Annotated in this window: 41 protein-coding genes and 5 pseudogenes (1 of these 46 only partly in view); 20 read left to right on the top strand and 26 right to left on the bottom strand. The window is 68.5% G+C overall.

The window, feature by feature from the left end:
• On the bottom strand, positions 1–314 hold a 314-nt coding region (locus tag ABZT03_RS17405; protein ID WP_356039919.1), incomplete at its 3' end, for an IS110 family transposase.
• A 235-nt stretch (positions 315–549) separates the two neighbouring features.
• On the opposite strand from ABZT03_RS17405, the pseudogene ABZT03_RS17400 reads away from it, so the two are divergent.
• The 5 genes and pseudogenes from ABZT03_RS17400 to ABZT03_RS17380 form a co-directional block, all read left to right on the top strand.
• Positions 550–1,413, top strand: a pseudogene (locus tag ABZT03_RS17400) (IS1380 family transposase); the annotation flags it as partial.
• A 565-nt stretch (positions 1,414–1,978) separates the two neighbouring features.
• Positions 1,979–3,928: an integrase gene (locus ABZT03_RS17395; protein WP_356039917.1), complete on the top strand. Its 1,950-nt coding sequence runs from the start codon at positions 1,979–1,981 to the stop codon at positions 3,926–3,928.
• A gap of 164 nt (positions 3,929–4,092) precedes the next feature.
• A complete protein-coding gene (locus tag ABZT03_RS17390) occupies positions 4,093–4,554 on the top strand; it encodes a hypothetical protein (protein WP_356039914.1) in 462 nt (153 codons plus the stop codon).
• A 96-nt stretch (positions 4,555–4,650) separates the two neighbouring features.
• Positions 4,651–5,456 (top strand): annotated as a pseudogene (locus ABZT03_RS17385) (transposase family protein).
• 188 nt (positions 5,457–5,644) lie between these two features.
• A pseudogene (locus ABZT03_RS17380) lies at positions 5,645–5,911 on the top strand (winged helix-turn-helix domain-containing protein); the annotation flags it as partial.
• A gap of 161 nt (positions 5,912–6,072) precedes the next feature.
• Here the strand turns inward: ABZT03_RS17380 and ABZT03_RS17375 are convergent.
• The 3 genes from ABZT03_RS17375 to ABZT03_RS17365 are packed head-to-tail and all read right to left on the bottom strand — an operon-like array spanning position 6,073 to position 8,643.
• Positions 6,073–7,239 carry a thiolase family protein gene (locus ABZT03_RS17375; RefSeq protein WP_356039912.1) on the bottom strand — a complete coding sequence of 389 codons (1,167 nt, stop codon included), beginning with the start codon at positions 7,237–7,239 and terminating at the stop codon, positions 6,073–6,075.
• Position 7,240: 1 nt separating this feature from the next.
• Positions 7,241–7,903 carry a 3-oxoacid CoA-transferase subunit B gene (locus ABZT03_RS17370; protein WP_356039909.1) on the bottom strand — a complete coding sequence of 221 codons (663 nt, stop codon included), beginning with the start codon at positions 7,901–7,903 and terminating at the stop codon, positions 7,241–7,243.
• Positions 7,900–8,643 (bottom strand): 3-oxoacid CoA-transferase subunit A, encoded by a 744-nt coding sequence (locus ABZT03_RS17365; RefSeq protein ID WP_356039906.1) that lies wholly within the window; start codon positions 8,641–8,643, stop codon positions 7,900–7,902. The genes ABZT03_RS17370 and ABZT03_RS17365 overlap by 4 nt, the downstream gene beginning before the upstream one ends.
• A 308-nt stretch (positions 8,644–8,951) precedes the next feature.
• Here ABZT03_RS17365 and ABZT03_RS17360 point away from each other — a divergent pair, with 308 nt between their 5' ends.
• Complete coding sequence (locus tag ABZT03_RS17360) at positions 8,952–9,545, top strand: CGNR zinc finger domain-containing protein (protein WP_356039904.1); 594 nt, start codon at positions 8,952–8,954, stop codon at positions 9,543–9,545.
• A gap of 35 nt (positions 9,546–9,580) precedes the next feature.
• Here ABZT03_RS17360 and ABZT03_RS17355 read toward each other — a convergent pair whose 3' ends face one another.
• Positions 9,581–10,429 carry an MBL fold metallo-hydrolase gene (locus tag ABZT03_RS17355; protein ID WP_356039901.1) on the bottom strand — a complete coding sequence of 283 codons (849 nt, stop codon included), beginning with the start codon at positions 10,427–10,429 and terminating at the stop codon, positions 9,581–9,583.
• A gap of 162 nt (positions 10,430–10,591) precedes the next feature.
• Here ABZT03_RS17355 and ABZT03_RS17350 point away from each other — a divergent pair, with 162 nt between their 5' ends.
• Together ABZT03_RS17350 and ABZT03_RS17345 are read left to right on the top strand one after the other, a co-directional pair.
• The gene (locus ABZT03_RS17350; RefSeq protein ID WP_356039899.1) at positions 10,592–11,767 is read left to right on the top strand and encodes an alpha/beta hydrolase; all 1,176 of its coding nucleotides are present in this window, start codon (positions 10,592–10,594) and stop codon (positions 11,765–11,767) included.
• Positions 11,768–11,769: 2 nt separating this feature from the next.
• Complete coding sequence (locus ABZT03_RS17345; RefSeq protein ID WP_356039897.1) at positions 11,770–12,687, top strand: alpha/beta hydrolase; 918 nt, start codon at positions 11,770–11,772, stop codon at positions 12,685–12,687.
• A 509-nt stretch (positions 12,688–13,196) separates the two neighbouring features.
• Here the strand turns inward: ABZT03_RS17345 and ABZT03_RS17340 are convergent.
• Positions 13,197–13,979, bottom strand: a complete 783-nt coding sequence (locus tag ABZT03_RS17340; RefSeq protein ID WP_356039895.1) for an MBL fold metallo-hydrolase — start codon at positions 13,977–13,979, stop codon at positions 13,197–13,199.
• Positions 13,980–14,271: 292 nt separating this feature from the next.
• Between ABZT03_RS17340 and ABZT03_RS17335 the strand changes: the two genes are divergently transcribed.
• Positions 14,272–15,096 (top strand): AraC family transcriptional regulator, encoded by an 825-nt coding sequence (locus ABZT03_RS17335; RefSeq protein ID WP_356039892.1) that lies wholly within the window; start codon positions 14,272–14,274, stop codon positions 15,094–15,096.
• Positions 15,097–15,477: 381 nt separating this feature from the next.
• Here the strand turns inward: ABZT03_RS17335 and ABZT03_RS17330 are convergent, their stop codons facing one another.
• From ABZT03_RS17330 to ABZT03_RS17315, 4 genes are all read right to left on the bottom strand, one after another.
• Complete coding sequence (locus tag ABZT03_RS17330; RefSeq protein ID WP_356039889.1) at positions 15,478–16,749, bottom strand: aldehyde dehydrogenase family protein; 1,272 nt, start codon at positions 16,747–16,749, stop codon at positions 15,478–15,480.
• A gap of 147 nt (positions 16,750–16,896) precedes the next feature.
• A complete protein-coding gene (locus tag ABZT03_RS17325; protein ID WP_356039886.1) occupies positions 16,897–17,997 on the bottom strand; it encodes an NAD(P)-dependent alcohol dehydrogenase in 1,101 nt (366 codons plus the stop codon).
• Between the two features lie 85 nt (positions 17,998–18,082).
• On the bottom strand, positions 18,083–18,892 hold the full coding sequence (locus ABZT03_RS17320) for an SDR family oxidoreductase (RefSeq protein WP_356039883.1): 810 nt from the start codon (positions 18,890–18,892) through the stop codon (positions 18,083–18,085).
• Between the two features lie 174 nt (positions 18,893–19,066).
• Positions 19,067–20,488, bottom strand: coding sequence for an aldehyde dehydrogenase family protein (locus ABZT03_RS17315; protein ID WP_356039880.1), 1,422 nt, complete (start codon positions 20,486–20,488; stop codon positions 19,067–19,069).
• A 126-nt stretch (positions 20,489–20,614) separates the two neighbouring features.
• On the opposite strand from ABZT03_RS17315, the gene ABZT03_RS17310 reads away from it, so the two are divergent.
• Positions 20,615–21,361 (top strand): TetR/AcrR family transcriptional regulator, encoded by a 747-nt coding sequence (locus ABZT03_RS17310; protein WP_356039877.1) that lies wholly within the window; start codon positions 20,615–20,617, stop codon positions 21,359–21,361.
• A gap of 109 nt (positions 21,362–21,470) precedes the next feature.
• Here ABZT03_RS17310 and ABZT03_RS17305 read toward each other — a convergent pair whose 3' ends face one another.
• Both ABZT03_RS17305 and ABZT03_RS17300 read right to left on the bottom strand, forming a co-directional pair.
• Positions 21,471–22,370, bottom strand: coding sequence for an alpha/beta hydrolase (locus ABZT03_RS17305; RefSeq protein ID WP_356039874.1), 900 nt, complete (start codon positions 22,368–22,370; stop codon positions 21,471–21,473).
• A 196-nt stretch (positions 22,371–22,566) separates the two neighbouring features.
• On the bottom strand, positions 22,567–23,178 hold the full coding sequence (locus tag ABZT03_RS17300; protein ID WP_356039872.1) for a CGNR zinc finger domain-containing protein: 612 nt from the start codon (positions 23,176–23,178) through the stop codon (positions 22,567–22,569).
• A gap of 400 nt (positions 23,179–23,578) precedes the next feature.
• On the opposite strand from ABZT03_RS17300, the gene ABZT03_RS17295 reads away from it, so the two are divergent.
• The 4 genes and pseudogenes from ABZT03_RS17295 to ABZT03_RS17280 all read left to right on the top strand — a co-directional run bounded on the left by ABZT03_RS17295 (position 23,579) and on the right by ABZT03_RS17280 (position 26,554).
• Positions 23,579–24,367 carry an enoyl-CoA hydratase/isomerase family protein gene (locus ABZT03_RS17295; RefSeq protein WP_356039869.1) on the top strand — a complete coding sequence of 263 codons (789 nt, stop codon included), beginning with the start codon at positions 23,579–23,581 and terminating at the stop codon, positions 24,365–24,367.
• Between the two features lie 45 nt (positions 24,368–24,412).
• Positions 24,413–25,129: a flavin reductase family protein gene (locus ABZT03_RS17290; RefSeq protein ID WP_356039866.1), complete on the top strand. Its 717-nt coding sequence runs from the start codon at positions 24,413–24,415 to the stop codon at positions 25,127–25,129.
• A gap of 93 nt (positions 25,130–25,222) precedes the next feature.
• Positions 25,223–25,501: pseudogene (locus tag ABZT03_RS17285) on the top strand (hypothetical protein); the annotation flags it as partial.
• A 279-nt stretch (positions 25,502–25,780) separates the two neighbouring features.
• Positions 25,781–26,554, top strand: a complete 774-nt coding sequence (locus ABZT03_RS17280; RefSeq protein WP_356039863.1) for a maleylpyruvate isomerase family mycothiol-dependent enzyme — start codon at positions 25,781–25,783, stop codon at positions 26,552–26,554.
• A gap of 248 nt (positions 26,555–26,802) precedes the next feature.
• Here the strand turns inward: ABZT03_RS17280 and ABZT03_RS17275 are convergent, their stop codons facing one another.
• The 6 genes and pseudogenes from ABZT03_RS17275 to ABZT03_RS17250 all read right to left on the bottom strand — a co-directional run bounded on the left by ABZT03_RS17275 (position 26,803) and on the right by ABZT03_RS17250 (position 34,179).
• Positions 26,803–27,360: a TetR/AcrR family transcriptional regulator gene (locus tag ABZT03_RS17275; protein WP_356039860.1), complete on the bottom strand. Its 558-nt coding sequence runs from the start codon at positions 27,358–27,360 to the stop codon at positions 26,803–26,805.
• 244 nt (positions 27,361–27,604) lie between these two features.
• Positions 27,605–28,903, bottom strand: coding sequence for an SNG1 family protein (locus ABZT03_RS17270; RefSeq protein ID WP_356039858.1), 1,299 nt, complete (start codon positions 28,901–28,903; stop codon positions 27,605–27,607).
• A 357-nt stretch (positions 28,904–29,260) separates the two neighbouring features.
• Positions 29,261–30,373: pseudogene (locus ABZT03_RS17265) on the bottom strand (XdhC/CoxI family protein); the annotation flags it as partial.
• 46 nt (positions 30,374–30,419) lie between these two features.
• Entirely contained in the window at positions 30,420–32,585 is a 2,166-nt protein-coding gene (locus ABZT03_RS17260; protein WP_356039855.1) for a xanthine dehydrogenase family protein molybdopterin-binding subunit, read from the bottom strand.
• Positions 32,586–32,659: 74 nt separating this feature from the next.
• On the bottom strand, positions 32,660–33,658 hold the full coding sequence (locus ABZT03_RS17255; RefSeq protein WP_356039852.1) for a xanthine dehydrogenase family protein subunit M: 999 nt from the start codon (positions 33,656–33,658) through the stop codon (positions 32,660–32,662).
• Complete coding sequence (locus ABZT03_RS17250; RefSeq protein WP_356039848.1) at positions 33,655–34,179, bottom strand: 2Fe-2S iron-sulfur cluster-binding protein; 525 nt, start codon at positions 34,177–34,179, stop codon at positions 33,655–33,657. Before ABZT03_RS17250 ends, ABZT03_RS17255 begins: the two co-directional genes overlap by 4 nt.
• 258 nt (positions 34,180–34,437) lie before the next feature.
• On the opposite strand from ABZT03_RS17250, the gene ABZT03_RS17245 reads away from it, so the two are divergent.
• A complete protein-coding gene (locus tag ABZT03_RS17245) occupies positions 34,438–35,022 on the top strand; it encodes a TetR/AcrR family transcriptional regulator (RefSeq protein WP_356039845.1) in 585 nt (194 codons plus the stop codon).
• 25 nt (positions 35,023–35,047) lie between these two features.
• Here the strand turns inward: ABZT03_RS17245 and ABZT03_RS17240 are convergent, their stop codons facing one another.
• Both ABZT03_RS17240 and dnaE read right to left on the bottom strand, forming a co-directional pair.
• A complete protein-coding gene (locus ABZT03_RS17240; RefSeq protein ID WP_356039842.1) occupies positions 35,048–36,028 on the bottom strand; it encodes an ImpB/MucB/SamB family protein in 981 nt (326 codons plus the stop codon).
• Entirely contained in the window at positions 36,025–39,480 is a 3,456-nt protein-coding gene (dnaE, locus tag ABZT03_RS17235; RefSeq protein ID WP_356039839.1) for a DNA polymerase III subunit alpha, read from the bottom strand. The genes ABZT03_RS17240 and dnaE overlap by 4 nt, the downstream gene beginning before the upstream one ends.
• Before the next feature lie 1,552 nt (positions 39,481–41,032).
• Between dnaE and ABZT03_RS17230 the strand changes: the two genes are divergently transcribed.
• The 4 genes from ABZT03_RS17230 to ABZT03_RS17215 all read left to right on the top strand — a co-directional run bounded on the left by ABZT03_RS17230 (position 41,033) and on the right by ABZT03_RS17215 (position 44,310).
• Positions 41,033–41,296 carry a helix-turn-helix transcriptional regulator gene (locus ABZT03_RS17230; RefSeq protein WP_356039836.1) on the top strand — a complete coding sequence of 88 codons (264 nt, stop codon included), beginning with the start codon at positions 41,033–41,035 and terminating at the stop codon, positions 41,294–41,296.
• Between the two features lie 159 nt (positions 41,297–41,455).
• Positions 41,456–42,340, top strand: a complete 885-nt coding sequence (locus tag ABZT03_RS17225; protein WP_356039835.1) for a DUF6083 domain-containing protein — start codon at positions 41,456–41,458, stop codon at positions 42,338–42,340.
• Positions 42,337–42,840, top strand: a complete 504-nt coding sequence (locus ABZT03_RS17220) for a hypothetical protein (RefSeq protein WP_356039832.1) — start codon at positions 42,337–42,339, stop codon at positions 42,838–42,840. Before ABZT03_RS17225 ends, ABZT03_RS17220 begins: the two co-directional genes overlap by 4 nt.
• Before the next feature lie 9 nt (positions 42,841–42,849).
• Complete coding sequence (locus ABZT03_RS17215) at positions 42,850–44,310, top strand: UvrD-helicase domain-containing protein (RefSeq protein WP_356039830.1); 1,461 nt, start codon at positions 42,850–42,852, stop codon at positions 44,308–44,310.
• 87 nt (positions 44,311–44,397) lie between these two features.
• Here the strand turns inward: ABZT03_RS17215 and ABZT03_RS17210 are convergent, their stop codons facing one another.
• Positions 44,398–45,366, bottom strand: a complete 969-nt coding sequence (locus ABZT03_RS17210) for an S-4TM family putative pore-forming effector (protein ID WP_356039827.1) — start codon at positions 45,364–45,366, stop codon at positions 44,398–44,400.
• Positions 45,363–46,229, bottom strand: a complete 867-nt coding sequence (locus ABZT03_RS17205; protein WP_356039824.1) for a CBASS oligonucleotide cyclase — start codon at positions 46,227–46,229, stop codon at positions 45,363–45,365. The genes ABZT03_RS17210 and ABZT03_RS17205 overlap by 4 nt, the downstream gene beginning before the upstream one ends.
• 187 nt (positions 46,230–46,416) lie before the next feature.
• On the opposite strand from ABZT03_RS17205, the gene ABZT03_RS17200 reads away from it, so the two are divergent.
• The gene (locus ABZT03_RS17200; RefSeq protein WP_356039821.1) at positions 46,417–47,160 is read left to right on the top strand and encodes an ImmA/IrrE family metallo-endopeptidase; all 744 of its coding nucleotides are present in this window, start codon (positions 46,417–46,419) and stop codon (positions 47,158–47,160) included.
• Positions 47,161–47,445: 285 nt separating this feature from the next.
• On the opposite strand, the gene ABZT03_RS17195 is transcribed toward ABZT03_RS17200, so the two are convergent.
• The 4 genes from ABZT03_RS17195 to ABZT03_RS17180 form a co-directional block, all read right to left on the bottom strand.
• Complete coding sequence (locus ABZT03_RS17195) at positions 47,446–49,164, bottom strand: PHP domain-containing protein (protein WP_356039818.1); 1,719 nt, start codon at positions 49,162–49,164, stop codon at positions 47,446–47,448.
• Between the two features lie 435 nt (positions 49,165–49,599).
• Positions 49,600–50,589 (bottom strand): slipin family protein, encoded by a 990-nt coding sequence (locus tag ABZT03_RS17190; RefSeq protein ID WP_356039931.1) that lies wholly within the window; start codon positions 50,587–50,589, stop codon positions 49,600–49,602.
• 171 nt (positions 50,590–50,760) lie between these two features.
• Positions 50,761–51,666 carry a S1 family peptidase gene (locus ABZT03_RS17185; protein ID WP_356039815.1) on the bottom strand — a complete coding sequence of 302 codons (906 nt, stop codon included), beginning with the start codon at positions 51,664–51,666 and terminating at the stop codon, positions 50,761–50,763.
• A gap of 540 nt (positions 51,667–52,206) precedes the next feature.
• Positions 52,207–52,832 carry the 3' portion of an LLM class flavin-dependent oxidoreductase gene (locus tag ABZT03_RS17180; RefSeq protein WP_356039812.1) on the bottom strand. Its footprint extends 481 nt past the window's final position, so only the last 626 of its 1,107 coding nucleotides appear in the window; its start codon lies off the right edge, out of view; it ends in the stop codon at positions 52,207–52,209.

Here is a 52,832-nt window from a genome sequence, read left to right as displayed (position 1 = left end):
ACCGCGTCCTTGGCATCGGTCTTGCCGGTGCCCCGGTAGCCGGCCGAGGCCCGGTTGACCGCGAGGCCGGGTATGTAGAGCAGCTGCTGTCCGTGATTGAGCAGCACGCTGATCAGCAAGGTGGCCATGCCCTCGGTGACGTCGACCGCCCATACAACGTCCTCGTTGATGGCCAGCACGTCGGCGAGCAGGGCGAGCAGTTCCGGCTCGTCGTTCAGCACGCGGCGCGACAGCAGCCGCCTGCCTTCGGCGTCCAGGACCACGCAGTGGTGATGGGTCTTGCCGATGTCCACGCCCGCCCAAATCTGGGGCACGGTTTCCTCCGGTTCGTCGGTGTGCGCTGTTCTCCCGAACGACCTCGCCGACGTGGTCCTACTCAGCGACACACCCGCAGGTGCTCGCGGCTCCTAATCAGCGGCCGAGTCGTCGTGAGACACCGGGCGGCCAGGTGATGGGAACCATCGAGTGCAACCCGCTGAAAGCCATACCCGGTGTCTCTGGGCCTCTGGACCTTACGACAGCCCGTCCAACCCACCAACAACGTAGGACCCGCTGATGGGGTTCGTCGATCACGGGCCGGGCGGCACGGGTGAACCGGTCGCGGCCCTGCTCCGACCAGGCAATGCGGGATCGAACACGGCCACCGACCACATCACCGCCGCCCAACTGGCCCTGGCCCAGCTGCCGAAGAAGTACCGGCGCGGGCGCCGGACCCTGATCCGCACCGACTCTGCGGGCGGCACCCACGACTTCGTCGCCTGGCTCGCCCGGCGGGGACGGTGGCTGTCCTACTCGGTCGGCATGGTGATCACCGACGCCATCCACCAGCATGTGCTGCAGGTTCCCGCCCCGGCCTGGACACCGGCCGTCGAGGCGGACGGCGAGATCCGCGACGGCGCCTGGGTAGCCGAACTCACCGGCGGCGTCCTGGACGGCTGGCCCAAGGGCATGCGGCTGATCGTCCGCAAGGAAAGACCGCACCCCGGGGCCCAGTTGCGGCTCACGGACGCGGACGGCATGCGTCTGACCTGTTTCGCCACCAACACATCGGGCCGGCCGATCACCGAACTCGAGCTCCGTCACCGGCTGCGAGCGAGGGCCGAGGACCGCATCCGGGCCGCCCGGGCCACCGGCCTGCGAAATCTTCCTCTGCACCGCACCGCCCAGAACCGGATCTGGCTGGAGATCGTGCAGATCGCGCTCGACCTGCTGGCCTGGATGCCGATGCTCGCCCTGACCGGCAAAGCCAGGCTATGGGAACCCCGCCGCCTGCGGCTCCGGCTGTTCAGCGCAGCCGGACAGCTCGTCACCACCGGCCGTCGGCGGATCCTCCGCCTGGCCCGGCACTGGCCTTGGACCAGCCACATCACCGCCGCCCTCGAACGGCTCGCACTCCTGCCGAACCCAGGCTGACCAGCAAATTCCCCGTCCCTACGACAGCAGCTCAACACCCGGAGCAGTGGAACCCGGCGCCACCCCGAGACGACACTCGGGCCTCCGGCCTGCCCAGCGTCAGCCCGCGGCACGAAAACGGGCCACCGACTCCGTCGGCGGCCCGTCACGAAACTTCGAGGCTAATCACCGGCTCAGGCACGGCCCAGGTCGTCAATGTCAAACCAGCAGAGCTACTTGCCGATCCCAAGATCGCACGAGCTCTTGCCTGGCCTGGTGAGCTCATCCGGCAACATGGATGGGCGTATGAAATTTGGTCGGGCGACGATCCCGTCCTCTTGAAGAACGTTCGGTTCCTTGCCGCATACCGACGGCCCGGCGTAGTTCCCACCGAGGAGATAGACCTGGCGTGGGAAACGGTGCAGGACGGTGAGCAACTGGCATCGGCTGAGCACCGGCTGGCCAAGGTACTCGATCGGGAGCTCCACGAAGCCCGTCCCCCGATCCTGTCTCTGGTGTGGGCAGGACGGCTGAGCACGGACTTGACCTTGCCCCTGTCTGGCGAGTGGATTCTGCGGAGGTCCCGGTGACCGGATGGACAACATCACTTCGGATCGGGCTGCCGTTGGTCTACGACGGCCAGCAGTGCACCATCGCCGAGCTCGACGGACGCCGCGTTCTGTTGCAACACGCAGGTCCGGACAGCCGGCCGCAGTGGCGCCAGGTGGACCTCGCCCTGCTTCTCAGCCATCCGTCAACTGAGTTCCTGGTTCCCGCTCCGCCGCAGCAATCAGGCACGGCCGCACTCTTTGGCAGCCTTTGCGAGGAGGAGGACGAAGAAGTCACGGTCCGCTACCAGCATGTTCAGGAGGTGCGTTTCAGCTACAAGTTGGGCTCGCCCGAGTTGGCTCTCGCCGGCGAGCCTCGCCCGGATTACGCGCCCGGCGTCCCCTTGATGCGTCGCTATGAGGCCAAAGCACGAGAACTCGGAGTGGACCCGGCCACCGTGCGCCGATGGGTGGCCAAGGTCAAAGAAGAAGGCCCCGCCGGTCTGGTAAGCAGGGGCCGAGCCACACACATCCTCGATCGAGTCGACCCTCGTTGGCTGGATTTGGCCCGCACCGTCCTCAAAGAGCGGGAAAAGGAAAGCCGCCCCGTGAAGAATCTCATCCTGATCGAGATCGAGGAACGCCTGACCAATAAGCACGGTCGAAACTCGGTAAAGATTCCGAAACGCAGCACCGCCTACGATCTTCTGAGGGAACTTGCCCGGGGGACGAACGCCTTCGACGGCAGCACCAAGGGAAAGCGCTCCATCGCGCAGAGGCCACAAGGGGTATACGGAAAACTGCGGGCCACACGACCGGGCGAGTACGTCATCCTCGACACCAACAGTCTCGATGTGTTCGCCATGGAACCCATCACCTGCCGATGGGTGAGGTGCGAGCTTACGGTGGCGATGGATCTTTACAGCCGCTGCATCTGCGGACTGCGTGTGACTCCCGTGTCGACGAAGTCCGTCGATGTCGCCGGGGTACTGTACGAAACCATCCGCTCACGCGGACCAGCCAAGAGCGGCTCTGCGAATGAAACACTGCCCTATTGCGGGGTGCCTTCCGCGGTAGTGCTGGACGCTGAAAAGCTTGTGGATGCCGAGGGTAACCGCCTGCTGCCCAGTGTCGCGGCTGAGGCGATCGTGTACGACCACGGCACCATCTACGTGTCCAACCATATCGAGAGCGTGTGCGCCAAGCTGGATATCACCCTGCAGCCGGCCCGTCCGCATACCCCGACCGACAAGCCGGTCGAGCGCTGGTTTCGCACCCTCAGTGAGGGACTGTTGGCAGCATTGCCCGGTTACAAGGGGCCCGACGTCTACAGCCGCGGCGAAAAGGTGGAGGAAGAGGCCTACTTCTTCGTGGACGAGCTTGAAGCCGTAATCCGAGAGTGGATCACACTGATCTATCATCGGCGTCACCACCGAGGATTGAAGATCCCGGAGATTCCTGGGCTGAAGCTGAGCCCGCTGGAGATGTACGAGCACGGCATCATGCGTGCTGGTCCGCTGCGCATTCCCTCGCGCCCGGGACTTGCCCTCGAATTCCTAGAGGAAGAGTGGTGCACGATCCAGCACTATGGAGTCCAGGTCAACACCCTGGTGTACGACGGCCCAGCATTGGAAGGGTTTTATAACCAGACCAGTCCCTATCAGGGCCAGCATGCCGGCAAGCCAACCTTCAAGCCCATGGAATCCATGAACCACTTCAATGGGAACCTCCGCAAGTGTGGCTCCCGACGTTGCCTTGGCCCGGCTTGCCTCCGGAAGACATTGATCGGGAGGAAGTCGCTGAACAGCTGGCATTGCGCCTACCCGTTGACGATGTCTCTCAGGCCGTTGGTATCAGCGACGACAAGTTCCGCCTCTACATTGAGTATTCAACCCCCGCAGACTTGCCCGTGCCGTCAGAACGACCAAGAAGGGTTCGCCGGAAGATCCAGTCGCAGAATCACTGGACGTCGCAGTGGCGGCGTCTGACGCCGGAAGAACTGCATCAGCTGTACGTATCCGAACGTAAGTCAACTCCTCAGATCGCCGCCCTCGTCGGCTGCAGCTCCTCAACCATCGGATTACACCTAGAACAAGCGGGCATCCCCCGACGCCGCAGGAAGGAACCTCTGTGGGCAGCTGATGGAACATTGGTGACGGCAGACTGGCTGAGGCGCCACTATACAGAGCTGGGAAGAACCACAAAGGAAATCGCAAATGAGATTGACTGTCACAATGCTTACGTTTCACAACTGCTCAGACAAGCCGGAATCCCAACCCGACCGCTCTTCGCGGTCTGCAGCCCGTTTGTACGCCTCGGTGTAAAAATTTCGCCCGCCATGATTGCCGTCAGTGAGCTGAGAAACCACGCCCAAAGACTGCGCAACATCGTCCGGCTCCCGGGCCATCATGACATCGCCGCGGCATGTCGGGCTCTTGGTATCCCCAGCAGCAGCATCCGCTACCAGCTTGTCCAGGTCGAGAACGCTGCAGGTTTCGCGATCATCACGCCCACAAAGCCCCTCGATGCGACCCCAGACGGAGCAACTTTTATCGCTGAAGCAAAGCGACTACTTGCCCTTCTCGACCAACGGGCCAATAGCAAACTAACCTGATCTATCGAACAGTTACTGAACCTCTTTCATCCTGTGCCGTGGGGATGAAATGGGCTGGCCAGGTGCGGTGACGTGGCGAAGCCCCTCGTCGTTGGTGTGGTGATCTCACTCAACACGCCGACGGCCGGGGGGCTTCGTTGGTTCCGTATCCTTCCACGCTCGATGTCCCGTACGAGCTGGTCGAGCATGTCTCCTGGCTCATCTGCACCCGAAGGCGTGAACTTCGCACACGCTGGCGGAAGTTGAGCTGCTTCAAGCAAGCTCTGCTGACACTGGCCCATCTACGGAAGAACGAGACGTTCGCACAAGTCGGTGCCGGGTTCGGGGTATCGGAGGCAACGGCCTGGCGTTACGTCGACGAGACACTCGAAGTCCTGGCCTCCTGGGCGCCGGGTCTGCACGAGGCCCTCGTCGGGCTCGGCGAAGGAGACTTCGTCATCGTCGACGGCACGCTCATCCCCACCGACCGTATCGCCGCAGACCAGCCGTACTACTCGCAGAAGCACAAGCAGCACGGCATGAATGTCCAGGTCGTCGCACGCCCGGACGGCACCCCACTGTGGTTCTCCCGCGCGACACCGGGCCGCACGCACGACCTGACCGCGGCCCGCGCGCACGGCATCGTCCAAGCCTGCCTCACCCGGCAGATCCTGGTCCTGGCCGACCGGGCCTACCAGGGTGCCGGCGCCACCTTCCGCACCCCCTACTACCACCACAGCGAACAGCCCGAGCACTACCAGCAGTTCAACCGCGACCATGCCCGGCTGCGAGCTCCGGGAGAACGCGCCTTCGCACAGCTGAAGTCCTGGCGGCTGTTACGGCGAGCCCGATGTTCAACCCGGCGTATCGGCACCATCGTCCGAGCCATCCACACACTCATGACCTGCGGCTATTCAGGATGAAAGAGGTTCACTGAGCTTGAAGTCGGGTTGTCGTTGCGGGTGACAGGGCTTGATCCTCGCGGTACGCCGTTGTCATGAGGTACACGCAGAGCGGGATGAGCGCCGCGAGTTCCGCGAGGGCATTCGGCTGATGACCGCTGAGCGGTTCGCTCTGGGGGAGCCGAATTCGGTGATCGCGGCGCTTCCACAAGTGCTACACCCTATGGGGCGTACGCAAGCTGCTGATCCGGCACGGGTTCTCCTGCCAGGTGCCAGCCAGGCGGGCCGTCGAACGCGACGAGGGGAAGGTCACCGGCTGGGTGAAGGAAACCTGGCCGCAGATGGAAGGACCGCGGCGACGCTCGATACGTGGATCGTCTTCGAGTTGCGCCGCGAGGCGCTGTGTTTCGTGTGGAGGTGAGAGACCGTCGCCGCCGACCTGTCGTAGCAGGGAGGTGGAGCTTAGAGCAGCCTGATCCGGGTGATGCCGGGGAGGGCGGGAGCGGCCCCATCGGCGGCGGGCGAAGTCGCTCAGGGCCCCGCCAAGGCTGTGCCGACGGGATAGCCGGTGTCGCCGCCGTCTATCGCTCGGTGCAAAGACGCTGCGACCGGCTCCGGCCCTCAGCTCGGCCACCCTTTACCTCTCGAGGACGACAGCGAGACCTTGGCCAACGCCGATGCAGATGGCGACGACGGCGATGCCACAGCCCCGGCGGGCGAGTTCGTGGGCCGCGCGACCGATGATGCGTCCACCGGACGCACCGAGCGGGTGCCCCATCGCGATCGCCCCTCCGTGCGCGTTCACCTTCTGCGGGTCGAGATCGCTCCACAGGCGCAGACAAGCAAGCGACTGCGCCGCGAAGGCCTCGTTCAGCTCGACCAGGTCCACGTCGGCCCAGGTGCGCCCGGCACGGGCGAGTGCACGGTTGGCCGCCTCGACTGGAGCGACTCCGAAGACGTCGGGGTCGTTGCCGAAGGCCGCACGGCCTGCGATGCGGGCGAGGGGTTCGCCGTCGAGCACACCCTCGCGGGCGACGAGCACGGCGGAGGCGCCGTCGTTGATGGGCGACGAGTTGCCGACGGTCACCGTGCCGCCCGCGGCGAACGCGGGGCGCAAGCCGGCGAGTACCTCGACAGTGGATTCGTCACGGATGCTTTCGTCGCGGGCGAGACGATGACCGTCGACCTGGACGATCTCGCGGTCGAAGATGCCGTCCGCCCATGCTCGGGCGGCCAGACGATGGCTGCGCGCCGCGAACGCGTCCTGCTCCTCACGAGAGATCCGGTGGATTTCGGCGAGCTTCTCTGCACTCTCGCCGTTGGAGATCGTCCATTCGTTCGGCAGGCGGGGGTTGACCATGCGCCATCCGATCGATGTGTTCCACATCGTCTGGTTGCCCGCGGGGAAGGGCTTGGTGCTCTTCTCGACGACGTACGGTGCACGGCTCATCGACTCCACGCCGCCCGCGAGCACGATGTCGGCGTCTCCTGCCTCGACGGCTCGTGACGCCTGGATGACGGCCTCGACCGAGGACCCGCACAGCCGGTTGACCGTGACTCCCGTGACTGTGGTGGGAAAGCCGGCGAGCAGCGCGCCGAACCGTGCGACGTCGCGGTTGTCCTCGCCCGCCTGATTCGCATCGCCGAAAATCACGTCGTCGATACGCGCGGGATCCAAGCCCGTACGCTCGACGGTCGCGCGCATGACGATCGCGGCGAGGTCGTCGGGGCGCACGTCGGCGAGGGCCTTGCCGTACCGTCCGAAGGGGGTACGGACGGCGTCGTACACGAAGCTCGCGGGCATGTCAGACACCTTCCAGGGATGCCGCAGCGTCGGCGAGGTCGAGGCCGGTCAGGGCGGCGAGGGAGTCCACCGTGTTGTCGCCGAACGTCTCGCGCACGCGCAGTCCGTCGGGCGTGACGTCGAACACCGCGTGATCGGTGTAGACGCGGGTGACGCAGCGCACTCCAGTCAGGGGGTAGGTGCAGGCGGCGACGAGTTTTGGCGTGCCCTGCTTGGTGAGCAGGTCGGTCATCACGTAGACCGACTTCGCGCCGATGGCGAGATCCATCGCTCCGCCGACGGCGGGGATCGCGCCGGGCTCGCCGGTCGACCAGTTCGCGAGATCGCCGGTCTCCGACACCTGGAACGCGCCGAGCACACACACGTCCAGGTGGCCACCGCGCATCATCGCGAAGGAGTCGGCGTGGTGGAAATACGCCGAGCCCGGCAGCGCGGTGACCGGCTGCTTGCCGGCGTTAATCAGGTCGGGGTCGACGGTGCCGGGCTCGGGTGCGGGTCCCATGCCGAGCATCCCGTTCTCGGTGTGCAGGACGAACTCCGTGTCGTCCGGCAGGTAGTTGGCCACCAGGGTGGGGGCGCCGATACCGAGGTTCACGACCGATCCCTCGGGGATGTCGGCCGCGATGCGACGCGCGAGGTCGGGGCGGCTGATGCGCGTGCTCATCGGCTCTCCTCCTGCACCAGCGGGTGTCCCTCGATGTCGACGCCGCCGACGAACACGCCGTCGTCGAGCCAGCGGCGTTCTCCCACCGCGACGACGTGGTCGATGAAGATGCCGGGCGTCACGACGGTCTCGGGGTCGATGTCGCCGAGCGGCACGATCTGGTCGACCTGGGCGATGGTGGTGGCCGCCGCGGCCGCCATGATCGGGCCGAAGTTGCGGGCGGTCTCGCGGTAGACGAGGTTGCCCCAGCGGTCGGCCCGCAGGGCGCTGATCAGGGCGACATCAGCTCGGATCGGGTACTCGAGCACATAGTCGCGGCCGTCGATCGTGCGCACCTCCTTGCCCTCCGCAAGCTGCGTGCCGACGCCCGTCGGCGAGAAGAACGCGCCGATACCCGCGCCGGCGGCGCGGATGCGTTCGGCGAGATTCCCCTGCGGGACGAGCTCCAGCTCGATGTCTCCCGCGCGGTAGAGGCCGTCGAACACCCACGAGTCTCCTTGCCTCGGGAACGAGCAGATGATCTTCCGTACCCTTCGCGCCGCCAGGAGCGCGGCAAGTCCCGTGTCGCCGTTGCCCGCGTTGTTGTTGACGACGGTCAGGTCACGTGCGCCATGGGAGATGAGTGCGTCGATCAGCTCTACCGGCTGGCCCGCGCGGCCGAATCCACCAATCATCACGGTGGCACCGTCACCGATCCCTGAGACAGCGGCCGCGGTGTCATCGACGGTCTTGTCGATCATTGTTTCTCCACGCGTTCGGGCATCGCGCGACCTCTCAAGCGATTTCACATGGCCGGCCCGCGTGGTGACAGTGCACGACGGTCGACACCATCTGACGTAGGCATAGACTCTATGCTTATGTCTTATCACACCGTGGACGCCTCGGACAGGACCGATGAGCGTGAAGCGCGGCACCCCCGGCCTTACGGTCACCGCGCGATGCCGGGCACTCGCTGGTGCTCCCATCGCATGGCATCGCCGTTAGGGTCTTTCTCAGTGACGATCCCGCTCTCCTCGCCAATGAAGACTGGAGCTAATAAACTATGCCTATGTCTGAACTCGCGAGCGAGCGCTATACCGACCGCATCGCCACCGGACCGCTCGTCCTCGTCCAGGAGGTCTTGAACACCCGCGCCGCCGGCAAGCCCGCGCTTGAGGACCTGCTCTCGACTCCGGATGCTGCGACATCATGGCTCTTCGGCGCGCTGGCCGAATGGAGTCGGCGTACGGGGATGCAGGCGCCGACCATCCAGGTCGACGAGCCTGGGCTGGTGCGGCTTCAGCAGCTACGCGCGTCGTTGCAGATAACGGTGTCGGGTGCGGTGCGCGACGCTCCGGTCCGGTCAGCGCCGAAGGGGGTGAGCGGTGCGATCGAGGTGCGGATCGACGCCGATGGCGTCTTCTCGCTTGCGCCGCGCGGCAAGGACGTCGGGTGGGTCGTCGCGGCCGTGCTCAACGAGATCACGAACGCCCAACTGACCGGTACGTGGCGTCGTTTGAAGATGTGCCGTAACCGGGTCTGCTCGGTTGCGTTCTACGACGGTACGAACCCCAACAACGGCGCCTGGCATGACGTGCGCATTTGCGGTAACGCCGTGAACCTTCGAGCCTCGCGGGCCCGTCGGGCGGCCGCGAGCGCGTAGCGCGCCGCAGCCCTCCCGACCGTCGCTCCGACTACTCAGCCTTTGGCTGCCCGGCAGGAGCCCCACAACGCACCGGGATTGATGCGCGACGGGTGCCGCTCCAGCATGTACTCGTAGAGTTCGAGGGTGCTGCCGGTGCGGCGCACCCCGGTGTTGAAATCGAGGATGTAGCGGCGGGTCTCCTCGATGTGACGGGGATCGTCATCGGCGGCCGGATCCTTGTGGCCCGCGACTATCGCGGTCGGCGCCAGCGCATCGACCGTGTCGAGGGCCCTCAGCCACTCGTCCCGCCCCTCGGCGTCCGAGGCCGCGAGCATCAGGTGCACGTTGTTGTAGATCACGTCGCCCGCGACGACCAGGCTCAGGTCGGGCACGTGCAGGCAGGTGGTGTTGTCGCTGTCGGTGTGCCCCAGGCGGACCGGGCGGACCTCCGCCCCGCCCACGGTCAGGACCTCACCCTCCAGCGGTTCGGCGAGCACGAGCCGCTCAGGGATCCGCCCGGGGAACCAGGCGCGCCAGACCGCCTTGAGGACCTCGGGCGAGGACTGGTACGCCATGTCCTGGACGACCTCGGGCAACGCGAAGGCGCGCGCACCCGGGTATTGCTCCAGAACGGCTCCGAGACCGAACCAGTGGTCGCCGTGGCCGTGGGTGACGTACACGCTCGTCACCGGGGCGTCGCGCTCACCGAGCCAGCGGAGCAGGCCCTCGGACTGCGCGGTCGTGAAGAGCGGATCCACCAAGAGCGCCTCTCCCCCGTTCGAGATGAGGATGCTCGACGTCGGTGACCAGGCACGCTCGGTCTGATCGGGCGGCACGTCGGAGTTGGTGGTCGGCATGCCGCCCGCGATGTGCACGGCGTAGGACAAGGCGTTCGACGTCATGGGTGGACTCCTCGGATTCTCGGGTGGTCACGCAGCGCGATGACATTGACATAAGCATAGCCCTCATGCTTACGTCATACTGCTCGCGTCGGCCGAGAATCCCGAGAGCCACCGGCTCCGATTTCGTCGCCGCAAGAGAGCGATCGTCAAAGGAGACACGAGATGAACAGGCCAGCGACGCAGGCGCCGACCGTGGTGCTCGTCCACGGATATCTGGACGACGGCCCCATCTGGAACAGCGTCGGCGCTGTCCTCGACGAGCAGTCGATCCCGTCGATCGCGTTCGAGCTCGCCGGCATGGGTGGGCGTGCCTCGGACCAAGGGCCGTTCACCCTCGCCCGCTGGGCCGACGATCTCGAGAGCCTCGTACGCGCGACGGAGGGTCCCGTCGTGCTGGTCGGCCACAGCATGGGAAGCCAGATCGCCGAGCTCGTCGCCGCCCGCCTGGCCGGGCAGGTGCGTTCGCTCGTCCTGGTCAACCCGATCCCGCTTGCGGGCACCCACCTGCCTCCGGAGCAGCTCGCTCCCTTCCAGGCACCGGATCTCGGCCTCGACGCGCAGCGCGCCTTCCGCGGCGCGCTCGCCACCGCTTTCCCGGCCGAGGAGAACGACCGGCTCGCCCAAGTGGCCCTGCACGTCGACCCGTCGACGATCTCCGACACGGCGACCGCATGGAACAACGGCCACCCGGACGGACAGCAGCCCAGCAAGTTCCACGGGAGCGTCACCGTCCTGCGCGGTGAGAACGACCCCTTCGTCACCGAAGAGATCGTCTCCGCGTATGTCGCGCCCCGCTTCCCAGGCGCCGCCACGCAGACGATCGCCGGCGCAGGTCACTGGGCGCACGCCGAGAACCCGGCGGCGGTCGCCGCCGTCATCACCACGGTCGCCGAGGACAGCGCGTCGAACGCCGCCGACGGCCGCCCGGCCGAGGCCTGGACGAGCGCGTTCGAGCAGCGCACCGAGGATGCCTTCTCGGCGGCGCTCTCGCCGAACGTGCGGATGGAGGCGAGCGCGCTCGCCAAGCCGGTCGAGCGCAAGGAGCACGTCGAGGCCCTCATGGCCGCGGTGAGCTCCGTGTACGAACGGCTCGAGTTCGTCCGGAAGGCGCAGGACGGCCCGCGGACGTATCTGGAGTGGGAGGCCGCCGCGTTCGGCGGCTTCGCGATGAAGGGGATCACGATCCTCACACGTGATGACGAGGGGCTCATCACGGAGATCGCCATCCACCACCGGCCCATCGGCGCCGTGCTGCAGATCAACGCGAAGGTCGGGGGCCCCCTCGTCGAGGCAGGCCTTGTCCCCGCCGAGTACTTCGACTTCACGGAAGGCAAGTGACCATGACTGAACGCATCGACGTGGAGTTCACGGCGGACGGGGGCGTGACGCTGCGCGGCTGGCTCTACCTGCCGGACGCCGAGGGCCCGCGCCCCGCGATCACGATGGCGCACGGATTCGGCGCCAACCGGGAGATGGGCCTCGACCCGTACGCGCGCAAGTTCGCCGACGCCGGGTTCGTGGTGCTCGTCCACGATCACCGCACGTTCGGCGCCAGCGACGGCGAGCCCCGCAACGACGTCGACCCGTGGCATCAGATCGCTGACTGGCGCCGCGCGATCAGCTTCCTGGAGGCCCGCCCGGAGGTCGACGCGGACCGCATCGGAGTGTGGGGCTCGAGCTTCTCGGGCGGCCATGCGATCGTGCTCGGGGCGACCGAGGTGCGGATCAAGTGCGTGGTGTCGCAGGTGCCCACCATCAGCGGATTCGAGCAGTGGCAGCGCAAGGTCCCGCCGGAGCGCATCGCCGCCTTCGAGCTCGCCCAAGCCGACGAGGAACGCGCCCTGGCCGCCGGCGGTGAACTGCAGTACCAGACCTCTATCGGCGACGATCCCACCGACCCGGCCCTGTACAGCAGCCCGGACGCAGTGCGCTTCTACCACGACCTGGTTCCGCCGGGCCGCGAGAACAACACGGTGACGAGGCGCTCCAGCCGGGCCGCGCGGCTGTACGAGCCGGGCGGCTGGATCGCCCGAATCTCACCCAAGCCGCTCATGATGATCGTCGAGACCGGCGAGACGGTGATCCCGACCGACCTCCAACTGGCCGCCTTCGAGCGGGCGCTGGCCCCGAAGGAGCTGGTGCTGCTGCCCGGCGGGCACTTCGACGCCTACAAGGTGCACTTCGAGGAATCCAGCGGGGCCGCGCTGTCCTGGTTCCAAACCCACCTCGACAAGGCCCCGGCCCCAACCGGCTCGTGAGACGGAGGCGGTTCCGGCCGCTGCTGGAACCGCCTGCCCAGACGAGTGACCGCCGCTTCTCTCCCTGGCGGAGCGCTTCCGGAACATGGTTGCCACGGTCACACGCCACCTAGCACGGTCGGCCATGCCATGGGCGCCTCGTCGAGTGCCCTACCAACCCGTTCACCGGCGCCGTGTGTGTACCGGCGCGGACTTGCAGAAGACCCGTCAGCGGCGGCTGTAGCGCCGGTACGGTGCAGGTTGGAGTGCTCGCGTCGGCATCTGAGGCGCGCCCGCGGCGATCGCGGTCGGCGAGCGTCCGCAGGACAGCTGGTTGACGAGCGGAGAGTGCCTCGGACGCGGCCTGTTTCAGGCTCTGACCGCATCGCCGACACCCCACGCCTAGCTGATCGTTTCAGGATGAGATCGGTGTTTCGGTACGCGTTTGGCGATGGTCACCGGCAGGCTCCGTGGGGTGCCTGCTGATCTTGTGTCGGATGAACTGTGGTCGCGCAAAACGCGGGGCGGACTCAGTTCTTGGGGCCGAACATGTAGGCGTTGGCGACGTCGATGAGGGCTGCGCCCTGGTAGGCGGGGTAACGCTCGGTGATGGCCTTCTTGTAGGCGTCGCCGTCGTCACCGAGCAGCTCCCGGCCGGCGTTGACGTAGTCGGTGAGCTCGGCCCAGACGGCGGGGGTGGTCGGCTCGCCGTGGCCGGGCAGGATGGTGTCGTACTCGGTCTCGGCCGCGAAGCGGTCGATGTTGGCCTGCCAGCCGTCGAAGTCCTTGTCCAGGAACCACAGGTGGGTGTGGTTGTAGACGACGTCCTGAGCGACCAGGACACCCTCCTCGGGCAGCTTGATCACGAGGGTGGTGTGGATCTCGCCGCCGGTGACCTTCTCGAACACGAACGGGATGCCGTCGATGACCTCAGTGCCCGGGGTGATCTCCACGGTCGGCGTCACGTCGGCGAGCGGGATCGCGGCGCCGGTGGGCAGGTCCGTCTTGGCCCCCATGGCTACGATCTCCGCGGTGGTCTCCGGCAGCGCGTGCACGGGGACGCCGAAGCGGGCCGCGCCCTGGTAGTGGTCCGGATGCGCATGGCTGACGACGAGGCGGTCGAGCGGCTTGCCCAGGCTCTTGGCGTAGGCGACGACCTCGTCGGCGTAGGCCAGGACGAACTGCGCGTCGACGGCGATGATCCGCGACGGCGTCTCGATCAGCTGGGTGGTGACGCCCAGGCCGTCCTCGGGCGAGACGTAGCTGTGGATGCGGACCTGGCCCTTGTCGATGACCGTGAGGGTGCCGTGCATGACTGTGCTCCTGTCGGAATGCGGATGAGCGGTGATGAGGGGACGCGGGAAGGGGCGGATCGCTGATGGCCGGCCCACGACCGACCATCGGCCGCAACGGACACGGCCGGCTTTCCATCCCACAGGCCCGCGCCCCTGGAACAACTCCATACTGGGACGGAACCGGAGGTTCCGCGAGGTACGCTGCGGTCTCGTGATGGTCCACAGGCGACAAGCACGGCAGACACCCGGTCAACGGGAGACGGGCCTGCCGAAGGTGGCTTTCCAGTCTCCGGCCGGAACCCCGGCGGGCATGGAGGTCATGACCCTGGCCGACTTCCGCGACCGCACCCGTGACTGGCCCTGGCACATCGCCACCCCGCACCGGGCGGACTTCCACGCCCTGATGCTGGTCACCGCCGGCACTCTGCGCCACCGCGTCGACTTCACCGGGTACGTACTGCCGCCCGGTTCCTGGCTGTGGATCCGGCCCGGCCAGGTGCACCAGTGGCAGAACCCTGACCAGGCCGAGGCCGTCCTGATCTTCTTCCAGGAGGACTTCGTCGCCCCCGACACCGCGGAACTGGCCGGACTCGGCACCGGCACCGCCCCGATGCCCTTGTACAGCCCCAATCCTTCGGAGGCCCCCGTACTGGCAGCCGCGGCCGAGCAACTGGCCGCGGAGTTCTCCCAGTCCGGCCGCCATCCGCTGCCGGTGCACACCGCCCTGCTGCACCGCCTGCTCGACGTCGTACTTCTGCGCCTGGCCCACCTGCAACAGCACGGCCAGGCCGCGGAATCCGCCCCCGAGCCCTTCCTGCGCTTCCGCGACGCTGTCGAACGAGGTTTCTCCCGCACTCATCGCATCGACGACTACGCCCGGGAACTCGGCTACTCCACCCGCACCCTCACCCGCGCCACTCAGACCGCGGCGGGCCTCAGCGCCAAGGACTACCTCGACCATCGCCTCGCCCTGGAGGCCAAGCGGCTCCTCGCCCACGGCACCGAACCCGCCTCCACCATCGCAGCCCACCTCGGCTTCACCAGCGCCACCCACTTCGGCAAGTTCTTCCAACGCCACACCGGCCGCACTCCCCTGGCCTTCCGCGCCTCCCAACGTGCGTCGCCGTCTACGTAGCCGCCCATGGCACCTGACCGCGTGAACGAGTTCGGCGAGGGCTGCTTCGGGCGCCGACCCATTGGAGTCACGTGCAACGGATTCCATCCCTTGGGCCAAAAGCCTGACTGGGCCGACCGCGCCGGCTCGAAGGGGGACGTCGAACCCGGTCGCAGCAATTCGCCCCTCCAAGGCCGGTACTTCCGGCTCAGCCTCCGAACACCTCCGGCGGCACGCCCAGTTCCTTGGGTCCGACAAGCCCGGACGAGGGGCCTCAGGTGAGCCAGAGCACCACGGTCTCCTCGCTTCCTCCGGATCAGGCAGATTCAGTATCAGCGTGTCCACCACTCAGGGGGAGGTCCCACAAGCCGTGCGGTGGCCGCTTTTCAATGCCGCATCGGCTCAACTGCGCACCGTCGTCGCCGGTCGCACGACGTACTGGCGTAGATACAGGTCGCGGTAGGTGACGGGGCCTCGGGGGCCGGGGACGCGGTCGATGTTGATGCCGGTTTCCGGCAGGCGCAGGAGCTTGAAGCCGTCGAGGAGGCGTGTGGTGGAGTTCCAGAAGAGGCCTGAGCCGCCGTAGGCGTCCATGAACCGGTCCGCGGTGTCCGGGTCATGGGTGGCGATGGCAGCGGCCAGTCCGGAGGTCTCCTCGTTGGCGATCCGTGCGGCTTGGATTGGGCCGTCGGCCTCGTCGATCGTCACCGTTGCCGCATGCTCGTCATCCAGGGACCACTCGTAACCGCGTGCGTGAGTGTGCGGCGGCAGCGATGCCGCAATGCCCAGGTCCTCGAGGGTCTTCAAAATGCCCGGCAGCAGCTTGCCGTGGACAGCCCGGTCGATGAGGAGCAGATTGAGCCGGTTGCAGACGCCCAGCCGGTCCAGGCTGCTGGTGATCAGTTCGTGCACCAGCTTCTCGTCGGCGTCCGGGGCCACATACAGCACTCCGCCGCCGTCCGCGTGGGCCAGCGTGCGCACACCGTGGCGGGCGGCCTCGCGGCTGAGTTCCCGGGTGCTGTCGCCGCTGCCGCGGAGGATGACCAGAGGGACCGTCTCGGGCAGCGACACCAACGCGTAGGCCGCCGCTCGATCCTCACTCGGCACCAGCTGGATGGCGTCCGGGTTCAGTCCCGCGCCGGCGAGAGCGGGCGTGATGACGTGGGTGATCAAGGCCTGGGAGGAGCGCAGGGCCGCCGAACCGGTGCGCAGTACGCCGCCGTTGCGGGACTTGAGGAACTGGGAGGCGACGTCGAGCGTGACATTCGGACGCGCCTCGAAGTTCGCGCCGATGACCCCTACCGGGCGGCGGCGCTCCAGCAGGACCAGTCCGTCGGGACGCTCCTCGATGACGGTGTCCCGCGGCTCGTGCGACACGTCCGCCAGCGTCCGCAACGCCGCGGCCATGTCCTCCAGGCGTGGGCCGGTCAGCCGCAGGCGATCCTGCAGTGCCGCCGACATCCCGCTCGAGGCGGCCGATCGCAGGTCGTCCTGATTCGCCGCTGTCAGCACGTCGCGTGCCGTCTCCAGCCGCTCCGCCATGGTCCGCAGCGCGGTGTCGATCTCCACGTCCGACGCCCGGGCCAAGTCCGCCGAGCCCTGCGTCGCCCGGACTGCACAGGCGTGAACCGCCTCCTGGACGGAGCGGGGCACGCTCATCTCGTTCCTGCTCACATGGGTCCCTTCATGATCCAGGCGCACTACACGACACATAGGCGACAGGAGGATCGTTCAACAATCCTCAACAAGCGCTATCACTGTAAACCGCCCGGTTTCCGCTGGGCAAGGGAAGGAGTGCCGTTCCTCTCCTGTGCTACGTACTCAAAAGGTGACCACCGGCTTGAGCGTGACCCCGTTCTCGCTGTCCTCGAAGGCTTGGTTGATGTCCTCGAACGCGTAGTGCTTGATGAGCTTGTCGAACGGGAAGCTGCCGGCCTCGTAGAGGGCGATCAGCTGTGGAATCAGTACCTGCGGGACGGCATCGCCCTCGAGGACGAAGCTCACACTGGCGCCGGTGAGCATCGAGCTGCCGATGTCGATGGGCGACTCGGTGCCGGGCTTCGCCAGGCCCACGATGGCGGCATGGCCGAGCAGGCCCATCGAGTCGATCATCTGACGGAAGACGACCTTGTTGCCGGTCGCGTCCAGCGCGTAGTCCGCGCCGCCTCCGGTGATCTCCTTGATGCGCGCGACCGGGTCCTCGTTCCCGCTGTTGATCGTGTGAGTGGCGCCGACGCTCTTGGCGAACTCGAGGCGGCTGTCGACGATGTCGACGGCAATCACCGTCGTGGCGCCCGCGGCCACGGCCGCAAGCAGGCCGGAGAGACCGACCGCGCCCGTACCGAAGAGCACGAAACTCGAGCCGGGCTTCGGCTTGAGCACGTTGAGCACGGCGCCCGCGCCGGTCTGAACGCCGCAACCCAGCGGGCCGAGGATGTCGAGCGGGGCGGTCTCGGACACCTTCACGACGCTCCGCTGGGCCACGTTCGTCACGCCGGCGAAGGAGGACTGTCCGAAGAAGTGGGAGGAGACGGCGGAGCCGTCCTCGGCGCGGAAGGCCGTGCTGCCGTCCTTGCGGGCGCCGCCGAAGTTACGCATGGCGAAGTCGGTGCAGTAGGCGGGGTGGCCGGAGTTGCAACTGTCGCACGCACCGCAGCTGGCGAAGCTGAGCACGACGCGGTCGCCGGGCGCGATGCCGGTGACCGAGGAGCCGACCTTCTCCACGATGCCCGCGCCCTCGTGGCCGAGTACCGCCGGCAGTGGCGTGGGGTACCACTGGTCGCGCACGATCGCGTCGGTGTGACAGATGCCGGTGGCGACCAGGCGCACCTGCACCTCGTCGGGGCGGGGCTCGTCGATCTCGACGTTCTCGATGACCAGCGGCTGTTCCTTGGCGGTCGCGATGGCGGCCTTCACGTTCATGGTGGTTCCTGTCTGTGCATGATGCCTGTGCGCGAGGTGCTCGGTGACGGGCACGACGAGCGATGTGACCGTGGTCCGGAGAGTGTCAGTGGCCGGACCGGCTTGAGCCCATCTGCCACTGGGTCATCGCGCCGAAGGCCAGAGCGGTGACTCGGCGTGTGGTGAAACGGGAGACGAGGGTGCCCACCCAGTTGAACGTGCCGGAGACGACGCTGGGCGGCGGGTTGCGCCGGTCCAGCGCGCGCAGTGCGGTGGTGACCACCTGGCGGGGTGTCTGCTTCGGGACGCCTCGGGCCATGTCGTCGGAGCCGAGCGCGTCGAAGAACTCGGTCCGGGTCGGGCCCGGGGAGATGGCGAGCACGCGCAGGCCGGTCCCCCGCGATTCCTGCCACAGTGCCTCGGTGAAACTCAGCACGAAGGCCTTGGTCGCCCCGTAGACGGCGGCGTTCGGCCACGGCTGGTATCCGAGTGTGCTGGCGACGTTGACCAGGACACCGGTCAGCTGGTCGATGAACGCCCTGGTGACGTCGACCAGGCTGGCCACGTTCAGGCCTATCTCCTGCTGCATGCGTTCCGGATCATCCTGGCGGAACGGGGCATGGGTGCCGAAGCCGGCGTTGTTCACGAGGCTGGTAACGGCGATCCCGCGCCGGGCCACCTCCTCGGCCAGCGCTTCGCCCGCGGCCGGCACGGTCAGGTCGAACGGCACCACCGTGACGGTGATCTGGTGTTTCGCGGACAGCTCGCCGGCCAGGGCGTGAAGCCGGTCCGCGCGGCGGGCGACCAGCACGAGGTTCGAGCCGCGCGCGGCGAACTGGCGGGCGAACTCCGCGCCGAGTCCGGCACTCGCCCCGGTGATCAATGTGGTCTGGGTGCGGTAGTCGATCTTGCTCATGACTGTCGGGGACGCGGCACCCACCCTTGCGGGCACCCCTTCCCCTTCTTCCTTTCAATCTTGCGACGGTCGGTAACCGTCATCTGGTGCCGAGGCGGGCCCGGAGGCCCGGCTCGGCGATGGTCGTGACGCTTGAGGTCGTCATCCCTGGCTGCGGGGCGGGGATCACCCGGCTCACGTGATGCGTCGCAGGATGCGGTCCTTGCCGCGGGTGTAGGGCGGGGTGGCCACGCCCAGCGTGTCCGGCTTGAGGGGCTTGTCGAGGACGGCCTTGAGGTGACTGAAGGTGTCCACGGAGTACGAGCCGTGGTAGCGGCCCATGCCGCTCTCACCGACGCCGCCGAAGGGCAGGTCGAGGGCGCCGAGCTGAAGGAGCGAGAGGCCGAAGACCAGGCCACCGGAGGACGTCTCCGTGGTCAGGCGCCGCTTGGAGCGCTTGGACGCGGTGAAGGCGTACATGGCCAGCGGCTTGTCCCGTCCGTTGATGAAGGCGATCGCCGCGTCCAGGTCGGGGACCCGGACGATGGGCAGGACGGGGCCGAAGATCTCGTCGCGCATCACCGGGGAGTCGGGGTCGACGTCGGCCAGCACGGTCGGGGCGATGTAGCGGGTCTCGCGGTCGTGGTCGCCGCCCACGACGGTCCGGCCGTCGTTCAGCAGGCCGGCCAGCCGGTCGAAGTGGCGCTCGTTGACGATGCGGCCGTAGTCGTTGCTGGCGGCCGGATCGGTGCCGTACATCTCACGGAGCACCTCGACCAGGTGAGTCTCTATCTCGGCGCCCGCGTCACCTATCGCGAGCACGTAGTCGGGTGCGACGCAGGTCTGGCCCGCGTTCATGAACTTGCCCAGGGCGATGCGGCGGGCGGCCATCTTGAGGTCAGTGCCTGGTTCGACGACTGCGGGGCTCTTGCCGCCCAGCTCCAGGGTGACCGGGGTGAGATGACGGGCCGCGGCGGTCATGACGATGCGTCCCACCGCGCCGTTGCCGGTGTAGAAGATGTGGTCAAAACGCTGCTCCAGCAGGGCGGTCGTCTCCGGCACGCCTCCCTCGACGACAGCCACGGCCTGCGGGTCCAGCACCCGGGGCAGCCAGTGGGCCAACACGGCCGAGGTCGCGGGGGCGACCTCGCTGGGCTTGAGGACGACGGCATTGCCGGCGGCCAGGGCACCGATGACCGGCGCGAGCGCCAGATTGACCGGGTAGTTCCAGGGGGCGATGACCAGCACGACCCCCAGCGGCTCACGCACGGTCCAGGCCCGGGAGGGCATGAGCGACAAGGGCACAGAGGCCCTCTTCGGACGCAGCCACCGATCGAGATGACTCAGGGTGTGGTCGATCTCCCTGACGAGGAAGCCGATCTCCGCCATGCGCGACTCGGTCGGGCTCTTGCCGAGGTCGGTGTGCAGCGCCTGCACGAACACGTCCTCCTGCTCCGTCAGCAGACGCCTCAACGCCTGCAGTTGCTGCTTGCGCCAGGCGACGGGCTTGGTGCGGCCGGTGTTGAAGGTGGCCCGCAGTCGCGCGACGGTCTCCGCCGCAGGGGCCGCCGTAACGGCGATGTCCGGCTGACCGCCGGTGGGTGCGTTGGTCTTCATACCCAGAAGCATATACGAAACGAAAGTCTTTCGTTTCGTTTGGTTGTATGCTGGTCTTGTGACCTACCCCACCCTTACTCAACGTTCCGTACGGCAGTCCCACCGGATCTCTTCGGAAACCGCCTGATGACCGGGCCCCAGCCACGCCGGGGGCGCCCCCGCGATGCCTCCCGCGACCGCGCACTGCTGGCCGCGACTCTGGCCGTTCTGACCGAGAGCGGTTACGGCGGGCTCACCACCGCCGCCGTCGCGTCCCGCGCCGGAGTGTCCACCGCCACCCTCTACCGGCGCTGGCCGTCCAAGGAGGTCATGGTCGTCGACGCCGCCGCCGCGTACGCCAAGGAACTGACGGCACAGTCGGACACCGGCACACTCGAAGGTGACCTGCGCGCCCTGCTCCGGGACAAGGCAGCTTCTCTGACCGGGATTGAGGGAGGGGTGCTGCGCACGCTGATCGGCGAGGCCGCGTACAGCCCCTCCCTGGCCGAGGCCCTCACGAATGCCTTCATGGTGCCCGTGCGTGAACGCATGGCGGAGATAACGCAGCGCGCGGTGGACCGAGGTGAGATCCCGCCGGTCGAGCACGCCGACCTGCTGGGCGACCTGCTGATCGGTCCCATGATGAGCAAGTTCTTCCTCACTCCACTGCCGCCGAGCCAGGTCGACGCCGCCACCGCGGAGGAGACCGCCGACCGCATGCTGCCCTTCCTGCTGCGCGCCTTCGGACACCAGGGGCACGGTGGCGAGCGAGAAGCGGCTGCCCGCCCGGTTTCGGGCCTTTCCGAAACGCGTTCGGAATCCCCGGGCCCGACGGCAGCCCCTCAAGAAGGGGCGCCACGAGAAAGTCGGTCGGCGGACGCATCGAACGAGTGACATGCACGCCCGCCAGGTCAGCGACCTGTACGAGGTCGGCTGATGCCGGCGGGCGTGTTCATCGGTCGGGCGTGCTCGGAGCCCTTCATCGGCCACGGCGGCCCCTGGGTCAGCTGTTCAGGAAGCTCAGGATGTGATCGGCGACCGGCTTGGGCTGCTCCAGGTGGAGGAAGTGTCCGGCGCGGGGGACGACGACGCGTTCGAAGCCGTTCTTGAACACGGCTTCCATGCCGTCGCTCACCTCGACGGAAAAGCAGTTGTCGTCGGCCCCGTGGAGGTACAGCGACGGGACGGTGATGGCACCGCTCGCCCGGGCTTCCAGGGCTCGCGTCGCCTCATCGGCGGGTGGTGAGAACAGCTGGCGGTAGTAGCCCAGGACCTCGGTCAGGACTCCTGGAGCGCGGAGGGTCTCCTTGAGCGCGGCACGCTCCGCGTCCGGCAACTCGTAGCCGGGCGACCACTCCCGCCAGAGCCGGTCGATGAAGGCGAAGTCGTCGAGCGCGACGGCCGGCTCCGCCAGGGCCGTCTGGAAGAAGAACATGTACCAGCTGCGCCGCTGCTGGTCGCCGTTGGTGAGCCAGGCGGTTCGCAGCTGCGGGCCGTAGGGAACCGCCATGCCGACAAGCTTGCGGACACGTGTCGCGTCGAGGCTCGCCGCCGCGTACGCCGCCCGAGCACCGAGGTCGTGACCGACGAGATCCGCCCGATCGCGCCCGAGCGCTTCGATCAGGTCCAGGACGTCCCGCCCGGTCGCTGAGGCGCGATAGGACCCGTTGGGCGCCGCGCCATCGGGCCAGTATCCGCGCTGTGCGGGAGCGACCGCCCAGTAGCCGCCCTTCGCGAGGCGGTCGAGCATCCCTGCCCAGGAGCCGGCATGGTCGGGAAATCCGTGGAGGCACAGGACGAGCGGGCCGCTGCCGGCCTCCAGGATCGGAACCTCCAGCCCGCCCGCCTGAATCGTCCGACGACGGATGCCGCCACCAGGCGGTCGCTGTGTCTCGGGTGCCATGAGTTCAACCTCCAGGCCGCCTTCGCGGCGTCGCGGACCGACAGGCCCGGACCGAGTAGTGAGCCCTGAATGCAATAACCGTATAGCTTTCACTTATTTCAGCTCAAGCGATAGCGATGGCCACTGTTGAAAGGAGCAGACTCGCTGTGCTGATTTCGCTGGGGTTGCCCCGCCAGGCGACCGACCGGGACGGCCGCTACAGCCTGGTGGTACGGACCCGCTGACGGGCCCTGTGGGCACGCAGGTTCTCGGGGTTGCCGCAGGTCTTGGTGGAGTGCCACACACCGCTGTTGTTGCGGGAGCGGTCGAAGTACGCCGTTGTACAGCGCGTATTGCGGCAGACCTTGAGCCGGCGCCAGATGTCCGCCTGCTGAGCCTGGAAAACCTCGAGCAGCACCAGGGCGGCCACATACCGCCAGCCCTGGCCGCGAGGCTCCAGGACGGCCCGTCCGTTACGGTCCATCCGCACGGCCGCCGCCGCGACATGAACGGCGGGTACAACGGTCCAGTCGCCGGCGTCCGTGCCGTCGCCGTTTCCGGAGGCGAGAAGCCGCCGCAACTCGGCGCGCAGGCCGCGCAGTTCCTCGAGATCGCTCTCGGTGAGCGAGACCTGCGCCGCGGCCTGCCCCCTCTCCTTCGCCCAGCAGTCCAGCGCCTGATCGACCCAGGCCTGCGCGTCGGCGAGGCCGTCCAGGAGATCGGCCGCCCGGGGTCGGCCGGCGGAAATGGTGTTGAGCAGGTCGTGCACGAGCGCCAGCCCGACCGGTGCCGGTTCGACCTCGTACCGCGTGGACGCGGACCACACCATGGCCCCGCCTTCCTTTCGCTGATCGTTCGGCTCTACCGACATGACCGTGACCGTTTGACCACCTGCTCAGGGTACGACACCTCCGCCCTATTGAAGCGAAAGGAGCTAAAGGCGTAAGGTTATTTCATCTTGATGGCGTCGCAGCCACACGAAGGGTGTCGCTCATGAGCTCCTCCGGCCACCAGCGGCGGGCCGACCACGCGCCGACGCCCCAGGTGACGCAGGTGCGACCCGGGGATGCGGGCACCCCGGGGCTCCCCCACCATCGTCGCCCTGACGGCCCATGAACGAGCTACAGCACGCAGTTCCCATCCCGCACAGTCCGCCCCGGACTGGTTCCGCGAGCGCTCACCCGACCCACGGCGCGCCCGCCCGCACTGTCCCGAGCCAAGGAAGTTCCATGTCCGTTCTCACCCACTCCATCGACGGCGATATCGCCACGATCGTCATCGACAACCCCCCGCAGAACCGCTTCGCACCCGAGTTCGCCCAGGAACTCGGCGAAGCCGTCGACGCCATCACGCGCAGCCCGGCCCGCGCCGTCCTGCTGCGAGCCGAGGGACCTGACTTCAGCTGGGGCGGCGACTTCCGCCCCTGGCTCGACGCCGACCGCACCAGCCTGCGCGCCGACTTCGACGAGATCATGGCCGTGATCAACCGGTTCGAACAGCTCCCGGTCCCGGTCGTGGCCGCGGTCCAGGGGCTGTGCTTCGGCGGCGGGTTCGAACTCGCGCTGCGAGCCGACATCATCCTCGCCGCCGAGAGCGCCCGCTTCGGCCATCCCGAGCAGTCGCTCGGCATCGTCACTCTCCTCGGCGGGATCCACCGTGTGGCCGAACGGGCCGGCCGGGCCCGCGCCTACGAATGGGCACTGACCTCCGAGCAGGTACCCGCCACGGTCATGGCCCAGGCCGGCGTCATCAATCACGTCGTCCCCGACGACGAACTCCGCACCGAAGCCGAGGCCTTCGCCCAAAAGATCGCCGAAGGCCCCACCCGGGCACACGTCGTGCACAAGGCGCTGCTGCGCTCCTGGGCCACGGGCGGCATCCCGGCCGCTGACCAGCAGTTGTTCGACCTCGCCGTCCCGCTCTACGAAACCGAGGACGTCAAGGACGGCCTGGCCTCCGCCGCCAAGGCCCTCAAGGAGGGCCGTCCCCGGCCCGTCCTCCCCTTCAAGGGCCGCTGACCCTCCCTCACTCCCCCCAACGAGCCGCTAGCCAGAGGACACGACATGATCATCGACTCCGCGGACCTGGACGAGAAGTCCGCCTACAAGCTGCTCATCGGCAGTGTCATTCCCCGCCCCATCGCCTGGGTGAGCACCCTGTCCACCGAAGGCGTGGGCAACCTGGCCCCCATCTCCTTCTTCACGGTCGTCGGGCGCAAGCCGCCCCGGATCTCGCTGTCGATGCAGCCGCGCTCGGACGGGGCCACGCTCAAAGACAGCTTCGTCAACATCCGTGACACCGGCGAGTTCGTCACCAACATGGCCACCCTGCCGCAGATCGAGGGGCTGCACCGCAGCGCCTTCGAGTTCGAGCCCGACGTCGACGAGTTCGACGCGGTTGGGCTGGAGAAGGAGCCGTCCGAGGCCGTTCGTCCGCCGCGTATCAAGGGCGCCCCCATCGCTTTCGAGTGCACCGTCGAGCGCATCTTCTCGGCGCCCGACGGACTCAACAACATCGTGTGGGGCAATGTGGTGCGCTTCTACATCCGGGACGACCTCCATGTGGGCGGCCGGATCGACTTCGGTGCCATCGCCCCGGTGGGACGCCTCGCCGCCGAATACACCCTGGTGAACAACACGTTCGTGCCGCCGCTCGACCCCGAGGTGCTCCAGGAGCACTCCGGACGCCGGATGGAGCGCCTGGACCAGAAGGACGAGTACTACTCGCCGATCGACACGCCCCACTGGTCGCCGTCCGGCTCGACCACCACCCTCGACTGACAGTGGGGATGGGACGCGGTGATCCTGCCTGCGGGGCCGGCCGCCGGTTGACCGACGTCTCGTGGCGACTCCGCCGGACCTGACCCGGCCCCGATGAGGAAAGCACGTGTCACGGAAGGGCTCCTCCCGCATCAGGAGGAGCAGGACGACGATTCCGCTCACGATCACGCCGTGATCATCGTGGATTCGGCTGCGGCGGGTCCGTCACCGCCCTCCGGCTCATCGAGCAGGGCTACCGCACACTCGGGCTGGAGGCGGGCCGCCGTTTCACCCCCGACTCGCCACCCAAGGACTCCTGGGACATCCAAGAAGTACCTCTGGGCACCCAGGCTCGGCATGCACGGTGTCCAGCGCAGCCACCTGCGGGGCAACGCTTGTTGCCGGCCGGCAGGGGCGGGTGCGGCTGTTCGCCCTGCGGCCTGGGCGATTGCCCGGGCCGGTGCACCGGGACCGAACTCCCACCCGATCGCATCGGCCGAAGCGCCCTTCTCGCCCAGGGAGCCGTGGAGTTCGTTCCTGACCGAGACGGCCCCTTCGCCGGCCGGGACCCGATCATGAATGCCGTACCCCCCGAAAGTCCTTCAGGTACAGGCGGGAGCTGGACCGGCAGGGCCCTGGACAGCAAGTCCGAGCGCGGACACGATCGCGTTCATGACACCCGAGGATGCCATCGTCGCCACTGCCGACCGGATCGCTGAGCTGCTGGAGGCGGGGGCCGACCCGCGGACGCCGCTGCGGGGCGCCGAGTGGACGGTGGGCGAAGCGGCGGCGCACCTCGCGCTGGCGGGGCAGCTGATGGCCGACGTAGGGGCGGGCGAGGACCGCCCTTACGGCGATGGGACGCCGAGTGGTCTCGCGGCGGCCAACCGTGCGGCTCTGGCCGTCTTCCCGCAGCGCGACCCGGCGGTCCTCGGCGCGCAGATCGCGGACACGGCCAGGGCCTTCGTCGCGGTCACGGCCGGCCGCAGTCCGCAGGAGGCGGTGCTGACGCCGATGGGGCCGATGGACCTGGCCACCCTCGGCTCGTACCTGCTCACGCACCTGCTCGGGCACGGATACGACATCGCGGTCGCCCTGCGCGGGCCCCACATGGTCAACCGGGACGTGGTCGCGTTCACGCTGCCCTTCATGCGACTGGGCATGCCGCGCGTCGTGAACGCCGGCGCGGCCGACCACCATGCGTGTTATCTGCTGCGGATCGGCCGCGACCGCTTCGCCGTCACCTTCGCGGACGGCGTGCCCACGGTCACCGACACCCCGCCCCGCCGGCCCGACTGCACGATAGCCATCGACCCCGTCGCCTTCCTCCTCCTCGCCCTGGGCCGCTGGACCGCCCCCACCGCCATGGCCCGCGCCAAGGTCGTCGTCTGGGGCCGCAAACCGTGGCTGGGCCTGCGCTTCCCGCTGCTCTTCACAGCGCCATAGACGAGCGAGCAGACTGCAGATGCAGGGACACGCCTTCGTGGCGGCGGGCCGCCGGGATGCAGGGCGACAACCTGATCGGGAGATCGGCCTGGGCCGGATGAGGATATGGGGAACACCTGGCGCTGGATGCCGATGCCGACCAGACCGCACGTTTCTTTGCTGCGGCATGCTCGGTAACACGCTCACCGCCATCGGCCTCCCCCGGTGCGGGAAAAAGTAGCCAGGATGCCTTCCGGAAGGACGAGGCGTCAGCGCACGCCTGCCGCATCCAGCAGGGTGACCACCGTGGGGGCGATGAGTCCCGTCAAGGTGTCGGCTCCGATTCCGGCACGGGCGCCGGCGCCATCGAAGACCAGGATCAGCTGCCGGGCCAACAGCTCAGGGTCGCTCGCGCCGCCATGCTCGGCCTCGGTGCGGAAGAAGGCGGTCAGTCTCGCCTTGATCCGGTGTGCCACCTGGCTCGCAGGGTGATTCTGGTCCTTGAGCTCGATCTGCACAGCCAGGTACCGGCAGCCTCGGAAGGAGGGCGCGCCCGCCTGCGACTCCAGTTGCCCGAAGACGTGCAGGATCCGCTCGCGGGCGGAGCGGCCGTCGTCCGCCGGGGGCAGGAGAGTGGCCACGAAGGGGGCGGTGCGCTCCTCCAGGCATGCCGCCAGCAGGTCGTCCTTGCTGTGGAACAGCTGGTACATAGAGCGCTTCGACACGCCCGCCGCCTTGCACAGCGCGTCGACACCGATATTGACGCCGTCCTGGTAGGTGAGCGTGGCCGCCGCCTCCAGCAAGCGCTCTCTGGAAGTTGACTTCACTTCAGTGGTCCTGTCGTGAGGTTGACTCGAATCGGACGCATTGAAACCGGTCGGTTTTCAGTGATGCGGGGAGCCGACCGGCGCCGTCCAGGCACTGAAGTCCGCTCAGAGACTCGGCGACGGTCTCGGAGGAGAAAGACCGTCGCCGAGCCTGACGGTGTGCACGCCCCTCGTCCCCACGGGGGCGGCACACTCGGGGCCACTCCACTCAACGGCCCCGTCCTGGGGAGACGGAAGGAGTGCGCTACACCGGGGTGGCGTTTTTCTCGGGCTCCGCCTCGACAGGGATGCGGTGCAGCCCCTTGCGGTCGTACCACCCCAGCACACCGAACCCGAACAGCACGGCCACCAGGAGGCCGGCGGCCATCATGACCCAGCCCCGGGTCAGACCCGCGTCGCCCTGCGCGTCGTAGTAGAGGATCGCGCGGACGCCGCCGGCGATCTGCCGCAGCGGCTCGAACTCCGCGAGGAAGCGGTAGAAGCCGGGCAGCGCCTGGATCGGCGTGGTGGCGTTAGCCGTCGGCACCGCCATCCCGATGAAGACCAGCGTGGCCACCAGCATGCCGGGTGTGCCGAACACCGCGAGGAGGGTGAGCGCGCCGATCCCGGAGACCGCGACGGCGCACACCGAGAACAGCCACAGCAGCGGCAGGTGGGAGGCGTCCATGCCCATGATGCCGACCGCCCCGACCATGACCAGGGTGCCCATCAGCAGGGACAGGGCTGCCATGAGGGTGCTGCTGATGGCGAGGGTCTGCACCCGGGTGGCCCGGATCAGCGGGCGGTGCAGGCGTAGCGGACCCAGGTCGTTGTGGGTGTAGCCGAGGGTGTGGTCCACCTGGCCGCTGATGACGTTGGCGGAGAGCATGCCGACGACCACGAGGGCGAGCGCGTAGTAGAACGCGGTGAGGCCCAGGCCGCTGTGCGAGTCGAGGGGATGGCCGTCCTTCACCGTGACGGCGGCCGGATCGGCGAGCAGGACGCGTGCCGCGGCGGGCAGCTTCTCCTGCGCGGGTCCGATCTGGGCGGTCAGCTCCTTGCCGATGTGGAGCGAGGCGCTCTCGGCGGCCTGCGTCGTCGCGACCCGCGCCAGGCTGGAGCCCAGGCTGCCGGCGGACTGGTTGGTGAGCACGGTCAGCGCGGGGCGGGCCGGGGTCCCGGCGGCCGTGGTGCCGGTCAAAGCGGTGACCGAGGACGTGAAGTTGGCGGGCACGACGAGCGCGCCGTACAGCTTGCCCTTTCCGAGTTCCTCCTTCACCTCCCGCTCGTCCATCACCTTCCAGTCGATCTTGTCCCCTCCCGCGGTGGACTTGCTGATCGACTCGGTGATCTGGGCGCCCAGGTCGACCTGCTTCCCGCCGACGGCGGCTCCCTTGTCGGCGTTGACCAGGCCGACGGGCAGGTTCTTCATGTGGCCGGCTGGATCGATGTTGGCGCCGACGTACAGCACGGCGAACAGCAGCGCGAGAACGCCCGTGATCACGCCGCTGGCGATCCACAGAGGTCTGGCGCGCAGCACGCGGAAGGGGTGAATTCCATTCATGACTTACTCCGGCCTGGACAACACAGTTACATCGGGAGAAGGCCGGACGGCACCATCGCCGGACCGGGGCCTGCGGACTCAAAATCCTTCGGCACACGAAGGCAACCGTGGATCACGGTCTTGGCCGCCCCCCAAAGGGAAACCGATCGGTTTCCCGCCAATAGTAAACCGATCGTTTTCGTTATTCAAATCGGCCACTGCCGTCCCCGGGAAGACCCCGTCTTGATCACGGACTGTCGGCATCGAGGTGGCCACGCCGACCCGGACCGGGCTCAGGCTGTTCTGGTGTTCTTGACGGTCGGCTCGCAGTCGTGTCACACGGTCACTCGCGCTGATCACCCCCGGCCGGCGTGCTTCGGTGTCGTGGTGGATCGGCGTGTGTGACTCACTCAGGGGGAAACCTGCACCGCCGTGGCGGGCGGCGACGATCTCGGCCGCGATGGACAGAGCCGTCTCCTCGGGCGTGCGGGCACCGAGATCGAGGCCGATGGGCGAGCGCAGCCGGGTCAGTTCGGCTTCGGTGAGGCCGATTTCGCGGAGTCTGCGGTCACGGTCCTCGTGGGTACGGCGGGAGCCCATCGCACCGATGTAGGCGGCCGGCAGCCGCAGGGCCGCTTCCAGCAGGGGTACGTCGAACTTGGCGTCGTGGGTGAGGACGCACACCACCGTGCGTTCATCGGTCTCGGTTTGTTGCAGGTAGCGGTGTGGCCAGTCGACCACGATGTCGTCGGCCTCGGGGAAGCGCGTCCGGGTGGCGAAGACGGGCCGGGCGTCGCACACGGTGACGTGGTAGCCGAGGAACTTGCCGATCCGCACCAGCGCTGCGGCGAAGTCGATGGCACCGAAGACGAGCATGCGCGGCGGCGGCACGCTCGACTCGACGAACACGGCCAGGTCCGGCTCACAGTGGGATCCGTCCTGCGCGATGTCGAAGGTGCCGGTGCGGCCGGCATCCAGCAGGGAGCGGGATTCGCCGGCGACGGCACGGTCCAGGTCCGGATGCCCGCCGAGTTCACCTTCGTACGAGCCGTCCTGACGGACCGTCAACACCTGTCCGAGGAGCCCTGCCGGGCCGCGGACCACGCGGGCGAGCGCCGCCGCCTCGCCCCGGGTGGCCGCCGACAGCGCCATCTGGAACGGCTTCCTGCCTGCTCCGTCGACGGGCACCGGGGTGACCAGGATGTCGAGGACACCGCCGCAGGTCAGCCCGACGGCGAAGGCGTCCTCGTCGCTGTAGCCGAACCGCTCGCGCACCGTCTCACCGTCGGCGAGCGCCTGGGTGCACAGGTCGTAGACCGCGCCCTCCACACAGCCGCCGGACACCGAGCCGATGGCCGTGCCGTCGGCGTCGACGGCGAGCGCGGCGCCCGGCCCGCGCGGCGCGCTGCCGCTGACGGCCACGACCGTGGCCACGGCGAAGTCCCGTCCCTCCTCGAGCCACCGGTTCAGCTCGTCCGCGATGTCCAGCATGGGAGTTACTTTCTCGTCGTGTCGTGTCGCGCAGACCGGGCCGTCGTCAGAACAGCTTGTCCAACGTGATCGGCAGATCCCGGATCCGCTTACCGGTCGCGTGATAGACGGCGTTCGCGATCGCGGCCGCCACCCCGGTCGTGCCGACCTCGCCCAGCCCGATGATGCCCAGGGGCATCGTCTTGTCCGGTTCGTCGAGCCAGGCCACGTCGATCGGGGGGATGTCGGCATGCACCGGCACGTAGTAGGAGTCGAGGCCGGCGCTCATCGTGCGCCCGTTGCGGGGATCGACCAGGCTCTGCTCCGACAGCGCCATGCCGATACCCATGACCACGGCCCCGCGGAGCTGGCTGGCCGTGGTCTTGGGGTTGATGATGCGCCCGACGTCGAACATGCCGAGCCAGCGCGAGATCCGCAGTTCGCCCGTGTCGGCGTTCACCCGCACCTCACAGAACTGAGCGCCGCGGGCGGCCTTGGACCAGCGCTGGTCCTTCAGGAAGTTGGTGAGGAACCGGCCCTGACTGCCCAGCAACCCCCGCCGGGTGTCCGACCCGACCGAGGCCTCAATGAACGGTCGCCCCGCTGCGCGCAGGGCGGCCGCCGGTTCCTGGCCGGTCGTGCCCGTTCGCCGGGCCAGAGCGGTCACCTTCCGGGTCAGCTCGGCGCATGCGGCGAGGAGGCTGGTGGCCACCGTCGCCGTCTGGTTGGAGTTGCCGGCCATCGGGCCGGACGGCAGGGCCGAATCGCCGTACTCGACCCGGACCTTCTCGTACGCGATGCTGAGCGCGTCGGCGGCGATCTGTGCCTGTACGGTCGCGGCTCCCATCCCCATCTCGTGGAAACCGCACTGCACGAGCGCGCTGCCGTCGTCGCTCAGACACACCTTGACGTCGGCGACCAGGCGCAGGGTCGGGTGGAAAGCGGTGGCCATGCCCATCCCGACGAGCCACTCGCCGTCCCGCATGGAGCCCGGTTCGGGGTCACGGTCCGCCCAGCCGAAGCGTTCCGCGCCCCTCTCGAAGGCTTCACGCTGCATGCGCTGGGAGAACTTCTTGCCACCCGTCGGATCCTTTGCGGGCTCGTTGCGCAACCGCAGGGCGATCGGGTCCATGGACAACTCGTAAGCCAGTTCGTCCATCGCCGATTCCAGCACGAAGCTGCCGATCGCCTCGCCGGGGGCGCGCAGCCAGGTGTTGGGCATCAGATCCATCGCGACGAGGTTCTGCCGGGTCAGCATGTTCTTGGCGCCGTAGAGGTGCCGGGCGGGCGAGCTGGTCGCCTCGAGCAGGCCCCCGGCCGATCCGGTGCGGGTGATGCTGTCCTGGATCAGCGAGGTGAGCCGGCCGTCGCGGGTCGCACCGAGCGCGATCCGGTTGGTCGAGGCGGTGCGCCCGCCGGTGGCGCGGTTGACGGCCTGGCGGGTCAGTGCCAGGCGCACGGGCCGCCCGACGGCCTTGGCCGCCATGGCCGCGATGACCGTGCCGGGCCAGACGGCGAACTTGCCTCCGAAGCCGCCCCCCAGGAACTCGGCACGGACGCGGACGTGGGACACCGGCACACCGAACCGCCCGGCCAGGTAGCGGCGGCTCTGGTCCGTCGCCTGTGTGGTGTCGTGCACGGTGAGATGGTCACCGTCCCAGACGGCGACCGTCGCGTGCGGCTCGATCGCGTTGTGCTGCAGGCCGGGCGTGGTGTAGCGCAGGTCGACCGAGACCTCTGCGGCGGCCAGCGCCGCCTCGGCGTCGCCCTTCTTCGTGTGGCCGGCAAAGGTGAGGTCGCCCTTCGCCGGGGTGGCGTTGTTCTGCTCGGCGGCGAAGTCCACCCGCGCGGGCAGCGGGTTGTAGGTCACTTCGACGAGCGGGGCGGCCTCGTTCGCCGCGGCAGAGGTCTCGGCAACCACGACGGCGATCGGCTGGCCGTCCCAGAAGACCTGATCGGTGTTGAGGTAGTCGAGGCTGGTGCCCGCCACGTCCGGTCCGAGGTTCAGCACGATGTTGGCTTTGCGTACGGGCCGGATCCTCGGCGCGTTGAGGTGGGTGATGACCGCGACGACGCCGGGCACCGCGGCCGCCGTGGCCGTGTCGACGCCGGTGATCGTTCCACGGGCGACAGTGGCATGCACCAGCGTCGCGTACGTGAGGTTCGGGTAGTGGTGCTCGGCGGAGAACCGCACCGCCCCGGTCACCTTCGTGTGGCCGTCCCGGCGGTCCACCGGCCGTCCGACCGCTCCCCCGACGGGCACAGAAGCGCCTGTGCCGGGCTCGGAGCCTGTCCAAGTGCGTGTGGTCACGATGCGCTCCGCTCAGCGTTGAGTCTCCGCAGCACGGCCACGACCGTCCGCTGGGCCAGGTCGATCTTGAAGGCGTTGTCGGGCAGGGAAAGGGCGGGGGCGAGTTCGGCGGCGGCGGCCATGGCAAAACTTTCGTCAGTGGCTTCGGCGCCGAGCAGCAGCTCTTCCGCGATGCGTGCCCGCCACGGCTTGGTCGCGACGCCGCCGAGTGCGAGGCGGACCTCGGCAATGCGGCCGTCCGCGCCGACCTTGAGCGCGGCAGCGACGGAGACGAGGGCGAAGGCGTAGGACGCGCGGTCGCGGACCTTGCGGTAGAGCGAGTGCGCCGCGACCGGCACCGGCGGCAGTTCGACGGCCGTGATCAGCTCGTCGGCGGCCAGCACCGTCTCGATGTGGGGGGTGGCGCCGGGCAGCGTGTGGAAGTCGGCGACCGGGATACGGCGCACACCGCGCACGCTTTCGACCTCGACGACCGCGTCGAGCAGCACCAGCGCCACCGCCATGTCCGAGGGATGCGTCGCCACGCAGTGCTCGCTCGCCCCCAGCACCGCGCTGCCGCGGGAGAACCCGCCGATCGCGTCACAACCACTGCCTGGTGCGCGTTTGTTGCAGGCGGAGGCCTCGTCGTAGAAGTACATGCAGCGGGTGCGCTGCAGGAGGTTGCCTCCCACGGTCGCCATGTTCCGCAGCTGGGCGGAGGCCCCGAACAGGATGGCCTGCGCCAGCACCGGATAGCGGGTCCTGACCAGAGGGTCCGCGGCGAGCCGACTGTTGGTCACCAGCGCGCCGACGCGGAGGGTGCCGTCGGGCAGTTCTTCGATCCCGGTCAGCGGCAGGCGGGTGATGTCCACGACCGTCGCCGGGTGCTCGATGCCCTCGCGCATGAGGTCGACGAGGTTCGTCCCGCCCGCGAGGAACTTCACATCGTCGTTGCCGGCGATCTCGCGGAGTGCCGTGCCCACGTCTGGTGCGCTGAGGTAGGAGAACGACTTCACTTCGCGACCTCCTTGATCGCCGAGACGATGCCGTTGTAGGCGCCGCAGCGGCACAGGTTGCCGCTCATCCGCTCCCGGATCTCCGCCTCGTCCAACTCCCCGCCACTGTCGGCGAGATGCTCGGTCGCCGCGCTGGGCGTGCCTTCCTTGTGCTCGGCGAGCATCCCGATCGCCGAACAGATCTGACCCGGCGTGCAGTAGCCGCACTGGAACCCGTCCGTGCGGACGAACGCTTCCTGCAGCGGGTGGTCGACCCCTTCGATGGTCGTGATCTCACGGCCCTGGTACTGCACCGCCAGCGCGAGGCACGCGTTGATCCGTCGGCCGTCCACCAGCACCGTGCAGGCGCCGCACGCGCCTTGGTCGCAGCCCTTCTTGGTACCGGTCAGGCCCAGGTACTCGCGCAGCGCGTCGAGCAGGCTCACCTGCGGCGCGACGTCCAGCCGTTGGGCGGACCCGTTGATCCGCAGCTCGATATCCACCGTGTCGTTCCTCCGGTTCACCCGTGGGGTCGTTCTCATGGGGGGCCATCAGGCACATACGCCAGGACCAGAGGGACTCCGCTCCGCGGACTTCAGAAACCGCCGACCGGGGAGCCGAATCATGAGAGTAGGTCCATGATCTAAAACAGCAACGTAGCAGTTCATGCCATTAATGGCATCACGCTTGTCGCAACTTTACATTTCCATGCAACAGCATTGATGCAAATCGGCACAAATCCGCAGGTCAGGCGTATGGTCTTCGGTGCATCACGAATCAACAACGGGAGTGGATAAGTCATGGGCCGACCCCTGCGGGCCGATGCCGCACGCAGCGTGCGCGCGATTCTGGAAGCGGCCGAGCAGGTCCTCGCCCAAGACCCCGGGGCCTCCATGGAGCAGATAGCCGAGCAGGCGGGCGTGGCCAGAACGACCGTGCACCGGCGGTTCGCCAACCGCCAGGCCCTCATCGAAGCACTCGCCGCATCGGCGAAGCAGCAGCTCTTGGAGGCCGTAGAGGACGCCCACATGGACACCGCCCCACCGCTCGTGGCACTGCACCGCGGCACGGCGAACGTACTGCGGACCAAAAGCGTCTGGCGGTTCACCCTCGGCCACCCCCTCGCCGACACCCCCCTCACCGAGGTGATCTGGTCCGAGATCAACGCCGGCGTCCTGGAGTTCTTCGCCCGCGCCAAGCACGAAGGGCTCCTCGCCCCGGACACGGACCTCCTGTGGGCGCGGCGGGTCTACTACGCCCTTGTCGACGAGGCCCAGCACGGAGGCGGCGCGGGTCTCCGCCCGGAGCAGGTCCGGCAGAACGCGGACGCACTGGCCACGCTCGTCGTCGACACGTTTCTGCGCGGCATGGGGCCCCACGGCTGAACCGCCCGGTTCTTGGCACGAGCGGTCAGTCCGCCAGAGCTGCCGGACGTACAGCCTCCGGCCCAAAGCGTCGGCGGGCGCGATCCGCAGCGACTTCGGCTGCGCGGGCACGGGTATCACCAGAATCCAGAGAGAGCTGGCAGTAGGCGCTCTTGGCCGGCACCAAGCGGTCAGCACGGATCGCGAAGGCCCTGACTCGCGCCCGCTGCAGCCCCAGGGAGGTCAGCAAGCTCAGGGAAGCTGCGGCAAGAGCAGGTGAGTGGTTGGTGGGTTCCGACAGCGCGCGCGTACGTGTGGTGGAGCTGTGGTCGGCGTACCGCACAGTGAGCGTGAGTCGGCCGGCGATCTGGCTTTCACCACGCAGGCGTTGGCCGATCTGCTCGGCAAGTCCCAGGACCGCTCGGTGATGCTGTGCCGGGTCCAGGCAGTCCCGCTCCAGCATGAGATCGGCGACCAGGTTCGCTGCCGGTTCCGAAGGGCTCACCAGGCGAGGATCGTGACCGCGGGCGCGCTCGGCCAGCAGCCGGGCCGAACCGACTCCGAGGAGGCGTTGCAGGGTTACCGCAGGCATGTCTGCGATCTGGCCGATGGTGTGCAGCCCGTACTTGTTGAGAGTTTCCGCTGTTGCGCGCCCGATCCCCGGCAGAGCGGTGACCGGGCGGGGGTACAGCCAAGTGGCAGCCTCCCCGTCGCGGATCCAGGTGGTCTCTCCCAACGCGGACACGTCGGCCGCCATGGCTGCCAGCATGCGGTTGCCCGCGAGCCCAGCGCTGCTGTCGATGTTGTAGAGAGCCTTCAGGCGGAGCTTCGTCAACTGAACGACGTCATAGGGGGACAGACCGAAATATCTGAGTGCCGACGTCAGGTCGAGTTGAACGGCATTGGGCGGGACAGCCTGCACATGAGGCGTTATGCCGGACACCAGTTCGATTACATCGGCACACTCAGCCTCGCTCAGCGCAGCGTGCAGGTGGAGGTGGGCGATGTGCCGCTGCCGCTCAGTCATCCCGCACTCCCTGGGCTGCGGTGGCCGAACTTCTTCAGGTCGGCGGAGCGGGTGCCGGCGGGCTGGAGGTCGGCGTACGGATGCAGGCGGGCGCCGGTGGTGCCGTTGACCAGGGTGCGGTGCGGCTGAGCGGGGGTCGGATGCGGACGGCTCGCCCCGAGGAGCGCGAGGGCGGCTTCGGGGCCGTTGTCGCGGCGGGCGGCGGCGATCTCGTCCAGGTCCCAGGCCATGGAACCGACGACGGTACGACGGGTGCCCCGCACCTGGACCGTGCCGCGCACCAGCAGCAGTCCGCTGTGAAAGACGGTGTACGCGCAGGCCGGGTGGGAGTCCTCGAAGAACGCCAGATCCACCAGGCCCGAGCCGTCCTCCAGGGTGACGAAGATGACCCGCTTGCCGCTCGCGATCGGCGGGGTCTGCGTCGAGGCCCGCACTCCGGCGACCAACACCTGCTGACCTGCGCGCAGTTCGGCCAGGTGCGCCGCGTCCGTCGCGCCGATCTCGCGCAGCAGCCGGTGGTGATGCTCCATGAGGTGCTTGGAAACGTCGATGCCAAGGGTGCTCAGCTCGGCGTTGAGTGCTTCACGTCCGGTCATCTCCGGCAGCCCGCTCGGCTCCGCTCCCCCAACGGCGCCTGTGTCCATGGGCAGTTGACCGGCTCCCGCGGTCCGGTTGCGGGACTGCCGGTGCAGCTCGGTGATCTGGAGCAGCAGATCGCGCCGGGTGAGCTGGCCGTCGTGCAGAGAGGTCAACGCGCCGATCTCGGCGAGCCGTTCGGCGACCGGTCTGCTGGGACGGCCCCGCTGCCAGAAGTCCGACAGCGACCCGTACGGCTGCCCCTCCTCGATCCGCGCGCACTCCTCCTCACTGATACCGCGCACCCCGGACAGCGCGAGCCGCACGCCCCACTCCTCCTGCTCGGTCATCTCCACGACGTGCTTCACCTTCGAACGGTTGATATCGACGGGCAGGACCTGTACCCCGCGCCGCCGGGCGTCGGAGACCAGCACGCGCTTGGGCCACATCCCGGGGTCGTGTTCGAGGAGGCCGGCCAGCAGGAACGCCGGATGGTGGGCCTTCAACCAGGCGCTCTGCAGGGCCGGTACGGCGAACGCGACCGCGTGCGCGCGGCAGAAGCCGTAGGCCCCGAAGGCCTCGACGGTCCGCCAGACCTCGTCCCGGACGGCCGCGCTGTAGCCGCGCGCGCGTGCCAGCTTGTGGAACCAGTCCTTGATGCGGGGCAGTTGGTCCTTGTCGCCGAGGGCCCGCCGGGTGATCTCCGCGAAGGCCCGGTCGCAGCCGGTCAGTACGCGGAGGGTCTCGATGATCTGCTCGTGCCAGATGGTCACGCCGTAGGTGTCGGCGAGCACCGGCTCCAGATCCCGGTGCGCATACACCGGCGTACCGCCATGACGCGCGGCGATGTACCGCTCGGGCATGCCCCCGGCGACCGGCCCCGGGCGGAACAGACTGATGTCGGCGATGACGTCCTGCACATCACGGGGCTGGAGCCGGGACAGGAGGTCCTGCTGGCCCGGCGACTCCAGCTGGAACAGGCCCAGCGTCTGGCTCTCCTGGATGAGCTTGAAAGCGAACACGTCGTCGAGCGGCACCTGTCGGGGGTCGTCGAGGTCGACGCGGTTGCCGGTGGCGCGTTCGATCTCGGTGACGGCGTGGGCCATCGCGGACTGCATCCGCACGCCCAGGACGTCGAGTTTGATGTTGCCCAGCGCCTCGATCTCCTCTTTTGCGGCCATGGCCATGGGGTAGTCGCCTTGTGGGGTGGGCTGCACCGGCAGCCGGTCCAAGAGGGTCGCATCGCTGATGACCACTCCGCAGGGGTGCATGGCCATGCCGTGGATCAGAGAGTCAAGGCCCTCGGCGAGCTCCCATAGGGGCCCGTACCGGCTCGCCTCGGCCGCCAGTTGCCGCAGCTCGGGGAGTTCGGCGAGCGCGCTCGTGATATCGGAGGCACGCAGGTGCGGAAAGCTCTTGGCGATCCGGTCGACCTCTGCGGGCGCAACCCCCAACGCAAGACCGGTATCCCGCAGAGCCCTGCGTGCTCTGTAGGTCTCGGGCATCGCGGTGACCGCCACCCGTTCCTTGCCAAACCGTTCGAAGATCGCGTCGTAGCACTCCAACCGTCGAGCTGACTCCACGTCGATGTCGATGTCGGGCAACGATCCTCGGCGCACACTCAAGAAGCGTTCGAACAGCAGCCGGTGGTCGAGCGGGTTGGCGGTGGCAATGCCCAGCGCGTGGCAAACCAGTGAGCCGGCACCCGAGCCGCGGGCCGCGGCCCGGATGCCCTTCGCGCGGATATCGGTCACAACCTGGCCGACGGCGAGGAAATACGAGTCGTAGTCCAGCGCGGAAATCACCTTGAGCTCTTCGTCCAACCGATCGAGCGCCGATCGGTCGCGGTCGAGGCCGCGTCGGGCCAGCCCAGCCTCGCACTGACCCCGCAGCAACTGTGCGGCTCCACCGACTCGGGGCTCGGCGCCGAAGAGCGACGGTTCCGGGAGGTGCGCTGTGCCGAGTCCGAGGTCCACCTCAGGATCGACAGTGCAGGCGGCAGCCGTGCCGACAGTGTCCGCCATCAGGCGGCGGGCCCGGCGGGCGTCCGCTCCCGCGCACTCGGCGATCATCCGTGCCACGACCGTCATCTCCTTCTCGTCCTTGAGCCAGCGCTGCCCGCTGTCCAGACGGCGCCGGTCGATCGGGCGCAGCAGCCGTGCCGCGTCCAGGACGTCGGCGAGGCGGTGCTGGTCGGGGTCGGCGTAGCGGACGGCGTTGGAGAGCACGGCGGTGGTGCGGGTGCGGTCGGCCAGCGCGAGGGTGCGGGCGGCTAGACGCAGGGAGCCCGGAGCCGTGCCGAAACGATTCTGCGCAACGATCTCCAACCGCACTCCCCTCCCGAAGACCTCCCGCCAGGGCGCCAGCAGCTTCATCGCGACATCCTCCCGGCCCACCGACAACGCCCGCACCGGCTCCGAGAGCGGCCCGAGCAGGACAGTCAGTCCGGGGCCGCCGTACGCGCGCAGCGCCTCCCACGGCACCACCACCGGTGCCGCGCCGGACGCGGTGCCGGCATGGGCCGCCGACGTGATGCGGCACAGCCTCGCCCACCCCTCCCGGTCCTGGGCGAGCAGCACGAACCGCAGCGGCGGCTCGACCACGTGCGCGCCGCCGCGGGCGGGAGTGCGCAGGCGCTGTACGGGCGGCGGGGGCGCGAGGGCCTCCACCGCCAGGTCGATGCCGAAGACCGGCCTGATCCCCTCCTTCGTACATGCCTGTGCGAACCGGACAGCACCAGTGACGGTGTCCCGGTCAGTGAGCGCGAGCGCGGGCATGCCCCGCTCGGCCGCCCGGCCGGCGAGCTGCTCGGGGTGGGAGGCGCCATAGCGGGCGGAGTAACCGGACGCGACGTGCAGATGAGCGAAGTCCGCCATGCCACACCTCCATCACTCCACCCCTTTTCGGCCATCCGCCCGATATATTCACCGCACGTCCGTTCGATTACTCTAACCCCATCAGTCCCGGTCAGCGACCCGCATTCGAACACATCAGCGATTCTCGGAGGGGATGAGCAGCGTCCGAAACAGGCACCATCCCGTCAGCTCCCCAGGCGGGCTGAGCAGTTGGGGCAGTCGCCTCGCGGTGCACATCACGCCACAGTCGTTCAGCAACTTGATGCGGATGCAGGCAACGACTTGCAGCGCGAACAGCACTTCCCGTAACGGGCGGCCTCAGATCGGTCGCCACCGACTCTCGGGGCTCGAGTCACCGTCCGATCGGCCAGCCGACCGCCGACGCTGATCACCTTCCGCCAGCAGTTCCCAGCAAAGATCTCCGGAGACAAGGGCCACGTCCCAGGAAGCGAGGGACGTCGTCAACCGATCGAGCACAGAGGGCAGAGCAGCAGAAACAAGTCCACACTCACGTGCGATCCGATCCAGTTCGGCACATCCGCGACCCGACGGACGATCTGCGTGTGCCGCAAGACAGAGGGCCGCCAGTTGCAGAGACGGGTCACCGGCGTGCACACCGCCATCCCTCGCCGTACGTAGCGCCCAGTCGGCAGCTTGCCTGCGGTCTGGACGCGCCGGCCGTTGAGCAAACAACGCGCCGTCCAGAATCTGGGCAACCACCACTCCGTCTCCAGAGCCCGGGACAGTCGGCGTTCTGCGGAGCCACCGCGCCTGCTCCAGCTCAACCCACGGGAGTGGATCACGGCTGAGACGAAGACCGCGCAGAACCCCGGTCGACAGGCGGACCCGCCCCATGGAGTCCATGCGCAGTGCGCACTGCACGGCCAGGAGCCGGGCCGCAGACCCGGTTCGACTCGGCAGAGCCGCAGCCAAATAGCTGAGCATCTCCTGCACCCGAACCTGGTCACCCGGCCCTTTGCGGCGTCGTCCGCGGCGGCGCGGGGCGCTGTCCGGCGACATCGCGGCCACACGCAGGAAGGTTTCCGGAACCACGGCGGCCTGCTCCGTCATCGAGGAGCAGGCCGTACACGCATCGGCAAGGCGCCAGACCCGCCCACCCTGCTCACGGGCCAGCAGCAGACGGATAGGGCCGGCACAGCCGCGGTGACGGGGGTGCCAGCGACAGCCTCGTTCATGGCACTGACAGGTGCGCATGTGCGACGGAAGAACGTCACGCCGGGCATGTCCAGCCAGGTGCTCGAGTGCCGCGGAACGCGCGGACACGACAGCGAGCAGCACGTCCCGGCGGTCGCACTGCTGGCACACAAGCTGCGGACCGCCAGAGCCGGGCCGCAGCTCCACGGTCCAAGCGCGCCGCGCTGTCGGGCGTGATGTGCAGAGCCTCATGAAGCCGACGCCCCTCCCAGTCCTGTTCCGCGTCACAGTCCGCCACGAAAGGCGGCGGCCGCACACGGTAGTGCAGACCTCTGCCCCACCGCTCAGGCCGCCACCTGGGGAAATAGGGCAGAGGTCTGCACTGACAGGGCAGGGGTCTGCCCCGTCGGATGGTCAGGTGACGATCTTTCCGCCCGATCCGGACCTCGAGGCGCTCCGCCTGGAGCTCGCGCGCCTGAGGGCGGCCCGAGGGTGGAGCTATGACGAGCTCGCCGCCCGTAGCGGCCTCGCCAGACGCACTCTCATCGAGATCGAGCAGGGCCGCACGATTGGGACCCTCAAGACCTGGCACGCCCTCGCACACGCCCTCGGCACCCCGCTCGACGAGCTCTTCTCCATGCTGTGCAACGGACACGAACCCCCTTCGGCAACCGGCGACTGACCGGCTTCGGGACCGCATTCGCCAACCGCCCGAATTGGTGACCCGAAGCGAACAGGTGCTCGCGTAATCGAAAGCCAGTCGCAACAGATTGGGCTGTCCGGGGGACAGCTACGGCAGCGACACCGCTCGAGCGACGTGTTGGCTGGCAGGTTCGCCCGCATGCACTCCACACCCCTTTCCCCACACCGCCGGGACGGCAGCCCCGTCCATATCCATGGGAGACGTTCTCTCCGCGTCAGCGGCGACAGTGCCAGCCGTCTGCTGCGGTGTGGTCAAAGCGACCGCTGCCGCGATTGCGGCAACCGCATCGAGTGGTACCACCGCACCAACGAGCGGCCTGTCCGACTGCACCCTGAGGAACTGCCTACCGAGAAGGTGCCCGCTGCCTGCCACTGGCACGTCAGCCGCGGTGTCGCTCATCCTGCGGGCGACGGCAGCGACTGGTGCCGACTGCCGCATGCCCTGCTGTGCCCTGCCCGCGAAGCCCTTGTGGAGGCTCCCGAATTGGCAGGACTGCGCCGCGCTCTGGCGGTCAACACCCGCCGCCTGATCGACCGCGGTGCATTCGTTCCTCTTTCCACTCCGCCGAACGCCGAGGCCTCACCGACGAGTACGTGCCGGCCCGCCCGTCCCGTCGTACAACTCCTCTACATCCGCTACCTCGCCAACCGCCCGGTGGACGAGATCCAGTGCGTCGCCCAGACCCGCCGACGCCGCCGCTGCACCAGTCCACTGCTCACGCCTGAGTCTCCGGCAGGGGTCTGGGCTCTCGTGCCCACCACGGCTGTTCAAGGTCAACTTCCTTTGGGCGGGGAGGTGATGGTCGTCTACGCGCTCACACATCTTGGCTATGCCGATCAACTGCGGTGGAGGGCCCAGCGCTGCTCGGAGCACGCCGCCATTCCTACGGCGCCTGACGTGGCGGTGCCCGAGTGGGAGCCCTTCGACCCGCTCGTGCACCACGACCACATCCGCACCCGGCTCCCAACGATCAGCCGGCGTCCCGGGTCTGCCGACCGGAGCAGGAGGGCGCAGCAGCCATGACCGCGCACTACGCGATCGAGATCGTCCTGACCCGGCCCGCCACCGACGATGAGCTGGGCCGTGCCGGTCGTGTCGTGGCTCTGGCCAGCGACACCAACCCCACCAGACTGCTGGCCCTGCAGCGCGCCAAGACTCCTGGCCGTGCGCTACGAGTGCTACGCCGGCGGCTCGATGCCATCCTGCCCATCGACGTGCTCACCACCCACCACCCGGACAAGAAGGGCCGTGTCCTGCTGAACGTCACCCTCAGTCCCGCCGCCCGCACCACCATCCACCGTGCCGCGGCAGCCCGCGACCAACGCCCCCGGGACTTCCTGAGCCAGGCCGTGACCAGCGCCGTTGTCCGGCACGGAGAAGAGCGTGCCCGCCATCTGACTGCCAGGCTGGAAGAGCTGCTGGTCGAGCACACTCCGGAAGAACTGCTGCTCTGCGTAGCCAATGCGTTCCGCAGTCATCCCCACGGCCGGCCAAGAGGCGAGTGCGCCTCCGCCCCTTCTTGAGGAGCCTTTGTGTCCACCCCGACCGACGAGCAGGTCCACGCCGTCGACGCCTTCCGAGCAGGACACCACCTCGCCCTTCAAGCGGGTGCCGGCACCGGCAAGACCACCACCCTCGAGATGCTTGCCGTCAACACCAAACGACGCGGCCGCTACGTCGCCTTCAACAAGGACATCGCCTGCCACGCCGCTGCACGCTTCCCCCGTACGGTGACGTGTAGAACAGCACATGCGACCGCGTACGCCGCCCTCGGCCACCGCTATGCCGGACGGCTCAACGGTCCGCGCCAGCCCGCCTGGAAAACCGGCCAGGTCCTCGGCATCACCCGGCCCATCCGCATCGGCGATCACGAGATCAGCCACAGGGCGCTCTCCAACTCGGCGCTCCGCACCGTGAAGCGCTTCTGCTACTCGGCCGACCGAGTTCTGAGCCACCACCACGTACCGCGACTCCGCCGCCTGACAACACATGCCGAGCATGCCCAACTCGCAGACGTGGTCTTTCCGTTCGCAGTCAAGGCGTGGGCCGACCTTCAGAACCCCCACCAGGGTGTGGTCCACTTCGAGCACGACCATTATCTGAAGATGTGGGCCCTGACCCAGCCGAAGATCGAAGCGGACTTCCTCTTCCTCGACGAAGCCCAGGACACCAACCCCGTCCTGGAGCAGGTCTTCCACGCGCAGCGTGACCATGCCCAGCTCGTCATGGTGGGCGACTCCGCCCAGGCCATCTACGGCTGGCGCGGCGCCCGCGACGTGATGACCGACTTCGACGACGCCACAGCACTCACCCTCACCCGCTCCTTCCGCTTCGGCCCCCTCCTCGCCGAACAAGCCAATCGCTGGCTCGAACTCGCCGAGGCGCCCATCCGGTTGACCGGCAGCGAGACAATGCCCACAGAAGTCGGGGAAATCGCCAACCCGGATGCGGTGCTGTGCCGCACCAACATCGGCGCCATGGCCGAGGTCATGCGACTCCTCTCCGGCGGCCGCCGCGTCGCCCTCGCCCGCGGCGGACACACCCTCGCCACGCTGGCGTTGGCCGCGCATGACCTCAAAGAAGGCCGCCGAACCAGCCATCCCGAACTCGTCCTCTTCGCCTCCTGGGGCGAAGTACAGGACTACGCGGCTTACGACCCCTCCGGCGGCGACCTCCAGCCCTTCGTCGACCTGGTCGACACGCACGGCCCCGAAGCGATTCTCTCTGCGGTCAACAAGCTCACCGCTGAGGACGATGCCGACGTAATCGTCTCCACCGCCCACAAGGCCAAGGGCCGTGAATGGTCAACTGTCCGTATCGGTGACGATTTCCCGCCCCCTAAGGAGACCGATCAACAGGACGCCGAAGGCCGTCCCATTCCTGAACCCGTCAGCGACACTGACGCCCGTCTCGCCTACGTCGCAGTCACCCGAGCACGTCGCCAACTCGACCTTGGAGGACTGTCCTGGATCGACAAGCACCTTGGAAAATGATTGCCCATCACCTGGCCGGGCCACCGTCACGGGCACGACAAGGCCGAGGCAGTTCACCGAAGGGCCTGGAGAGTCCCGCCCAGCGGATTATGGGGGTGGGGATATGTTTTGGGCGAGGCGGACGCGGTGACCTTCTGCGGTGTCGCCGAAGTCGCGTTCGTCGTCGTTGCGGAAGCGTTTGTAAAACCACTCGGGTACTCGGGTGGTGTCCAAGCGGGTGCGGAGTACGCCGTCCTGTACGTCTCGTGCCACGTTCCGTAGGCGATGCCATTCATCGTCGAGGACAGGGCCGGGGTGCCCGTTGTGTAGCTCGGCGTTGACGACCTTGGTGAGCAGGTCACGTTCCTCGGCTACCTTGCGTTGTCCAGACCAGATCTCGTAGGCGATCTGATAGGCAGCCAGGGACGGGACGAAGAAGCTGAGAAGGGTGTCTCCCAGAGTGGCGTCCGCGACCACGAGACCGGCGACGAGGCCGACGGCGGTCCACAGCATGGCGATAGTGGCGATGAGGTAGCTGTAGCGGCGGCGGAGGCGGGCGTCCCAGGCGAGGTTCTGTTCCTGGGCGATGAACACGTCGTAGGGGTAGTGGACGTCATTGGTGGGGTCGTACCAGCCTGCGGTGATGCGCTCGTCCTTCGCGCCGCCGCGAGGGAGCTTGCGCGCGAGACGGCGGACGTCGGGTTCGGGAACGGGGTCGCCTGCAACGGTGGAGCGCCACGGCAAGTGGAAGAGGGTGACGTCGAACATCTCCTGGAGCAGGGCGCCCTGGCGGGCAGTGTTCCCGGCGAGGCCCTTGAGCAGGAACGCGGAGACGAGGAACCAGAAGAATCCGACGATCGAGACGACGGTGCGGCCGTGGCCGATCAGCGTGATCAGGACGCCGGCAGCGGCGAGCGCGACGGCGGCTGTGACGCGCACAGCTTCGAGGAGTTGGCCGCGTCGGTGGCTTGCCGACGCGGCGCGTTGGAGGAGGAGCATGTCGTCGTCGAGCTGTCGCTCGTGGATGGCCCGAGGAGGGATCCCGTGGACGCCGTCGGGGCCGGTGGAGATGTTCATGGCCTGGTCATCCGGTTCCCGAACAGCTTCTTCCACTCGTCGTAGGCGGCGCGCTCCTGGCCTTCGTCCTCCAGGTCGACTGCCCGTTCTGCGATGGCGCGGGCCTGGTTGAGTGCGTTGGCCGCGGCAAGCTTCTGGATCGCGTTCATGACGGCGTTGACGTCACCCCCCAGACCCGCGGGGTCGGGCCACTCGTCGTCGATGCGTTCGGCGGCGGTGGCCAGGAACAGCACGATCTCGTCCTGGTAGCGCCCGATCGGCGGCTTCACCAGCGACTGGGCCATGACTTCCAAGAGGAAGGAGGGCGACACGGGCTCGCCGAGTTGGCGGTTGATGCCCTTGACCATCTTGACGAAGGGCACGTACTTGCCGTCGCATTCGGTGTTCTTGGCGATGCTCAGCTCGTGGTGGCGCTTGGGGTTGGTCGCGATCCAGTCGCCTGCCGAGGGATCGGGGATGTAGTAACCGCCGCCGTCTCGCTTGAAGGCGGGGACTACGTCGATCGACATGACCTCGTCGTCGGGGCCGTAGGGGATCACGACGGCCATGCCGTCTCGGGCGGCATCGCTCCACTTCTGACGGAGCAGGGTCTCCAAGGCGTTGATCACTTGGATGGGAGCTTGATCGCGGAAGCCTGCCTGGGAACCGTTGGCATCGGGGACCACGAAGATGTCGATGTCCTTGAGCTTCTTCGTCTTGGTGTCGCGCCGGTAGCTGCCGGTGAGGAAGTCGTCGGCGAGGTCCCAGTGCGACCGGACGAAGTCGCGGATGGCCTCGTGCCGTGCCTTCGCCAGATTCTGCTCGGTCTGGGTGATCTCCAGGTTGTGCTTGAGGTTGGCGAAAGCGTCGTCGATGTATCCCATGGCGCTGTCTCCCTGCTCGTGGTCTCAGCTGTGGAAGTACCGCATGCCGGTCGAGGCGTGCGGGGCGGAACCGAGAGTGCCGAAGTTGATGCCGCGCAGGCCGTCGATACTCGCCCGTTGGCCGGGGCCCCAACCTGGCTGCGGGGTGCGGGGCCTGTTGAAGGTGCAGAACAGCTGATACGTCGCGTTGCCCGACCTGAATCTGCCGCGCGTCCCAGTCGACGAAGGACAGACTCTCTATTCCGCCGATATCGAACAGGCAGCTGCTCAGGTCCGAGACTGGTGGAACGTCCCACGCGGTCCAGTTCAAGATGTCGTGCGGCTACTGGAGATGAACGGAATTATTGTCGTCCGCTTCCGTGTCAGCATCGAAAAAGTTGATGCATTCTGCGTTGACTTCCCTGACAGGCCTGTTGTCGCCCTTGGAGCCGACAAGGGCTTGCGTGACCGCTCCCGCTTCGATTCGGCTCACGAACTGGGCCATCTGGTCCTGCACGGTGTCAACGGAAGAATTGGCGATAAGGTCACCGAGAGTCAGGCCCACGAGTTCGCCGCAGCGTTCCTCATGCCAGCCGAAGACATCAAACCCGAACTTCCGGAACGGCTTGATTGGCCCGCATTTCTCCGCTTGAAGACCAAATGGCACGTCTCCCTAGCTGCCCTCCTGGTCAGGGCAAAAACTCTCGGCGTCATGAGCGAACACACCTACGCGCAGGCATGGAAAACGTTGTCCGTCAGGGGATGGAGGAAAGCGGAACCAGGCCCTCTGGGGAATCCGGAGGCTCCGGTACTTCTGCAACGCGCACTGGAACTCATGGAAACGACAGGGACCTCATTCGCCGATTTCATCAATCGTTCCGGACTTCCGGAAGCCGATATTCGAAACCTGCTCAGCAGAGATATCAGCGAACGGCCTCGTGTGGAGTTTTGATCTACCCATCCCCGACTTCTGATCGACCCCAGAGGTGTTGCACGGTCGAAATCCTGAGGTTCGCACTGACTGCGCCAGGCCACGGCTTCCATGCACAACCTCGCCAACCGGCGCCGGCCAAACTCTCTTGGCGCTCACAGGTTGCCCTTATCACAGAGCGTGACGAGTAGACATCACGGCCTTCACGAATTGCGCATTTCCCCTGGACGACTGCTTCGGAACTGCTGCGCACGTCTGATGGAACCCCAGGTCACAGCTCCGGCGTTGCACACGAAGTTGCGCACCCTACACCGGCGTACGGGACAGGAGGGTGGCGTCGGAGAGCAGGACCCCGCAGGGGTGCATGGCGATCCCGCGCGGGAGGGCGTCGAGGGCCTCGACCAGCTCCCAGAGCTTCCCGGACTTCGTACCCTCCTGCTGGAACTCCTTTGCCAGTGACTTGAGTTCGGGCAGTTCCGCCAGCGCCGCGCGGGCGTCGCGGGCGCGGATGTGCGGGAAGGACTTGGCGATGCGGTCGATGTCGGCGGGGTCCATCGAGAGGGCCGCGCCCACGTCGCGGATCGCGTGCCGGACCCGGTACGTCTCCGGCATCGCGACCGTCGCCACCCGCTCGGTGCCGAAGCGGCCGATGATCGCGCGGTAGACCTCCAGGCGGCGCGCGGACTCCACGTCGATGTCGATGTCGGGCAGGACCTGGCGGCGCTTGGACAGGAAGCGCTCCATCAGCAGCCCGTGCTCGACCGGGTCGGCGTGCGCGATGCCGAGCAGGTGGTTGACCAGGCTGCCCGCGCCGGACCCCCTCGCGGCGACACGGATGCCCATCTTCCGCACGTCGTCCACCACTTGGGCGACGGTCAGGAAGTAGGAGGCGAAGCCGTGGTGGGCGATGATGTCCAGCTCCCGGTGCGTCCGCTCCCAGTAGGCGCGCCGGGTGTCGTAGCCGAGCCGCACCATGCTGGCCGCCGCCCGCGAGGCGAGTGCGCGCTGCGCGGTGCGGCGGCCGGCGCCGACCAGGTGCGGCTCGGGGAAGTGGACCGTGCCGATGCCGAGGTCGTCCTCGGGGTCGACGAGACACTCGGCGGCCGTCGCCCGGGTCTGCTCCAGCAGCCGGTGGGCGGTGTCGCGCCGGAAGCCGGCGGCCTCCACGATCCGCTCCGCCACCTGGAGCATGACGTCGCCGTCCTTGAGCCACGCCTCGCCGGAGTCCAGTTCCCCGGTGGGGTCGACGGGCACGAGCCGGCGGGCGGCGTCCAGGACGTCGGCGACCGGGCCGGCCCCGGCGTCGGCGTACCGGACGGCGTTGCTGAGCACGGGGCGGACCCGCTGCTCGGCGGCGAAGCCCACGGTGCGGGCGGCCAGCCGCAGCGAACCGGGGCCGGTGCCCTGCCGGCCGTGCCAGACGGCTTCGAGGCGCAGGGCGTCGCCGTAGATCTCCCGCCAGGGGACCAGGAGCCGGGCGGCGCGGTCGGGGCGCCCGGCGGTGAGCGCGCGGCCGACATCGGAGCCGGGGCCGAGCAGGACGGTCAGACCGTCCCCCGTGTTGCCGGCCCAGGGCAGCAGGGGCGCGCCCTCCCCCGCGTGCGCCGCCGTGACGAGCCGGCACAGGTCGGCCCAGCCCCGGGCGCCGTCCCGGGCGAGGAAGGTGACGCGGGGTGTCGACTCGTCGATGAAGGCGCCCCCGCGTACGGGGGTGCGGCGCCTCTCCCGGCCCGCGGGGCCCTCTCCGCGCATCTGCGCGTCCGGGCCTGGACCGTTCCCGCCGAAGCCGTTCCCGCGTACGGGCTCGGGGTCCGCCACCGCCAGGTCCACGCCGAACAGCGGGCGGACGCCGGCCTGCGCGCACGCCTTGGCGAAGCGGACCGTGCCGGCGAGGGTGTCGCGGTCGGTGAGCGCGAGGGCGTCCATCCCCCGCTCGGAGGCACGCTCCGCCAGCCGCTCCGGGTGGGTGGCTCCGTAGCGGAGGGAGAACCCGGAGACGGTGTGCAGATGCGTGAAACCCGGCACCCGCACCTCCCGCACTCGTGAGCCTCGCCGACTCTCGAACATCTGTTCCCAGTCACCTCACCCCCACCATAGACCAAATTTCGAATGCGTGTGCGATTCAGATGGGATGCGGGTCCGGCACCGCCCCACCTGCGCAAACGCGCCGTGACGAGGGGTACGGCGACGGAGCACGGACCGCCCGGGGGCCGGGCCCCGACAAGCCCCGCAAGCCCCGCGAGGCCGGGCAGCCGGGCAGCCGGGCAGCCGGGCAGCCGGGCAGACTGCCATCGGGTCCCACCGGGCCGCGGCCCGTCACAGCAGCAGGGGCAGCGCGCTGAGGATGAGGGCCCGGCGGCGGCCGAGCAGGGCCCCTCCACCCGCCGCGGGGGCGTGGAGCCGACTACCCGGCCTACGGCGGGAAACCCCACACTCCGGCCCTGGAGGGCCTCTGTGACCCTAGCTCTGGACCGGCTCCGCCCCAGGGGAGCCGGGGGCCGGGCGGGGCTCGGCAGGCGGAAGGTGTTCCCGCACCGGTCGCGCGGTCGCCCCCGGCGGCGGGGCCTGCGGCGCGGGCTCCACGGCCACCGGCGGCGACACCGGCACGGGCTGCGGCTGCTGCTGTACGGCCATCGGCACGGGCTGCGGCTGTACCGCCACCGGCGGCGCCGGCTGTGGCTGCGGTGCCGGCTGTTGGGCCTTTTCCAGGAAGCGCAGGAGTTCCACCGGGAAGGGCAGCACCAGGGTGGAGTTCTTCTCGGCGGCGACCGCCACCACCGTCTGCAGCAGCCGCAGTTGCAGCGCGGCCGGCTGTTCCGACATCTGCGCGGCGGCCTCGGCGAGCTTCTTGGACGCCTGGAGCTCTCCGTCCGCGTTGATCACCCGGGCCCGCCGCTCCCGGTCGGCCTCCGCCTGGCGGGCCATGGACCGCTTCATCGTCTCGGGCAGGGACACGTCCTTGATCTCCACCCGGTCGATGGTGACGCCCCACTCCACGGCCGGACTGTCGATCATCAGCTCCAGGCCCTGGTTGAGTTTCTCCCGGTTGGACAGCAGGTCGTCCAGGTCGCTCTTGCCGATGATGGACCGCAGCGAGGTCTGCGCCATCTGCGAGACCGCGAACCGGTAGTCCTCGACCCGGACGATCGCCTCGGCCGCGCCGGTCACCCGGAAATAGACGACGGCGTCCACCCGTACCGTGACGTTGTCCCGGGTGATGCCCTCCTGGGCCGGCACCGGCATCGTCACGATCTGCATGTTGACCTTGCGCAGCTTGTCCACGAAGGGGACCACCAGCGTGAACCCCGGCCCGCGCACCTCCGGCCGGAGCCGGCCCAGCCGGAACACCACACCGCGTTCGTACTGCTTGACGACCCGCGCCGCCGCCATCGCGTACACCGCCGCGGCGGACGCGAGCGCCGCTCCCGCCACCACCAGCTCCTCCACCATCGCCGGCCCCCAGGGTCCGAAGTGGTCGCAGTACAGCGTCACAGGGGAGTACTGCCCGTGTCTCGACGGTAACTCCGCGCCCGGACAAGGGCGAGCCCCCGCACGCCGGTTGCGTGCGGGGGCTGCTGTGCCGACCGGGTCGGGCCGCGCGAACGGCCCGGGCGGAGGGTCCTAGAAGACGTGGACGCCGTAGGCGCTCAGGGCCTCGGTGACCGGCTGGAAGAAGGTCGTACCGCCGGAGCTGCAGTTGCCGCTGCCGCCGGAGGTGAGACCGTAGGCGATGCCGCTGTTGGAGTAGAGCGGGCCGCCGGAGTCGCCGGGCTCGGCGCAGACCGTGGTCTGGATCAGGCCGTAGACGACGTCGCCGCCACCGTAGTTGACCGTCGCGTTGAGCGCGGTGACACGGCCGCTGTGGATGCCGGTCGTGGAGCCGCGACGGTAGACCGTGGTGTTGACGGAGGGGGTGGCGGCGCTGGTGATGTCGACGCTGCCGACGGCCCCCGACTTGGCGACCGAGGAGTTCGTGTACCGGACGAGGCCGTAGTCGTTCGACGGGAAGCTGGAGCCGGCGGTGGTGCCGAGCGTGGTCGAGTGACCCGAGTTGGACCACCAGGTGCCGGCGCCGTCGGTGCAGTGGCCGGCGGTCAGGAAGTAGTAGTTCCCGCTGTTGTCCTGGACGTTGAAGCCCAGCGAGCAGCGCCAGCTACTCGCATAGATGGCGTCGCCGCCCGAGATGAGCTTCTGGAACCTGCCCGGGGTGTGCTTGATCGTGAGCGCGCCGGCGTTGGTGCCCGCCTGCTCCTTGATCTTCGCGATCTCGGCCTTGGAGACCGTGCTGTCGACGGTGACGACGACACGGTTGGTCTTGCTGTCGACGGTCCAGGCGGTGCCGGGGACGTCGGCTTTGAGCACCGAGCCACTGGCGCTCTTGAGCTGGGTGGTGCTGAACGGGGTGGCGGCGGACGCGTTCGCGTTGGGGATCGCGATCGCTACGGCGGCCACGAGGCCGGTGGACACGGCGATCAGCCGAATCCGTCTCGCCGTGCCGCCGCGGGGGGTGGTGCGCTTGATCCTCACTTTTCGTTCCCTCCCAGGGGAAGTCGGGGGCCCGCGTGGGGTCGGGGCCCGTGAGGCGCAGTCGGGGGCGGACGTCCGGATTCCGAACTCGCCGTGCCCCTGACAAGCGCTGAGGGGGAGTATTCGGCCGAACGACCGGTAGGCGCAAGGGCGCCTTTCGGCCGTCAACCTTTGAACGAACTGTGCGGTACGGGCGGGATGACCACTCCCCCGCGACCCCGCCACCGGCGCCGGTCGCGCCCTCCCGAACCGACCGTGACACGCAGGGCGTTGACCCTGGCGGCCGGTCCGCCGGCCGCCGGTGGGCGTGGCCCCGTCGGCTTCGGCCACCCGGGCCCCGCGACTGTCCGGAAGTCGCCCCTCCGGATAGGCCGCCGGGCGGCGCCTGCCAGGGTCCGGCGGGTCGCCCGCACAGTTCAGCGCGGTGCCCGTGCCACCCCGTCCAGCCGTCGGCGGCGGCGCGCCGCACCAATGCGCCGAGTTCGCCCGCGGCGGGTGCGCGGCCAGGTGCGTCCGGCGGCGTGGGGCGCGGGCCTCCGGTCATGGCGTTCCCCCGGTCGGGGCGTACCGGTTGACGGGTCCGGCGAGCCCGAGGTGCTCCCGGAGCGTGCTGCCCGGGTAGAAGGTGCGGAACAGACCCCGGTGCTGGAGCAGGGCCACCGTGCCGTTGACCAGTCGTTCCAGGTCACGGCGCGGCTGGACGGGCGTGAAGTGGAAGCCGTCGACGCCGCCCCCGGCGTGCCAGGCGGCGACCAGCTCCGCGAGGCCGACGGGCCCGCCGCGGTAGAGCGGGCCCCGCGCGGTCTGCCGGGGGCCGCCCCCGCCGTGGCCAGGCTCGGCCGCGTGCTCCCCGTCGCCGAGATCGACGGCGAGGCTCGCGAGGACCCGCAGCTCGTCGGGGTGCCGGCCGAAGGCCGGTGCGGCGGCGCGCAGTTCGTCCCGTACGGCACCGGCCTGCCCGGGGTTCACCGCCCGCACGAGCACCACGTCGGCGTAACGGGCCGCGGTCGCCCGGACGTGCCCCTCGGTGGCGTCGACCACCCGCACGGGGTGCCCCTGCGGCGGACGCGGGACGGTCGAGGGGTCCCCGGCCGAGAAGGCGGAGCCGGTGGGGTCGACCCGGCGCGGGTCGTCCCGGTCGGCGAGAGGGCCCGTGGCCACGTCCC

It is taken from the genome of Streptomyces sp. NPDC005574, assembly GCF_040605435.1.
Taxonomy (GTDB): Bacteria; Actinomycetota; Actinomycetes; order Streptomycetales; family Streptomycetaceae; genus Streptomyces.
The sequence above is the reverse complement of the archived record's forward strand: the minus strand, read 5'-3'. Positions and strand labels throughout refer to the sequence as shown.

Bases quoted from the DNA above. Each gene is read 5' to 3' on its own strand.
- ABZT03_RS17375 (WP_356039912.1), bottom strand. From the start codon at position 7,239: ATGCCCGCGAGCTTCGTGTACGACGCCGTCCGTACCCCCTTCGGACGG.
- ABZT03_RS17370 (WP_356039909.1), bottom strand. From the start codon at position 7,903: ATGAGCACGCGCATCAGCCGCCCCGACCTCGCGCGTCGCATCGCGGCC.
- ABZT03_RS17365 (WP_356039906.1), bottom strand. From the start codon at position 8,643: ATGATCGACAAGACCGTCGATGACACCGCGGCCGCTGTCTCAGGGATC.
- ABZT03_RS17360 (WP_356039904.1), top strand. From the start codon at position 8,952: ATGTCTGAACTCGCGAGCGAGCGCTATACCGACCGCATCGCCACCGGA.
- ABZT03_RS17355 (WP_356039901.1), bottom strand. From the start codon at position 10,429: ATGACGTCGAACGCCTTGTCCTACGCCGTGCACATCGCGGGCGGCATG.
- ABZT03_RS17350 (WP_356039899.1), top strand. From the start codon at position 10,592: ATGAACAGGCCAGCGACGCAGGCGCCGACCGTGGTGCTCGTCCACGGA.
- ABZT03_RS17345 (WP_356039897.1), top strand. From the start codon at position 11,770: ATGACTGAACGCATCGACGTGGAGTTCACGGCGGACGGGGGCGTGACG.
- ABZT03_RS17340 (WP_356039895.1), bottom strand. From the start codon at position 13,979: ATGCACGGCACCCTCACGGTCATCGACAAGGGCCAGGTCCGCATCCAC.
- ABZT03_RS17335 (WP_356039892.1), top strand. From the start codon at position 14,272: ATGGAGGTCATGACCCTGGCCGACTTCCGCGACCGCACCCGTGACTGG.
- ABZT03_RS17325 (WP_356039886.1), bottom strand. From the start codon at position 17,997: ATGAACGTGAAGGCCGCCATCGCGACCGCCAAGGAACAGCCGCTGGTC.
- ABZT03_RS17320 (WP_356039883.1), bottom strand. From the start codon at position 18,892: ATGAGCAAGATCGACTACCGCACCCAGACCACATTGATCACCGGGGCG.
- ABZT03_RS17315 (WP_356039880.1), bottom strand. From the start codon at position 20,488: ATGAAGACCAACGCACCCACCGGCGGTCAGCCGGACATCGCCGTTACG.
- ABZT03_RS17310 (WP_356039877.1), top strand. From the start codon at position 20,615: ATGACCGGGCCCCAGCCACGCCGGGGGCGCCCCCGCGATGCCTCCCGC.
- ABZT03_RS17305 (WP_356039874.1), bottom strand. From the start codon at position 22,370: ATGGCACCCGAGACACAGCGACCGCCTGGTGGCGGCATCCGTCGTCGG.
- ABZT03_RS17300 (WP_356039872.1), bottom strand. From the start codon at position 23,178: ATGGTGTGGTCCGCGTCCACGCGGTACGAGGTCGAACCGGCACCGGTC.
- ABZT03_RS17295 (WP_356039869.1), top strand. From the start codon at position 23,579: ATGTCCGTTCTCACCCACTCCATCGACGGCGATATCGCCACGATCGTC.
- ABZT03_RS17290 (WP_356039866.1), top strand. From the start codon at position 24,413: ATGATCATCGACTCCGCGGACCTGGACGAGAAGTCCGCCTACAAGCTG.
- ABZT03_RS17280 (WP_356039863.1), top strand. From the start codon at position 25,781: ATGACACCCGAGGATGCCATCGTCGCCACTGCCGACCGGATCGCTGAG.
- ABZT03_RS17270 (WP_356039858.1), bottom strand. From the start codon at position 28,903: ATGAATGGAATTCACCCCTTCCGCGTGCTGCGCGCCAGACCTCTGTGG.
- ABZT03_RS17250 (WP_356039848.1), bottom strand. From the start codon at position 34,179: ATGAGAACGACCCCACGGGTGAACCGGAGGAACGACACGGTGGATATC.
- ABZT03_RS17245 (WP_356039845.1), top strand. From the start codon at position 34,438: ATGGGCCGACCCCTGCGGGCCGATGCCGCACGCAGCGTGCGCGCGATT.
- ABZT03_RS17240 (WP_356039842.1), bottom strand. From the start codon at position 36,028: ATGACTGAGCGGCAGCGGCACATCGCCCACCTCCACCTGCACGCTGCG.
- dnaE (WP_356039839.1), bottom strand. From the start codon at position 39,480: ATGGCGGACTTCGCTCATCTGCACGTCGCGTCCGGTTACTCCGCCCGC.
- ABZT03_RS17225 (WP_356039835.1), top strand. From the start codon at position 41,456: ATGCACTCCACACCCCTTTCCCCACACCGCCGGGACGGCAGCCCCGTC.
- ABZT03_RS17220 (WP_356039832.1), top strand. From the start codon at position 42,337: ATGACCGCGCACTACGCGATCGAGATCGTCCTGACCCGGCCCGCCACC.
- ABZT03_RS17210 (WP_356039827.1), bottom strand. From the start codon at position 45,366: ATGAACATCTCCACCGGCCCCGACGGCGTCCACGGGATCCCTCCTCGG.
- ABZT03_RS17205 (WP_356039824.1), bottom strand. From the start codon at position 46,229: ATGGGATACATCGACGACGCTTTCGCCAACCTCAAGCACAACCTGGAG.
- ABZT03_RS17190 (WP_356039931.1), bottom strand. From the start codon at position 50,589: ATGGTGGAGGAGCTGGTGGTGGCGGGAGCGGCGCTCGCGTCCGCCGCG.